At 72.4% G+C, this 57,671-nt stretch carries 39 protein-coding genes; 16 read left to right on the forward strand and 23 right to left on the reverse strand.

Going from position 1 to position 57,671, the window contains the following annotated elements; genetic code table 11:
- The 3 genes from AB0E05_RS33095 to AB0E05_RS33105 form a co-directional block, all read left to right on the forward strand.
- Positions 1-2,943, forward strand: a 2,943-nt coding sequence (locus AB0E05_RS33095) for an amino acid adenylation domain-containing protein (protein WP_361970676.1), incomplete at its 5' end; no start/stop codon positions are given.
- A 72-nt stretch (positions 2,944-3,015) separates the two neighbouring features.
- Positions 3,016-4,047 carry a ketoacyl-ACP synthase III family protein gene (locus tag AB0E05_RS33100; RefSeq protein WP_361970678.1) on the forward strand — a complete coding sequence of 344 codons (1,032 nt, stop codon included), beginning with the start codon at positions 3,016-3,018 and terminating at the stop codon, positions 4,045-4,047.
- Between the two features lie 14 nt (positions 4,048-4,061).
- Positions 4,062-10,664, forward strand: a complete 6,603-nt coding sequence (locus tag AB0E05_RS33105; protein ID WP_361970680.1) for a type I polyketide synthase — start codon at positions 4,062-4,064, stop codon at positions 10,662-10,664.
- 101 nt (positions 10,665-10,765) lie between these two features.
- Here the strand turns inward: AB0E05_RS33105 and AB0E05_RS33110 are convergent, their stop codons facing one another.
- Positions 10,766-11,476, reverse strand: coding sequence for a response regulator transcription factor (locus tag AB0E05_RS33110; protein WP_361970682.1), 711 nt, complete (start codon positions 11,474-11,476; stop codon positions 10,766-10,768).
- A gap of 665 nt (positions 11,477-12,141) precedes the next feature.
- Between AB0E05_RS33110 and AB0E05_RS33115 the strand changes: the two genes are divergently transcribed.
- Positions 12,142-13,425 carry an acyltransferase gene (locus tag AB0E05_RS33115; protein WP_361970684.1) on the forward strand — a complete coding sequence of 428 codons (1,284 nt, stop codon included), beginning with the start codon at positions 12,142-12,144 and terminating at the stop codon, positions 13,423-13,425.
- Between the two features lie 247 nt (positions 13,426-13,672).
- Here AB0E05_RS33115 and AB0E05_RS33120 read toward each other — a convergent pair whose 3' ends face one another.
- The 5 genes from AB0E05_RS33120 to AB0E05_RS33140 form a co-directional block, all read right to left on the reverse strand.
- On the reverse strand, positions 13,673-15,277 hold the full coding sequence (locus AB0E05_RS33120) for a DHA2 family efflux MFS transporter permease subunit (protein ID WP_361970686.1): 1,605 nt from the start codon (positions 15,275-15,277) through the stop codon (positions 13,673-13,675).
- Positions 15,278-15,475: 198 nt separating this feature from the next.
- Positions 15,476-17,764 (reverse strand): excinuclease ABC subunit UvrA, encoded by a 2,289-nt coding sequence (locus AB0E05_RS33125; RefSeq protein WP_361970688.1) that lies wholly within the window; start codon positions 17,762-17,764, stop codon positions 15,476-15,478.
- 106 nt (positions 17,765-17,870) lie between these two features.
- Complete coding sequence (locus AB0E05_RS33130) at positions 17,871-18,407, reverse strand: MarR family transcriptional regulator (protein WP_361970690.1); 537 nt, start codon at positions 18,405-18,407, stop codon at positions 17,871-17,873.
- Positions 18,408-18,587: 180 nt separating this feature from the next.
- Positions 18,588-18,986 carry a RidA family protein gene (locus tag AB0E05_RS33135; RefSeq protein WP_361970691.1) on the reverse strand — a complete coding sequence of 133 codons (399 nt, stop codon included), beginning with the start codon at positions 18,984-18,986 and terminating at the stop codon, positions 18,588-18,590.
- Positions 18,983-20,230 carry an acyl-CoA dehydrogenase family protein gene (locus tag AB0E05_RS33140; protein ID WP_361970693.1) on the reverse strand — a complete coding sequence of 416 codons (1,248 nt, stop codon included), beginning with the start codon at positions 20,228-20,230 and terminating at the stop codon, positions 18,983-18,985. Before AB0E05_RS33140 ends, AB0E05_RS33135 begins: the two co-directional genes overlap by 4 nt.
- A 97-nt stretch (positions 20,231-20,327) precedes the next feature.
- Here AB0E05_RS33140 and AB0E05_RS33145 point away from each other — a divergent pair, with 97 nt between their 5' ends.
- Complete coding sequence (locus tag AB0E05_RS33145) at positions 20,328-21,962, forward strand: AMP-binding protein (protein WP_361970695.1); 1,635 nt, start codon at positions 20,328-20,330, stop codon at positions 21,960-21,962.
- A 15-nt stretch (positions 21,963-21,977) separates the two neighbouring features.
- Positions 21,978-22,883 (forward strand): PaaX family transcriptional regulator C-terminal domain-containing protein, encoded by a 906-nt coding sequence (locus AB0E05_RS33150; RefSeq protein ID WP_361970697.1) that lies wholly within the window; start codon positions 21,978-21,980, stop codon positions 22,881-22,883.
- Here the strand turns inward: AB0E05_RS33150 and AB0E05_RS33155 are convergent.
- The 13 genes from AB0E05_RS33155 to AB0E05_RS33215 all read right to left on the reverse strand — a co-directional run bounded on the left by AB0E05_RS33155 (position 22,841) and on the right by AB0E05_RS33215 (position 42,491).
- Positions 22,841-25,219: a bifunctional salicylyl-CoA 5-hydroxylase/oxidoreductase gene (locus AB0E05_RS33155; protein WP_361970699.1), complete on the reverse strand. Its 2,379-nt coding sequence runs from the start codon at positions 25,217-25,219 to the stop codon at positions 22,841-22,843. The two genes, AB0E05_RS33150 and AB0E05_RS33155, sit on opposite strands and share 43 nt — an antisense overlap.
- Entirely contained in the window at positions 25,216-26,049 is an 834-nt protein-coding gene (locus tag AB0E05_RS33160; RefSeq protein ID WP_361970701.1) for an enoyl-CoA hydratase family protein, read from the reverse strand. The genes AB0E05_RS33155 and AB0E05_RS33160 overlap by 4 nt, the downstream gene beginning before the upstream one ends.
- A gap of 114 nt (positions 26,050-26,163) precedes the next feature.
- The gene (gene argF, locus AB0E05_RS33165) at positions 26,164-27,225 is read right to left on the reverse strand and encodes an ornithine carbamoyltransferase (RefSeq protein WP_361970703.1); all 1,062 of its coding nucleotides are present in this window, start codon (positions 27,223-27,225) and stop codon (positions 26,164-26,166) included.
- A 256-nt stretch (positions 27,226-27,481) separates the two neighbouring features.
- Positions 27,482-28,714 carry an arginine deiminase gene (locus tag AB0E05_RS33170; protein ID WP_361970705.1) on the reverse strand — a complete coding sequence of 411 codons (1,233 nt, stop codon included), beginning with the start codon at positions 28,712-28,714 and terminating at the stop codon, positions 27,482-27,484.
- A 228-nt stretch (positions 28,715-28,942) separates the two neighbouring features.
- On the reverse strand, positions 28,943-31,522 hold the full coding sequence (locus tag AB0E05_RS33175) for a polynucleotide kinase-phosphatase (RefSeq protein WP_361970742.1): 2,580 nt from the start codon (positions 31,520-31,522) through the stop codon (positions 28,943-28,945).
- Between the two features lie 59 nt (positions 31,523-31,581).
- Positions 31,582-33,102 carry a 3' terminal RNA ribose 2'-O-methyltransferase Hen1 gene (locus tag AB0E05_RS33180; RefSeq protein ID WP_361970707.1) on the reverse strand — a complete coding sequence of 507 codons (1,521 nt, stop codon included), beginning with the start codon at positions 33,100-33,102 and terminating at the stop codon, positions 31,582-31,584.
- A gap of 110 nt (positions 33,103-33,212) precedes the next feature.
- A complete protein-coding gene (gene mmuM / locus AB0E05_RS33185) occupies positions 33,213-34,139 on the reverse strand; it encodes a homocysteine S-methyltransferase (protein ID WP_361970709.1) in 927 nt (308 codons plus the stop codon).
- 5 nt (positions 34,140-34,144) lie between these two features.
- On the reverse strand, positions 34,145-35,068 hold the full coding sequence (locus AB0E05_RS33190) for an LLM class F420-dependent oxidoreductase (RefSeq protein WP_361970710.1): 924 nt from the start codon (positions 35,066-35,068) through the stop codon (positions 34,145-34,147).
- A gap of 178 nt (positions 35,069-35,246) precedes the next feature.
- Entirely contained in the window at positions 35,247-36,101 is an 855-nt protein-coding gene (locus AB0E05_RS33195) for a DUF6099 family protein (RefSeq protein WP_361970712.1), read from the reverse strand.
- Positions 36,102-36,305: 204 nt separating this feature from the next.
- On the reverse strand, positions 36,306-36,665 hold the full coding sequence (locus AB0E05_RS33200; protein WP_361970744.1) for a nucleotide pyrophosphohydrolase: 360 nt from the start codon (positions 36,663-36,665) through the stop codon (positions 36,306-36,308).
- Positions 36,666-36,754: 89 nt separating this feature from the next.
- Positions 36,755-37,903, reverse strand: a complete 1,149-nt coding sequence (locus tag AB0E05_RS33205) for an ATP-binding protein (RefSeq protein WP_361970714.1) — start codon at positions 37,901-37,903, stop codon at positions 36,755-36,757.
- Between the two features lie 153 nt (positions 37,904-38,056).
- Positions 38,057-38,470 carry a cell division protein SepF gene (locus AB0E05_RS33210; RefSeq protein WP_361970716.1) on the reverse strand — a complete coding sequence of 138 codons (414 nt, stop codon included), beginning with the start codon at positions 38,468-38,470 and terminating at the stop codon, positions 38,057-38,059.
- Between the two features lie 232 nt (positions 38,471-38,702).
- Positions 38,703-42,491 carry a BTAD domain-containing putative transcriptional regulator gene (locus tag AB0E05_RS33215; RefSeq protein ID WP_361970718.1) on the reverse strand — a complete coding sequence of 1,263 codons (3,789 nt, stop codon included), beginning with the start codon at positions 42,489-42,491 and terminating at the stop codon, positions 38,703-38,705.
- 151 nt (positions 42,492-42,642) lie between these two features.
- Between AB0E05_RS33215 and AB0E05_RS33220 the strand changes: the two genes are divergently transcribed.
- The 3 genes from AB0E05_RS33220 (at position 42,643) to AB0E05_RS33230 (ending at position 45,694) form a co-directional block, all read left to right on the forward strand.
- Positions 42,643-43,617 carry a ParB/RepB/Spo0J family partition protein gene (locus AB0E05_RS33220; protein ID WP_361970720.1) on the forward strand — a complete coding sequence of 325 codons (975 nt, stop codon included), beginning with the start codon at positions 42,643-42,645 and terminating at the stop codon, positions 43,615-43,617.
- A gap of 534 nt (positions 43,618-44,151) precedes the next feature.
- A complete protein-coding gene (locus tag AB0E05_RS33225; RefSeq protein WP_361970722.1) occupies positions 44,152-44,739 on the forward strand; it encodes a MarR family transcriptional regulator in 588 nt (195 codons plus the stop codon).
- A gap of 223 nt (positions 44,740-44,962) precedes the next feature.
- Positions 44,963-45,694, forward strand: coding sequence for a gamma-glutamyl-gamma-aminobutyrate hydrolase family protein (locus tag AB0E05_RS33230; protein WP_361970746.1), 732 nt, complete (start codon positions 44,963-44,965; stop codon positions 45,692-45,694).
- 282 nt (positions 45,695-45,976) lie between these two features.
- On the opposite strand, the gene sepH is transcribed toward AB0E05_RS33230, so the two are convergent.
- Positions 45,977-47,074 carry a septation protein SepH gene (sepH, locus tag AB0E05_RS33235; RefSeq protein ID WP_361970724.1) on the reverse strand — a complete coding sequence of 366 codons (1,098 nt, stop codon included), beginning with the start codon at positions 47,072-47,074 and terminating at the stop codon, positions 45,977-45,979.
- Between the two features lie 554 nt (positions 47,075-47,628).
- Here sepH and AB0E05_RS33240 point away from each other — a divergent pair.
- On the forward strand, positions 47,629-48,591 hold the full coding sequence (locus AB0E05_RS33240) for a hypothetical protein (protein WP_361970726.1): 963 nt from the start codon (positions 47,629-47,631) through the stop codon (positions 48,589-48,591).
- Here the strand turns inward: AB0E05_RS33240 and AB0E05_RS33245 are convergent.
- On the reverse strand, positions 48,588-49,913 hold the full coding sequence (locus tag AB0E05_RS33245; RefSeq protein ID WP_361970727.1) for a D-arabinono-1,4-lactone oxidase: 1,326 nt from the start codon (positions 49,911-49,913) through the stop codon (positions 48,588-48,590). The two genes, AB0E05_RS33240 and AB0E05_RS33245, sit on opposite strands and share 4 nt — an antisense overlap.
- Positions 49,867-51,117 carry an MFS transporter gene (locus tag AB0E05_RS33250; protein ID WP_361970729.1) on the reverse strand — a complete coding sequence of 417 codons (1,251 nt, stop codon included), beginning with the start codon at positions 51,115-51,117 and terminating at the stop codon, positions 49,867-49,869. The genes AB0E05_RS33245 and AB0E05_RS33250 overlap by 47 nt, the downstream gene beginning before the upstream one ends.
- A gap of 201 nt (positions 51,118-51,318) precedes the next feature.
- On the opposite strand from AB0E05_RS33250, the gene AB0E05_RS33255 reads away from it, so the two are divergent.
- Together AB0E05_RS33255 and AB0E05_RS33260 are read left to right on the forward strand one after the other, a co-directional pair.
- Positions 51,319-52,446 carry a ferrochelatase gene (locus tag AB0E05_RS33255; protein ID WP_361970731.1) on the forward strand — a complete coding sequence of 376 codons (1,128 nt, stop codon included), beginning with the start codon at positions 51,319-51,321 and terminating at the stop codon, positions 52,444-52,446.
- A gap of 44 nt (positions 52,447-52,490) precedes the next feature.
- Positions 52,491-53,300: an inositol monophosphatase family protein gene (locus AB0E05_RS33260; RefSeq protein WP_361970733.1), complete on the forward strand. Its 810-nt coding sequence runs from the start codon at positions 52,491-52,493 to the stop codon at positions 53,298-53,300.
- 211 nt (positions 53,301-53,511) lie between these two features.
- Here the strand turns inward: AB0E05_RS33260 and AB0E05_RS33265 are convergent, their stop codons facing one another.
- The gene (locus AB0E05_RS33265; RefSeq protein ID WP_361970735.1) at positions 53,512-53,679 is read right to left on the reverse strand and encodes a hypothetical protein; all 168 of its coding nucleotides are present in this window, start codon (positions 53,677-53,679) and stop codon (positions 53,512-53,514) included.
- Positions 53,680-54,056: 377 nt separating this feature from the next.
- Here AB0E05_RS33265 and AB0E05_RS33270 point away from each other — a divergent pair, with 377 nt between their 5' ends.
- The 4 genes from AB0E05_RS33270 to AB0E05_RS33285 all read left to right on the forward strand — a co-directional run bounded on the left by AB0E05_RS33270 (position 54,057) and on the right by AB0E05_RS33285 (position 57,657).
- Entirely contained in the window at positions 54,057-54,710 is a 654-nt protein-coding gene (locus tag AB0E05_RS33270) for a response regulator transcription factor (RefSeq protein WP_361970737.1), read from the forward strand.
- A 4-nt stretch (positions 54,711-54,714) separates the two neighbouring features.
- Positions 54,715-55,947, forward strand: coding sequence for a HAMP domain-containing sensor histidine kinase (locus AB0E05_RS33275; protein WP_361970738.1), 1,233 nt, complete (start codon positions 54,715-54,717; stop codon positions 55,945-55,947).
- A gap of 461 nt (positions 55,948-56,408) precedes the next feature.
- Positions 56,409-56,705: a DUF4193 domain-containing protein gene (locus AB0E05_RS33280; protein WP_361544292.1), complete on the forward strand. Its 297-nt coding sequence runs from the start codon at positions 56,409-56,411 to the stop codon at positions 56,703-56,705.
- 13 nt (positions 56,706-56,718) lie between these two features.
- The gene (locus AB0E05_RS33285) at positions 56,719-57,657 is read left to right on the forward strand and encodes a hypothetical protein (RefSeq protein ID WP_361970740.1); all 939 of its coding nucleotides are present in this window, start codon (positions 56,719-56,721) and stop codon (positions 57,655-57,657) included.
- Positions 57,658-57,671 lie beyond the last annotated feature (14 nt).

Here is a 57,671-nt window from a genome sequence, read left to right on the forward strand (position 1 = left end):
CTCGACCACCAACACCTCAGCCTCACCCACATCCACAACACCACCCACCACACCCAACTCTTCAACACCACCACCGTCTTCGAAAACTACCCCCTCGACGCAGCAGGACCGGGCCAGTCCTTCGGCGACCTGCGCATCGTCGACGTCCAAGCGCATGACGCCACGCACTACGCGCTGAGCCTCACGGTCGTGCCGGGGGAAAGCCTCGGATTGAAGTTCGGATACCGTCCCGATCTCCTCGACCGCGAAACCGTCGAGAACATCGCCACCCGTCTGATCCAGTTCTTCGACGCCATCGCCGAGAACCCGCACATCCGCATCAGCGAACTGACCACCCTCACCCCGGAAGAAGAGCAGTGCATCGCCCGGTGGAACGACACGGCCCGTGACATCGAGCCCTTGCCCTGGCCCGACATCGTCGAACTCCATGCCGCCGCCACGCCCGGAGCGCCGGCGCTCAGCCACGGCGCCACCACGCTCACCTACGCCGAGCTGAACGAGCGGGCCAACCAGCTGGCGCACCACCTCATCGGGCACGGCATCGGACCCGAGGACGTCGTCGCCCTCGCCCTGCCCCGTTCACCGGAGATGATCACCGCGATGCTCGCCGTCCTCAAGGCCGGCGCCGCCTATCTCCCGATCGACCCGAACTACCCGAGCGACCGCGTCGCCTTCATGCTCACCGACGCCCGCCCCGCCCACCTCCTCACCACCACCGAAACCGCCGCTCACCTCCCCGACACCGAAACCCCCCGCCTCCACCTCGACACCGCACACCGGGAACTCGCCGAGCAGCCCCGGACGAACCCCACCGACGCCCAGCGGACGGCCCCGCTCGTTCCCGAGCACCCCGCGTACGTCATCTACACCTCCGGCTCCACCGGCCGCCCCAAGGCCGTCGCCGTCCCCCACCGCGGACTGCACGCCCTGGCCACCGCGCAGGTCGAGCGCTTCGGGCTGACCCGCGACAGCCGGGTCCTCCAGAACGCCTCCCCCAGCTTCGACGCCACCGTCATGGAGTGCCTGATGGCGTTCGCCGCGGGCGCCACCCTGGTGGTGCCCCCGCCGGGCCCGCTCACCGGGGAACCGCTCGCGCACCACCTCACCCACGAGCGCATCACCCACGCGCTGATTCCCCCCACCGTCCTCGCCACCCTCCCCGAGGACCAGGAACTCCCCGCCCTCGCCACCCTCGTCGTCGGCGGCGAACCCTGCCCGCCGCAGCTCACCGCCCGCTGGGCGGGGAAGCTGCGTCTGATCAATGCGTACGGGCCCACCGAGGCCACCGTCTGCGCCACCCTGTCCCTCCCGCTCGCCGCCTCGACGGCGCCGCCGCCGATCGGACACCCGAACCCCGACACGTGCGTCCGCGTGCTCGACACGGCGTTGCGTCCCGTGCCGCCCGGCGTCACCGGGGAGATCTATCTGTCCGGCGGCGGGCTGGCCCGCGGCTACGTCAACCGGCCGGGGCTGACCGCCGGGCGCTTCGTCGCCGATCCGTACGGACCGGCCGGCGCCCGGATGTACCGCACGGGCGACCTCGGGCGCTGGAGCGCCGACGGCGCCCTCCACCACCTGGGCCGCATCGACCACCAGGTCAAGATCCGCGGCTTCCGCATCGAACTCGGCGAAATCGAAGCAGTGCTGGTGCGACACCCGGGTGTCGCCCACGCCGCCGCCCACACCCACACGAACCGGGCGGGGCAGACGCATCTGACGGCGTACCTGGTGCCCACGGACGGCGGGGACCTCGACACCGCGGACGTGCAGGACCACCTCAAGGCCGTGCTGCCCGACCACATGGTGCCCGCCGCGTACGTCGTCCTCGACGCGCTGCCGCTGAGCCCGAACGGGAAGCTCGACCGGCAGGCGCTGCCGGCGCCCGACTTCACCGCCCGGGTCACCGACCGCGCGCCCCGCACCCCGCACGAACAGCTCCTTTCCGCCCTCTTCGCCGAGGTGCTCGACCTGCCGCGGGTCGGCGTCGACGACGACTTCTTCGCACTCGGCGGACACTCCCTGCTCGCCACCCGCCTCACCAGTCGCATCCAGTCGACGTTCGGCACCGCGCACACGATCAGGGCCGTCTTCGAGCACCCGACGGTCGCCGAGCTGGCCCGGCACCTCGACGCGGGCGAGGAGGCGACGGAGGCGGAGGCACTGGGCACGGTGCTGCCGCTGCGCACCCGGGGCAGCGAGCCGCCGCTCTTCTGCGTCCATCCCACCAGTGGGCTGAGCTGGTGTTACGCGGCGCTGCTCGGCGGCGTCGGCGCGGACCGGCCCGTCTACGGGCTCCAGGCGCGCGGCATCGCCCGGCCGGAGCCGCGTCCGGCGACGCTGAAGGAGATGGCGGCCGACTACGCGGCCGAACTGCGCACGGTGCAGCCCACCGGCCCGTACCACCTGCTGGGTTGGTCGTACGGAGGGGTGGTCGCCCACGCCGTCGCCGTCGAGCTGCGCCGCCAGGGGCAGGACGTACGGCTGCTGGCCCTGTTGGACGCGTACCCCGAGGCGCCGTTCGCACCGGCCGACAGCCCCGGGCCCGAGCGGGCCGCCCGTGAGCTGCTGTGGGAACGCGCCGCGCTGGACCCCGCGCAGTCCCGTTCAGGCGACGCTGCCGAGCTGCTGGCCTTCGTCGAGGCGGAGAGCAATCTGTCGGCGCACCTGGAGCCGGAGCAGGTGCGGGCGCTCGTCGACGTCGCCGCCGACAACCTCCGTCTCCTCGACGGCCACCGGCCCGAGCCGTTCGACGGCGACGTCCTCTTCTTCACCGCCACCGAAGGGCGCGCGGACGGCGCGCCGGACGCCGGTGCCTGGGCGCCCCACGTCGGCGGCGCGCTGGAGGACCACCCCGTCCCCTGCGAACACCTGCGGATGACCGAGCCGAAGACGCTGCGGGACATCGGCGCCGTCGTCGCCCGCTACCTGAAGAACCGCCCGTAACACCGTCCCCACAGCAACCTTCCGCACCACCCCCGTCCCCACACACCCCGGCGCACCACGCAAGGGAGTCACATGCGGCCGAAGGACCTCTACATCAGCGGGTTGGGCGCTTATCTGCCGGAGCGGATGAGCAGCCGCCGCGCGATCGAACTGGGCTTGTACGACGAAACGTTGATGCTGGACTCGGGCGTCACCGGCACCCTGGTGGCCGGTGACACCCCGCCCGTCGACATGGCGGTCTCCGCCGCCCGCAGCGCCCTCAAACGGGCCGGGTGCGAGGCGTCCGCGGTGGACTTCCTCATCCACTCCTGCGTCTTTCGGCAGGGTCCGACGATGTGGTACCCGGGCGGGTACGTCCTGCGGGAGCTGGGGTGCGAGGACGCCGCGGCCTTCGAGGTGCGCCAGGGGTGCAACGGCATGCTGGCCGCCCTGGAGCTGTCCGTCGGGCAGTTCGCCGCGGACTCCGACCGCACGACGGCGCTGCTCACCACCGCCGACAACTTCGCCTCCCCCCAGGGCGACCGCTGGCAGGGGTACGGCCCCGGCACGGTGATCGGCGACGCGGCCAGCGCCATGGTGCTGTCCACCGCCGGCGGCATCGCGCGGGTCCGCGCCGTCAACCAGTGCGTGCTCCCCGAGTTCGAGGGCCTGCACCGGGGCGCCGAGCCGCTGTTCGACGCCAGCGGCCGGGAGACCATCGACATGGTGGCGCGGGCCCGCCACTTCGGTCGGACGAACCGGCCGCTGACCGAGGTCAACGAGGTGATCGCGGAGCGGCAGGCCGACGTGGTCCGGCGGTCGCTCAAGGAGGCCGGGATCGACGTCGGGGACGTCGCCCGGGCGATCTACGTGAACCAGGGCCAGTACCTCGTCGGTCAGTTCTTCCTCGATCCGCTCGGGCTGCCGGAGGAGAAGTCCACCTGGGACTTCGGCCGCACCGTCGGCCACCTCGCGGCCAGCGACCACGTGGTGGCCCTGGACCACCTCCTGACCACCGGGCAGGTCGGCCCCGGGGACCACGTGCTGCTCGCCGGCGCCGCGCCGGGGTTCGTGGTCAGCAGCGCCGTCCTGACGATCACCGAGAACGCCCCGTGGGCCATCTGACGAGGAGGACGACGATGACGAACCGCAAGAGCCGCAAGGCGTCGAACGCGAAGGTGTCCGTGCCCGAGCACGCGATCGCCGTCGTGGGCATGGCGTGCCGCTTCCCCGGGGCCGCGGACGTGGCGGAGTACTGGTCGCGGCTGTGTTCCGGCGCCGACTGCATCACCGAGGTGCCACCGACGCGCTTCGACATCGACGCGTACTACGATCCACGCCCGGGCACCCCGGGCAAGATCATCACGCGGTACGGGGGCTTCCTCGACGACGTCGACGCGTTCGACGCCGACTTCTTCGGGGTCGCACCGCGCGAGGCCCAGCACATGGACCCGCAGCAGCGGCTGCTGCTGGAGACCGTCGCGGTGGCGGTGGAGGACGCGGGCCTGACCCGGGAGCGGCTGTCGGCGGGCCGCACCGGTGTCTTCGTCGGCTCCATGGGGCGCAACTACTGGGAGTCGATGAGCCGGCGGGGCGTCCTGGACGTGTACGCCAACGCCGGCACGGCGCCCAGCATGCTGTCGGGGCGGCTGTCGTACGCCTTCGACCTGCGCGGCCCGAGCCTCACCGTGGACACGGCCTGCTCGTCGTCGCTGACCGCGGTGCACATGGCCTGCCAGAGCCTGCGCAGCGGCGAGTCCACGCTGGCGGTGGTCGGCGGCGTCAATCTGGTGCTGGCGCCGGAGGAGAGCGTCACCTTCTCCGACGGGCGGATGCTGGCGCCCGACGGCCGGTGCAAGTTCGCCTCGGCGTCCGCGAACGGCTTCGTGCGCAGTGACGGCGTCGGCGTCGTCGTGCTCAAACCGCTGCGGCAGGCGGTCGCCGACGGCGACGCGGTGCGCGCGGTGGTCCTGGGCTCCGCCGTCGTCAACGACGGGCACGGTGGCAACGCGCTGATGGCGCCCGCCGAGTCGGGGCAGCGGGAGACGCTGGTCGCCGCCTACAAGGACGCGGGTGTCGATCCGTCGCAGGTCGACTACGTGGAGGCGCACGGCACCGGGACCCCGGTGGGCGACCCGGTGGAGCTGGGTGCGCTCGCGGCCGTGCTCGGCGAGGGGCGGCCGGCCGACCGGCCGCTGCTCGTCGGCTCGGCCAAGACGAACATCGGGCACAGCGAGGGCGCGGCCGGGGTCGCCGGGCTGATCAAGGCCGTCCTGGCGTTGGAGCACGGCGTGGTGCCGCCCAGTCTGCACAGCGCCGAGCTGACCGGGGCCGTCGACTGGTCGTCGCTCGCACTGCGGGTGCCGCAGCAGGAGCAGGAGTGGCCGCAGAGCGAGCGGCCGGGGCTCGCGGGCGTCAGCTCGTTCGGGATCTCCGGCACCAATGTGCACGTGGTGCTGGGGGCGCACCGTCCCGAACCGGCTGGGCCGAAGCGTGCGCAGCCGGCGGAGCCCGCGGGCGCGGAACGGCCGCGGCTGCTGACGCTCTCCTCCCACCAGCCGGCGACCCTGCGCCGGGTGGCGCAGGACTACCAGCGGTATCTGGAGAACGAGGGCGGTGCGCTGCCGCTGTACGACGTGTGCGCCAGCGCGGCGACGCGCCGCGATCACCGGGAGAGCCGGCTGACCCTGGTCGGATCCAGCCACAAGGAGCTGGCGGACAAGCTCGGGGCGTTCCTCGCCGACGAGCCGAGCGCCTTCGTGCAGTCGGCGGACGACGTGTACGAGGAGCGCGCCAAGGTCGTGTTCGTCTTCCCCGGGCAGGGCTCGCAGTGGGTCGGCATGGGGCGTGAACTCCTTCGCACCGAACCGGTGTTCCGGAGCGCTCTGGAGGAGTGCGACGCGGCGATCCGCGCGGAGGCCGGCTGGTCGGTGATCGAGCTGCTGGCCGAGGGCGAGGGCGAGTTGGAGGGCGTCGACGTCATCCAGCCCACGCTGTGGGCGATGGAGGTCGCCCTGGCCGCGGTGTGGCGGTCGTGGGGGCTCGCGCCGGACGTCGTCGTCGGGCACAGCATGGGCGAGGCGGCGGCGGCCGTCGTCGCGGGTTCGTTGAGCGTCGCCGACGGGGCCGCTGTCATCTGCCGGCGCAGCGCGCTGGCGAAGGAGGTCGCGGGCCGGGGTGCGATGGCCTCGGTGGAGCTGAGCGCCGCGGAGGCGGAGCGGGAGTTGGCGCCGTACGCGGACCGGGTCTGCGTCGCCGCGGTCAACGGGCCCTCGTCGACGATCCTGTCCGGGGACGGCGACGCGATGCGCGAGGTCCTGGTCGCCCTCCAGAAGCGGGGGGTCTTCTGCCGGCTGGTGCGGGTGGACTTCGCTTCGCACGGGCCGCAGGTGGAGCCGTTGCGCAAGCCGCTGTTGAAGGCGCTGGGCTCGCTCCGGCCGCGCGCCGGTGACGTGCCGATGTACTCCACGGTCGACGCGGAGACCGTCGACGGGAGCACGCTCGACGCGGACTACTGGGCGCGCAACCTCCGTCAGCCGGTGCTGTTCGGGCCGGTGGTGGAGCGGCTGCTGGAGCGCGGGCCGACGGTCCTCGTGGAGATCAGCCCGCATCCGATCCTGGTCCCGGCGATGCGCGAGTACGTGGACGCGGCGCGCGGCTCCGGTCTGGTCGTGGGCTCCACGCGGCGCAACGAGCCGGAGGCGGCGCGGCTGCTGGACTCGCTGGCGTCCGTGCATCTGAGCGGCCATCCGGTCGACTTCGACCGGCTGTTCGCGCCGGCTGCGGGGTACGTGCGGCTGCCCGGGCCCGCCTGGGAGCGGCAGAGCTACTGGTTCCCGCAGGACCTGCCCGTACGGGCCGCCGTGCGCAGGGCGGGGCATCCGCTGCTCGGTCCGCCGGTGCCCGGCGCGGACCGGGTGTGGGAGGGCCCGGTGGACCTGGCGGCGAACGCGTATCTGAAGGACCACCAGGTGCAGGGCGTGGTGATCGTGCCGGGCACGGCGTACGTCGAACTGGTCGCGGCTGCCGCGCACTCCTCCTTCGGCTCGCTGCCGGCGCTGCGGGACGTGACGTACCACCGGGCGATCTATCTGACGCCGTCGGACGAGCCGCCGTTGGTGCGCGTGGCGATCGTCGCCGACGCCGACGGGGCCTGGTCGTTCGAGGTCAGCAGCCGGTTCCCGGACGACGGGGAGTACACCCGCAACGTCAGCGGGGCCCTGGAGTTCAGCGAGCCCGGCGTGCGCGGCGGTGCGGACCGGGAGGCGGTGCGCCAGCGCTGTCAGGAGCTGTCCGGCGCGGAGTTCTACCGTCGGTTCGCCGAGAAGGGGAACCAGTGGCTGGGCGCCTTCCAGGGCGTCAGTGCCCTGTGGCGCCGGGACGGCGAGGCGCTGGCGCGGATCGTGGCGCCGGACTCCATCGCCGCCGCGGACGACCCCCACCACTTCCATCCGGCGCTGCTGGACGCCTGCGGGCACACGCTGGCCGCCGCCATGGAGGGCTTCGGCCGGCCCAGTGAGCACGACGCGTTCGTCCTCGGCGGCATCGGTCGGGTGCGGCTGTACGAGCGCCCGCGCGGCCCGGTGTGGAGCCACGCGGTGCGCACCGGCGCGGATGCGGAAGCCGTCGTGGGGACGGTGGAGATACGGAACGAGGAGGGCGCTTTGATCGCCGAGATGGAGGGGGTCAGGCTGCGTTTCCTGGTGCCTCAGCAGGTGTCCCAGCAGGCGCCTCAGCAGGTGGCGCGGGATTCGGACGGCTGGCTGCACGAGGTCGTCTGGCGGCCCGCCCCGGCCCTCGCCCCGCCCGTGCGCCCCGACGGATACTGGCTGGTGTTCGCCGGCGGCGGGCAGCGGGCGACCGACGTGCTGGTCCAGCGGCTGGGCGGGCGCTGCGTCGTCGTGGAGGCGAGCGGCGCGCGGGCGGCGGGCGAGGTGGGCGGGACGTTCGCCGAGGTCGCCCCGGACCGGTACCGGATCGACGTGGACGCGGCGGCGGACTACCGCAGCTTGTTGGCCGCGGTGCGGGAGCGGGTGGGTGACGCGGTGTGCGAGGGGATCGTGCACGCGTTCTCCCGCGAGGTGCGCGATCCCCTCGACACGGGGTCGGTGGGTGAGGCGGTGGCACAGGCCGAACGGCTCGGCTGCCTCAGCGTGCTGCACCTCGTGCAGTCGCTGGACGAGGCGAACTGGCCCGTCGGTCGGCTCTGCCTGGTGACCGAGGGCGCGCAGCACCTGCCGGACGCCCCGGGCCCGGTCTCGGTCGGCCAGGCGATGCTCTGGGGCCTGGGCCGGTCGCTGGCGCAGGAGTACCGGCGGTGGCGGTGCTCCCTGGTGGACCTGCCCGCCGGGGCCGGTGACCGGGACGTCGAGCTGCTGGCCGCGACGCTGCTCGGCGACGGCGGCGGCGAGGGCCAGTTCGCCTTCCGCAACGGCGGGCGGTACGTGCCGCGGCTGGTGCCCCGGAAGCCGGCCCGCGCCCGGTCCGGGGCGCGGCACGGCGCGACCCCGGAGCGGTACGAGATCCGCAACCGCTCCGTCGGCCTGCTGGACGAGATCGATCGCGTGCCGGTGCCGGCCCGTCGCCCCGGGCCGGGCGAGGTGGAGGTCCGGGTGACGCACTCGGCCCTGAACTACCGCGACGTCCTCACGGCGATGGGCGCCTACCCCGGCCTGGAGGAGGGGGCGAAGCTCGGTTGGGAGTGCGCGGGCGTGGTGACCGCGCTCGGCGAGGGCTCGGCCGGGGTCGCGGTCGGCGACGAGGTCGTGGCGCTGGCGGAGGGGGCGCTCGCCAGCCACGTCGTGACCAGCGCGCACCTGGTGGCGCGGGTACCCGCCCGGCTGTCGGTGGAGGAGGCGCTGACGCTGCCGGCCGCGTACCTCACCGCGTACTACGGGCTGTTCGACCTGGCGCGCCTCGCGCCCGGGGAGCGGGTGCTGATCCACGCCGCGACCGGGGGCGTGGGGCTCGCCGCGGTGCAGTTGGCCCGGTGGCGGGGTGCGGAGGTCTTCGCGACGGCGGGCAGCCCGCAGAAGCGGGCGCTGCTCAAGGCGCTCGGGGTGCGGCACGTCGCGGACTCGCGCACCACGGACTTCGCGCAGGAGTTCACCGACGCGACCCGCGGCGCGGGGATGCACGTCATCCTGAACTCCCTGTCGGGCGAGGCGATCCCGCGGAACCTGGCGCTGCTGGCGCCGTACGGGCGGTACGTGGAGCTGAGCAAGAAGGACCTCATCGAGAACAGCTCGATCGGGCTGCTGCCCTTCTCCCGGAACTTGACGTTCCACTCCATGGACCTGGTGGACATGCTCCGGACCCGCCCGGAACAGGCGGGCGCGCTCTTCGACCGGGTGCTCGAACTCGTCGACGGCCGGGCGATCGAGCCGCTGCCGTACGAGGTGTACGACGGCGAGGACGTCGAGTCCGCGTTCCGCCAGATGGCGCGGGCGCGGCACGTGGGCAAGGTCCTGGTCCGCTTCGACGAAACGGTCGAAGCGGTCGAGCCGGCCCGGCCGGTCGCGTCGCTTCCGTCCGTCGGGACGAGCGCTCCCGAGGGTGAGGGGTGGACGGCGTCCGAGGGGACGTACGTGATCACCGGCGGGCTCGGCGGCATCGGGGTGGAGCTGGCGACCTGGCTGGTCGAACGGGGCGCCGGGGACCTGGTGCTGCTGGGCCGCAGCCCCCTCGGCGGACGCGGGCACGTGCTCGGTGCGCTGGCGCGCGGCGGGGCCCGGGTGACGTACCACTCCGTGGACGTCGCCGACGAGGCGGCCGTCCGCGGGGTGCTGCGGGAGCTCGCGGAGGCCGGTCGGCCGCCCGTGCGGGGCGTGTTGCACGCGGCCGGGGTGATCGACCTGGCGTCGGCGGCGGAGCTGGAGCCCGAGCGGTTCGACGCGATGGTGCAGCCGAAGGTCGCCGGCGCGTGGGCGCTGCACCGTGCCGTGGCGGGCCTGGAGTTGGAGTTCTTCGCGCTCTTCTCGTCGGCTTCGTCGGTGCTCGGTTCGCCGAGGCTCGGGGCGTACGCCGCCGCGAACGCCGGGCTGGACGCGCTGGCGCACCACCGGCGGAGCCTGGGCCTGCCGGCGCTCTCGGTGAACTGGGGCTTCTGGTCGTCGGTGGGCATGGTCGCCCGGTACGCCGAGGAACACGGCCGCGACCTGGCGCCGCAGGGCATGGAGAGCTTCACTCCGCGGGAGGGCATCGGCCTGCTCCAGGGGCTGTTGACGGAGCCGGTCGGGCAGGTCACGGTGGTCGCCGCGGACTGGCAGCGGTGGCGGAGCGCGTATCCGGACGCGGCGCGGGACTCCCTGCTGGCGGAGGTGGTGGCGGGCGACGTCCTCCCGGCGCAGCCCTCGCCCGTACGGCCCGCCGCGGTGGCGGTCGCGCCCGTGGAGGTCGCGCCCGTGGAGGTCGCACCTGCGGAGGTCGCGCCCGTGGTCGTCGCGCCGGCCGAGCAGGCCGCGGCGACCTCGGCGCCCGCCGTCGCCGCGGAGTCCGACACGGAGTCGGTGCACGCCTTCCTGGCCGAACGGCTCGCCAAGGTGCTGGCCCTGCCGGCTCAGCGGCTCAGCGCCCGCAAGCCGTTGAACCGACAGGGGCTCGACTCCCTGATGGCGACCGAGGTGCGCAGCGAGGTGCAGCGCGCGTACGAGGTCACGGTGCCGATGGCGAAGATGCTCGGTGGCCAGAGCCTGGCCGACCTCGCGGAGTTCATCACGGCGGAGCTGGCCGAGCGGTCGTGAGGTGAGGGGCACCGGGGCCTGGGCGAACCCTTCGCTCGGGCCCTGCGTGCCGTCGTGCCGCTTCCCCCGTACCGCCCGTGGCGCCGCTCCCCGGGCCGCCGTCAGGCGACCGACATACCGAGCCGTCCGCTCAGCGCCGCGGAGCGCCGTACGATCCCCGCTTCGTAGGCGAAGATGACCGCCTGGACGCGGTCCCTCAGGTCGAGCTTGCCCAGGATGTTCTGGACGTGGGACTTGACGGTCGACTCCGCGACCCCGAGGCCGGTGGCGATCTCCGGATTGGAGAGCCCCTGGATCATGAGCTCGAACACCCGGCGTTCACGCTTGGTCAGGGACCGCACCTGCTCCAGGGTCTCCTGCGAGGCCCCTTTGAGGGAGACCGACGCCGCGGCCAGGCTGCGCGCCACGTCGGTCCTGATCGGCATGTATCCCGCGGCGGTCACCCGGATCGCCGCGATCAGGTCGGTCGGGCTGACGCCCCGGCCCAGGAGGGTGCACCGGCCGATCCGCAACAGGCTGATGGCCTGGTCGTCGGGCGAGGGCACCAGCACGATCAGATGGACCGGCCGCGCGTCGTTGGACTGGGCGGCCAGCCGTTCGGCGAGCACCAACGTCTCGCGCGACACCATGCGTTCGCTGCACAGGATGACGTCGGGCTTGCATAAGGAGGCGACGCGCTGGGCCTCCCCCGGCGAATCCACGTCCCCGACGATCACAATTCCGGGATCCCTGCCCAATACCGCGTGCAGTCCGGCACGCTCCAACTGGTCTTCGGATATGAGAAGGACCCCGATCTCCCCCCGACTCACCATCCCCTCCCCCTTTCACCTGCGGTTCGACAGCAAAGAAAGGTTGCTCCCAGCAAGCGTCAATGAACCGTCATATTTCAGCCATCTGAAAGTGCCCACGAAACCCGTACAGTGACCATAAACTCCACACTAAATCCAGCATTTACCTTCTTTACTTCCCCTTGGCATGGCCCCCAATGGCCTGAATCCCTCCCTTGTGGGCGATTTCCGGCCCCGCTCCACGCCTCTGACGGAGCGTCACCTTTCATCCTTACCAGACGGTACGGAGGGCCGTAAATGCAGCGCAGGACGAACGGTGTCGACGGGTCCGCGGCCCGAAGGAGCGGCAGCCCGACCGCCCCGGGGCACTGACGGACCGACGGGCGGACTCCGGACCAGACGGCCCGCCTTGACACTCTGACCAGTACCGAAGAACATGGCAAGGATTCTGGGGACATCTGTCCGGCACCCCGTTCCGCTCCTTCGCCCGTTTCCCAACGCCGCCTCCTTCCTCCCGACGGCAGGCGGACGTCAGGGCGTTCGACCACGGCAGTGCCTTTCCCCACCGGCCCGCGATCTCCCCACCCGTGGACGCAGGGCATCGGCGCACGTCTCCACCGCAGCTCACGCACCGCCCGACCGCGGGGCGGCACGGCGCACTTCACCGCTCCATGAAAGGACCACACGGAATGGACCGCGAATCTCCCGGCTCTTCCGGCTCTTCCCAGGGACGCGAGACGCTACCCTCCCTGACCGGATTACGCTGGGTCGCCGCATTCCTGGTTTTCGGACTGCACTTCACCGCACTACAGTTGGGCACCCCCCTCGGGTCCCCCGCTCCGTCCGCGATCGACCAAGGCGTCCTCGACGTCTTCGGGACCGGTTTCATCGGAGTCTCGTTCTTCTTCGTCCTCAGCGGCTTCGTGCTCACCTGGTCCACCCCCACGGACCGGCCGGCCCTGCTGTTCTGGCGGCACCGGGTCGCCAAGGTCTTCCCGGTGTACGTCGCCGCGTCCGTCCTCGCGGTGCTGTTGACGTTCGCCTCCCTGGACATCTGGCCGAGCTGGCGCACCGCACTGGCGCACGCCTTCCTGCTCCAGGCGTGGATCCCCGACCAGTCGTACATCTTCGGGCTCAACCCGGTGATGTGGTCGCTGAGCGCGGAGGCGTTCTTCTACTTCTGCTTCCCCGCACTGCTGGTGGTGCTCGTCCGGGCGAGCACCCGGGCGCTGTACGTCACGGGCGCCGCCTGTGTGGCCCTCACCCTGGCCGGGCCGACGCTGGTGGGGCGCGTCTTCACGCTGAAGACGCCGGAGCCGACGCCGATCGTGCCGATGGAGGGCTACGACAGCCAGTTCATGCTCTGGTTCACCGAGGTCTTCCCGCTGATGCGGCTGACCGAGTTCGTGGTCGGCATCGTCGTCGCCCTGCTGGTGCGCAGGGGGGCCTGGCGGGGGCCGAACGCCCACGTCGCGCTCGCGATCTGCGTGGTCGCCTTCGTCCTGAACCGGGAGCTGCCGGAGCCGCTGCAACGGGCCGCGGGCATGCTCGTGCCGTTCGCGCTGCTGATCGCGGGCATGGCGAACGCGGACCGGGAGGGGCGGTGGACGCCGTTCCGCGGCCGGATCATGGTGTTCCTGGGCAAGATCTCGTTCTGCTTCTACGCCGTGCACATGGTGCTGATCCTCAACACCCTGGGGCGGATCCGGCCCTGGCTGGTCGATCTCGGGCTGCTCTCCCGGCCCGACCAGGCGCTGCCGGCGTGGGGGGTGCTCGTCGGCCTCGTCGTGTACGCGCTGGTCGCGGGGGTGGCCGCCTGGATCCTGTACCGGTGCGTGGAAGTGCCGATGACACGGATCATCCGGGGGCGGGCGCAGACCGCGAAGCCGGAGTCGTCGGACCGACCGGACCCCGAGAAGTCGGACGGGGACGGGGCCGACGCCGACCGTCGGGTGGGCAGTTCGACCGCGTAGCACGACGAAACGCCCCGGCCCGCCGTCCGTGTGCTCGGACGGCGGGCCGGGGCGTTCTCGCAGCGAACCTCGGAACGAAGAGAGAGGAGTCGGGGCACGAGTGGACCCGGCCGGAGAGTACGGGGGATGTTGACTCTCCGGCCGGGTCGGTCGAGGTGCACCGGCGCTCGGCCGGTGCCGGCGGTGCGCGTCGGTCCGGTCCGCCCCGGGCTGTGGCTTCAGGGCGGCCCGGACCGACGCGAGCCGATCAGTGCGGGCTGGGCTGCGCCTTCACGGCGTCCTGCTCGCTGGCCTCCGAGCCCTTCTCGCCGCCGCCCTTGCGGTTGGAGACGGTGAGGGTCGCCAGCAGCGCCAGCGCCAGCAGACCGGCGCAGATGTAGCTGGAGAGCTGGATGGCGTCGGACATCGCCTCGCGCGCCATGTCCGCCACCGAGGCGGTCTCGGGCTTGGACGCGAAGGACGGGATGACCGAGCCGGCGCTGTCCGTGACCACTCCGCTCAGCCCCTCGGCCTCCTTCTCCGGCATCCCGGAGTCGGTGAGGCTGTCGCGCAGGTTGCTGGTGAGGGTGCTGAAGAAGAGCGTCGTCAGCACGGCGATGCCGAGGGCGGCGCCCAGTTCGCGCGAGGCGCTCTGGATGCCGGAGCCCTGCCCCGCGCTCTCGACCGGGACGTCCACGAGGACGATGTTGGTGACCTGCGCGGTGGCGAAGCCGACGCCGACGCCGTAGATGAAGAGCGCGATCGCGATCGCCCACCAGGAGGTGTCGGTCGCGGCGACCAGACCCAGCATCACCAGACCCGCCGCCTCCAGCAGCAGACCGATGCGCACCAGGCTCAGCGGGGTGGCCGTCATCGAGAAGCTGGCGCCACTGGCGCAGAAGCTACCGGCGGCCAGGGCGACCAGCGCGAGGCCCGCCTCGAAGGCGCTGTAGTCCAGGGTGAACTGGAGCCACAGCGGCATGACCGCGATGATGCCGAACTCGCCGAGACCGACGACCAGCGTGACCACGTTGCCGTTGCGGAACGAGGCGATGGAGAACAGTCGGGTGTCCATCAGCGGCTCTTCGTTCCGCTTGCTGAGCGCCGACTGCCGCAGCCAGAAGGCCACCAGGACCGCGATGGAGAAGACGAAGGAGACGAAGACCGGGGACAGCCCGCCGCTCCACTCGATGCCGCCGATCTCCAGCGTCTTGGTGGTCATGATCCAGCCGTAGGAGCGGCCCTCGATCAGACCGAACGCCAGGAAGCCGAGGCCGACGGCGGAGAGCACGCCGCCGAAGACGTCGATCTTGCCCTCGGTGCGGGGGGACGCCGGCAGGTAGAGCAGCGCGCCCACGATGATCAGCGTGATGATCGGGATGTTGATGCCGAAGGCCCAGCGCCACGAGATGTCCGCCAGCCAGCCGCCGAGCAGCGGGCCGACGGCCGCGGCGGCGCCGATGGTGGAGCCCCAGACGGCGAACGCCTGACCGCGCGCCTTGCCGGTGAACGTGGCGTTCACCAGGGCCAGCGAGGTCGGCAGGATCATCGCGCCGCCGATGCCCTGGAGGAAGCGGGCCAGGATCAGCAGGCCGCCGTTCGGCGCGATCGCCGCCACCAGGCTGGTCACGCCGAAGACGACGAGACCGATGAGGAAGATCTTGCGCGCGCCCTGGATGTCCGAGAGGCGCCCGGTGATCAGGAGGAGCGCCGCGAAGATGATCGCGTAGGACTCCTGGACCCACTGGGCCTCGACCGAGGTGACGTCCAGGTCCTCGATGATCGGGGCGAGGATCACATTGACGATCGTGATGTCCACCACGATCAGGGCCACGCCCAGGGACACGGCGACCAGCCCTAGCCACTGACGCATGGAAGGGGTTTCTTCTGTCACGGTTATTCCTCCACCCTGGTGTATCTTCACTGTAAAGGTAATTAGGTCACGGGGTGGTTGTCAAACCGGCGAGTGGAACGCGTCACATCCCGCCCGGTGCGTCTGCGCCGGCTCACGGAAGACGGCGGGGCCGGCGCCTCCCGTAGGTGCGCCGGCCCCGCCGTGGAGCGTGTGAGGTCAGCCCCGGGACGCGTGCAGGAAGCGGCCGGTGACCGACTCCCCCGCCGTGGGCATCTGGGCCGGCGGGCCCTCGTAGACGATCCGGCCGCCCTCGTCACCGGCGCCCGGTCCGAGGTCGACGACCCAGTCCGCCCGCGCGATGACGTCCAGGTTGTGCTCGATCACGATGACCGAGGCGCCCCGGTCCACCAGACCGTCCAGCAGGCGCACCAGGTTGTCCACGTCGGCCAGGTGCAGCCCCGTCGACGGCTCGTCCAGGACGTACGTGCTCACGTTCCTGCGCATCTCGATGGCCAGCCGCAGGCGTTGGCGCTCCCCGCCGGAGAGGGTGGTGAGCGGCTGGCCCAGGCTGATGTAGCCGAGCCCCACGTCCTGGAGGGTGGTCAGCACGGAGAGCACCGGCTTCTCGGTGAAGAAGTCCGCCGCGGTGTCGATCGACATCGCCAGCACGTCCGCGATGGTGCTGCCGCGCAGTCGGTAGGAGAGCACCTCGTCGGTGAACCGGCGCCCCTCGCACTTCTCGCAGGTGGTGGGGACCGCCGTCATGTAGCCGAGGTCCGTGTACGTCACCCCGAGCCCCTTGCAGACCGGGCAGGCGCCGTCGGAGTTCGCGCTGAAGAGCGACGCCTTCACCCGGTTGGCCGCGGCGAACGCCTCCCTGATGCCGTCGAGCATCCCGGTGTAGGTGGCCGGGTTCGAGCGGCGGGAGCCCTTGATGGGCGACTGGTCGACGACCGCGACGTCGGCGTCCTTCGGCAGCGAGCCGATGATCAGGGAACTCTTGCCGGCGCCGGCCACCCCGGTGACCGCGGTCAGCACCTGGAGCGGGATGCCGACGCTGACGTCCCGCAGGTTGTGCAGGTTCGCCGACTTGATGTCCAGGGTGCCGACCGGTTCGCGCACGTCCGTCTTGACGGGCTGGCGGACCGCGAGGTGGTCGCCGGTGGGCGTGCCCGCCGTCCGCAGCCCGGCGACGTCGCCCTGGTAGACGACCCGGCCGCCGTTGACCCCCGCGCGCGGACCGATGTCGACGACGTGGTCGGCGGCGGCGATCACGTCCGGGTTGTGCTCGACGACGAGGACGGTGTTGCCCTTGTCCCGCAGCCGCTCCAGCAGGCCGATCATCTGCGCGGTGTCGTGGGCGTGCAGCCCCGCGGTCGGCTCGTCGAAGACGTACGTCATCTCGGTGAGGCTGGAGTCCAGGTGACGGACCATCTTGATCCGCTGCGCCTCGCCGCCGGAGAGGGTGCCCGCGGCGCGGTCCAGGCTCAGATAGCCGAGCCCGATCTCCACGAGGTTGGTCAGGATGGAGCACAGCCCGGCCTTGAGGGGCGCGATGCCGCCCTCCGGCAGGGTGGCGGCCCACCGGCTCAACTCGGTGATCTGCATGGCGTTGCAGTCGGCGATGCTCACCCCGTCGATGCGGCAGGCACGGGCGGCCTCGTTGAGCCGGCTGCCGCCGCAGGCGTCGCACGGCCCGATCACGCCGATGGCCTCGACCGCCCGGCGGACGTGCGGACGCAGCGTCTCGACCTCCTTGGAGAGGTACAGCCGCTTGATCTTGTCGAGCACGCCTTCGTACGCCATGTTGTAGCCGCCGGTCTTGACGACCTCGTCGGCCGTGCCGGTCAGCAGTTGGTCCCACTCCTGCGGGGTGTACTGCGCCAGCGGCTTGTCGTTGTCGAAGAACCCCGACTCGCTGTAGATCTTCCAGAAGACGGACCCGACCGCGAAGTTGGGGAAGACGATCGCGCCCTCGTTCAGGGAGCGGCTGCGGTCGAAGATCCCCTCGACGTCGATGGTGGAGGTGCGGCCCACGCCCCCGCACTCCTGGCACATGCCGGCCGGGTCGTTGAAGGACAGGGCGCTCGGGCTCGCCACGGCCGGCGCGCCCACCCGGGCGAAGACGATCCGGAGCATGGTCCAGGTGTCGGTGGCGGTGCCCACGGTGGAGCGGGAGTTGGCGCCGATGCGCTCCTGGTCCACCACGATCGCCGCGTTGAGGTTCTCCAGGCTGTCCACGTCCGGGCGCGGCAGCGTGGGCATCTGGGACTGGAGGAAGGCCGGATACGTCTCGTTGATCAGCCGCTGCGACTCGGCGGCGATCGTGTCGAAGGCGAGCGAGGACTTGCCCGAGCCCGACACCCCGGTGAAGACCACCAGTTTGCGCTTGGGGATGTCGATGTCGATGCCGGTCAGGTTGTTCTCACGGGCTCCCCTCACCCGGATCACCTGGGCGAAGTCCGTCGCGGCGGCACCGCTTGCTGCTGCGTGCGCTGGGCTCACTGAGTCGTTCCGTTCTCGTGCGGTGGGTGGTGGGCCCGGCGGCGCCGTCCGCGCTCGGCGGGGCGCGACGGGGCACGGGTGCTTCGGGCGGCGGCGGAGCGCCGCGTCAGGCGGTGCCGCTGCTGCCGCGGGCGGAGGCGGCGCCCGACTGCCGCCCGCTGTACTCGTTGGCGAGCAGCGAGTCCATCGTGGCGCGCAGCCGGCCGATGAAGGCTTCGAACTCCTGGAGTTGCGCGGGGGTGTAGTGCGACATCGCCACGGCCATCTGCTGGGCGTAGGGACCGAAGAACTTCTCGGCCCGCGGCTTCACGCCGGGGCTGCTGCGCAGCGTCACGATCCGGCGGTCGGTGTGCTCGCGGGTGCGCACTATGTGCCCGGCCGTCTCCAGGCGGTTGAGCAGGGTGGCCGTGGCGCCGGACGACAGGGAGATGCGCTCGCTGAGCCGGGCCGGGGAGAGCGGCACCCCTTGGTCCTCCGCGTACAGGATCTCGGCGAGTGCCGCGGCGTCGGTGGAGTGGAGCCCCAGCCAGGCCGCGAACCGCTGGGTGAATTCGGTGTAGTTGGCGCCGAACGCTCGAAGCCCGTCCATGAGGCGGTCGCGCTGGGCCTCCAGGCCCCCGGGCTGCGGATTCTCGGTGGACATGCTCCCCTTCCCGACCTGTGCGACGACTTCGCGTCCGGTACGGCGACGGGTTCCACCGCTGGAGGTGACAGCCCGCCTCTGCGAAGTAACTTCACCACGAAGATACACGACAGGGGAGGTATCGGGACGGCTGCACGACGCCGCCGAAGGCGGCCCGGACGGGCGCTCACCGCGGGACGCTCAGGGCAGGACCGCCGTGCCGTCGAGTTCCACCAGGGCCTGTTCGTCCCACAGGCGTACGACGCCGATCACGGCCATCGCGGGATAGTCGCGCCCCACCAACCGGCGCCAGATCCGGCCCAGTTGGGGCGCTTGGACCCGGTAGTCGGCGACGTCGGTCGCGTAGACGGTGACCCGGGCGAGGTCGTGCGGGGCCCCGCCGGCGGCGGCGAGCGCCGCGAGGAGGTTCGCGAGGGCGGCCTCGAACTGCTCCGGCAGGGTCTCGCCGACGACGGTGCCCGCACCGTCGAGCGCCGTCTGTCCGGCGAGGAAGACCAGTCGGGAGCCGGTGGCGGTGACGGCGTGCGAGAAGCCGGACGGCGGGGAGAGCTCGGCCGGGTTGTGGCGGTGCAGGCTCATGCGGGCGCTCCCTCGACTCCTCGAACTTCCCCGGCTTCCCCGGCCTCCCCGACTTTCCCGGCCTTCCGGGCTGCGTACAACTCCTTGGCGACGATGGAGCGCTGGACCTCCGTCGCGCCCTCGTAGATCCGCGGCGCCCGCACCTCCCGGTACAGGTGCTCCAACAGGTGCCCGCGCTCCAGGGCCCGTGCGCCGTGCAGTTGGACGGCCGCGTCCACCACGTACTGCGCCGCCTCCGTCGCGAACAGCTTCGCCATCGCCGACCGCTTCGGCACGTCGGCGGCGCCCGCGTCGTACGCCGCCGCCGCGCTGAGCACCAGCAGTCGGGCGGCCTCCGTGCGGGTGGCCATCTCGGCCACCTGGTGGGCGACGGACTGGAGGTCCTTGAGCGGGCCGCCGAAGGCGGTGCGGCGCGCGGTGTGCGCGAGGGTCGCGTCCAGCGCGGCCTGGGCCATCCCGACCGCGAACGCCCCGACGCTGGGCCGGAACAGGTTCAAGGTGTCCATGGCGACCCCAAAGCCCCGGTCGACCTCGCCCAGCACGTCGTCCCCGGTCACCGGCGTCCCGTCGAAGACGAGCGCGCCGACGGGGTGCGGCGAGAGCATCTGAAGCGCGGTGCCGGACAGGCCCGGGCGATCGGCCGGGACGAGGAAGGCGGTGACGCCGCGCGCACCGGCGCCGGGGGTCGTCCGGGCGAAGACGGTGTAGAAGTCGGCCTCGGGGGCGTTCGAGATCCAGCACTTCTCGCCGGTCAGCCGCCAACCGGCGCCCGCCCCCGACGCCGGCTCCGCGGCCAGCGCCAGGGCCGCGGCGTCGGACCCCGCGCCCGGCTCGCTGAGGGCGAAGGCCGCGACCGCGCGCCCCGCCATCACCTCGGGCAGCCAGCGCCGGCGCTGCTCCGCCGTGCCGGCGCTCGCGATCGGTCGGGCGCCGAGGCCCTGGAGCGCGAGCGCGGTCTCCGCCTCCGTGCAGCCGTGGGCGAGCGATTCCCGCAGCAGGCACAGGTCCAGGGCGCCGGGGCGGGCGACCGGTCCGCCGTCCCCCAGGGCCTCGCCGGGCCCCTTCGTCTGCGAGCCGGTGAACAACCGCTCCAGCAGGCCCAGTTCACCGAGGGCGGCGAGCAACGGACGGTTCACCCGGCCCGGTGCGCCGCGCCGGGCCAGGGGTTCGAGTGTCCCGGCGGCGAGCGCACGCAGCTCGGCGCACCAGGCGGTCTGTACCGGATCGAGCGAGAATACGGGCATTGACGCCCTCACATATCTCATCTATCGCGAACCGTTGACTGTCGTCATCAACACGATACGCTCCTCTCACGACCCCACCATGACAAGGGGGCGCACCATGGAGCTGACACCCTCGGCCCACGTCGACACCTTCGCACGCGACCATCTGCCGCCCGCGGACCTGTGGCCCGAGCTGATCTTCGAGTTGCCGGAGCTCCGCTATCCCGACCGGCTGAACTGCGGACACGCCCTGCTCGACGAGACCGTCGAGCGCTTCGGCCCGCACCGCCCCGTCTTCCGCACCCCCACCGGAGACGTCTGGAGCTACGGCGAACTGCACGAACGGGTCGACCGCGTCGCCCACGCCCTCACCCAGCGCCTGGGCGTCGTCCCCGGCAACCGCGTCCTGCTGCGCGGCCCCACCGCCCCCTGGCTCGCGGCCTGCTGGCTGGCCGTGATGAAGGTCGGCGCGGTCGCGGTCACCGTGCTGGCCCAGCACCGCACCGAAGAGCTCGCCACCATCTGCGAGATGGCCGAGGTCAGCCACGCCCTGTGCGACGCCCGCGCCCTGGACGAACTGCTGCGGGTCGACCGCGGCGGCCTGCGGATCACCCCGTACGGCGGCTCCTCCCCCGACGACCTGCTGCACCTGGTCGCCGACGCGCCCGCCCGCCCCTTCCCCGCGGTGGCGACGGCCGCCGACGACGTGGCCCTGATCGCCTTCACCTCCGGCACCACCGGCCGCCCCAAGGGGTGCATCCACTTCCACCGCGACGTGCTGGCCGTCGCGGACACCTTCTCCGCACAGGTCCTGCGGCCGGTGCCGGACGACCTGTTCGCCGGCAGCCCACCCCTGGGCTTCACCTTCGGACTCGGTGGCCTGGTGGTCTTCCCGATGCGCGCGGGCGCCTCGGCGCTGCTGCTGGAGCGGGCCGGGCCGCGGCAGTTGCTGCCCGCGATCGCCGAGCACCGGGTCACGGTGCTGTTCACCGCGCCGACCGCGTACCGCGTGATGCTGAACGAGCCGCCTCCCGCCGACACCGGAGCCGTCGGGGCCCTCGGCTCACTGCGGCGCTGCGTCTCCGCCGGGGAGAACCTGCCCGCCGCCACCTGGCACGACTGGCTGGACCGCACCGGACTGCGCATCATCAACGGCATCGGCGCGACCGAACTGCTGCACATCTTCGTCTCCGCGGCGGACGACGCCATCCGCCCCGGCACCACCGGCCTGCCCGTGCCCGGCTGGCAGGCCCGCGTCATCGACCACCGCGGCGCGCCCGTCCCCGACGGCCAGCCGGGGCTGCTCGCCGTCCGCGGCCCGGTGGGCTGCCGCTACCTCGCCGACCCGCGCCAGCGCGAGTACGTCAAGGACGGCTGGAACCTCACCGGCGACACCTACGTGCGCCAGCCCGACGGCTGGTTCCGCTACGTCGCCCGCGCCGACGACATGATCATCTCGGCCGGCTACAACATAGCGGGACCCGAGGTGGAGGAGGCCCTGCTGCACCACCCGGACGTCCAGGAAGCCGCGGTCGTCGGCCACCAGGACGCCCTGCGCGGCCAGGTCGTCGCCGCGTACGTCGTGCTGCGCGGTGGCGTCCCCGCGAGCGACGCCACCGCCGCCGCCCTGATCGCGTCGGTGCGGACCCGGCTCAGCCCGTACAAGTGCCCCCGCTCCGTCGTCTTCCTCGACGCGCTCCCCCGCACCCCGACCGGCAAGCTCCAGCGCTTCCGCCTGCGCGGTGAGAAGTGACCTTAGAGTGATCACGTGGCCGACCAGCACACCCCCCGATCCCTGATCGTCACCCTCTACGGCGCGTACGGGCGCGAGCGCCCCGGGCCGCTCCCGGTCGCCGAACTCATCCGGCTGATGGCCGCGCTCGACGTCGACGCGCCGTCGGTCCGTTCGTCGGTCTCCCGCCTCAAGCGGCGCGGGCTGCTGCTCTCCGCCCGCACCCCGGAGGGCTCCGCCGCGTACGAGCTGTCCGCCGACGCCCGCCAGCTCCTCGAAGACGGCGACCGCCGCATCTACGACCGCAGGACCCCGCGGCTCGCCGACGGCTGGGTGCTCGCCGTGTTCTCCGTGCCCGAAGCCGAACGGAGCAAGCGCCATCTGCTCCGCTCCCGCCTCGGCCGCCTCGGTTTCGGCTCGGCCGCCCCCGGGGTCTGGGTCGCGCCCGCCCGGCTGTACGAGGAGACCCGGCACACGCTGCGCCGGCTCCAGCTCGACCCGTACGTCGAACTCTTCCGCGGGGAGCACCTGGGCTTCGCGGCGACGGCCGAGGCGGTCGCGAGCTGGTGGGACCTCGGCGCGATCGCCAAGCAGCACCAGGAGTTCCTGGGCGCGCAGGAGCAGGTGCTGCACGACTGGCTGGGCGGGCGCCCAGCCACCCCGGAGGACGCCTACCGGGACTATTTGCTCGCCCTCGACTCCTGGCGCCGACTGCCCTACGCCGACCCGGGGCTCCCGCTGGAACTCCTCCCGGTGGGCTGGCCCGGGTCCCGCTCGGCGGAGGTCTTCGGCCGGCTGCACGAGCTGCTGCGGGACGCGGGCGCGCTGTTCGTGCACAGCACCGACCAGGGCGGGCAGGAAGGCCGGGATCACCGGGACGATCAGGACGGCCGGGACGATCAGGAAGGGGACGAGGACGCGTCCCCCGTCATCGCCTCCTGACCGCCGTCATGCGCCGGGGGGCCCGGCAGGCCCGTGAGGCTGAGCCGGGGTCGGGGCGCGTCCGTGCGGCCCGTCGGCGGCGTCCGACTGCCCGCGCGGTACGGGGCGGGCCAGGGCGCGCCCGGCCCCGCGTAGCCCTGCTCGGCCGCGGCGTGCAGCGTCCACTGCGGGTCGTACAGATGCGGCCGGGCCAGCGCGCACAGATCGGCGCGCCCCGCCAGGACCAGGGAGTTCACGTCGTCCCACGACGAGATCGCCCCCACCGCGATCACCGGCACCCCCAGCACGTTGCGGATCCGGTCGGCGTACGGGGTCTGGTACGAGCGGCCGTACTCGGGGCGCTCGCCGGACACGACCTGGCCGGTGGACACGTCGATCGCGTCCGCGCCGTGCTCGGCGAAGGCGCGCGCGATGACCACGGCGTCGTCGTCCGTCGTCCCGCCGGAAGCCCAGTCGGTGGCGGAGATCCGCACCGTCATCGGCCGGTCCCCGGGCCACTCCGCACGCACCGCGTCGAAGACCTCCAGCGGGAAGCGGAGCCGGTTGGCGAGGCTGCCGCCGTAGGCGTCGCTCCGTCGGTTGGTCAACGGGGACAGGAAGCCGGAGAGGAGGTAGCCGTGGGCGCAGTGCAGTTCGAGCAGGTCGAAGCCGGCGCCCGCGGCCCGCTGCGCCGCGTCGACGAACTGGGTCCGCACGGCGTCGAGCCCCGCGCGGTCCAGCTGTCGCGGCACCTGGCTGACGCCCGGCCGGTACGGCAGCGGCGAGGCGGCCACCAGCGGCCAGTTCCCGACCGGCAGCGGGTCGTCCATGCCCTCCCACATCCGCCGGGTGGAGCCCTTGCGGCCGGAGTGGCCGAGCTGGACCCCGATGGCGGTGCCCGGCGCCCGGGCGTGCACGAAGTCCGTGATCCGCCGCCAGGCGCGGGCCTGCTCGGGGGTGTAGAGGCCGGTGCAGCCGGGGGTGATGCGACCCCGGGCGCTGACGCACACCATCTCCGTCATCACCAGGCCGGCGCCGCCGAGCGCCCGCGCGCCCAGGTGGACGAGGTGGAAGTCGTCCGGGACGCCGTCCTTCGCCTCGTACACGTCCATCGGGGAGACCACGACCCTGTTGCGCAGGGTCAGTCTGCGCAGTCGGAAGGGGGTGAACATCGGGGGCGTGTCGGGCGGGCAGGTGAAGTCCCGCTCCACGGCGTCCGTGAAGGCGCGGTCGCGCAGCCGGAGGTTGTCGTGGGTGACCCGTCGGCTGCGGGTGAGCAGGTTGAACGCGAACTGCCGGGGCGGCTGGTCCACGTACGTCCCCAGCTCCTCGAACCAGCGCAGGCTGGCCGTCGCCGCCCGCTGCGTCGACTCGACGACGGGGCGGCGCTCGGCCTCGTACGCGGCGAGGGCGTCGTCCAGCGCGGGCTGTTCCGCCACGCACGCGGCCAGCGCCATGGCGTCCTCGACGGCCAGTTTGGTGCCGGAGCCGATGGAGAAGTGGGCCGTGTGGGCGGCGTCGCCGATCAGGACCGTACGGCCGTGGGACCAGCGCTCGTTGACGACCGTGCGGAACGCGGTCCAGGTGGAGTGGTTGCCGTACAGGGGCCGGCCACCGAGGGCGTCGGCGAAGATCGCGGCGCAGCGGTCGACGGACCGCGCTCCCGGGGCGGCCGGCGCGCCGGGTACGTCCGTGTCGAATCCGGCGGCCCGCCAGACCTCCTCGCGCATCTCGACGATGACCGTGGACGCGTCGGCGGCGTACGGATACGCGTGGAGCTGCATCACTCCGTGTTCGGTCTCGGCGATCTCGAAGCGGAACGAGTCGAAGGCGACGGGCGTGGCCAGCCAGATGTAGCGACAGCGGTGGGTGGTGACGTGCGGCCCGTACGCGGCGGGGTCGGCCTCCCTGGTGGTGCTGCCGGCGCCGTCGGCCGCGATCACCAGGTCGTGGGTGGCGGTGAGCCGGTCGACGGGCGGTGCGGGGGTGCGGAACCGGATCGAGATGCCCAGTTCCTCGCAGCGGCGGTGCAGTATCCGCAGCAGCGTGCGGCGCCCCAGCGCGGCGAAGCCGTGTCCCGAGGAGGTGAACGTACGGCCCCGATGGACGATGTCGATGTCGTCCCAGCGGACGAACTCGTCGCTCAGGGCGCGGTGGACCGCCGGGTCGGCGTGTTCGATGCCGCCCAGGGTCTCGTCGGAGAGCACGACGCCGAAGCCGAAGGTGTCGTCGGGGGCCCGGCGCTCCCAGACGGTGATCTCCCGTCGTGGGTCGAGCCGCTTGAGCAGGGTCGCGGCGTGCAGTCCCCCGGGGCCGCCGCCGATGACGGCGACGCGCAGGGGGGCGCTCCCCCTCATCGCCCCCGCCACTGCGGTGCCCGCTTCTGGGTGAACGCCGCGTGGAACTCCGCGTAGTCCGCGCCGTTCATCAGCAGGGCCTGGGTGGCGGCGTCCAGCTCCACGGCCGCGGCGAGCGGCATGTCCAGCTCGGCCGTCAGCAGCGCCTTGGTCTGGGCATGGGCGAGGGCGGGCCCGGCGGCGAGGTGTCGGGCCAGCTCCGCGGCCCGGGCGTCCGCGCCGCCCTCGGGGGTGAGTTCGCTGAGGAGGCCGATCCGCTCGGCCTCTGCGGCGCCGACGGGCTCGCCGAGCATCAGCAGTCGGGTGGCGTGCCCGAGGCCGACGACCCTCGGCAGCAGATAGGCGGCGCCCATGTCGCCGCCGGACAGCCCCACCTTGGTGAAGAGGAAGGCGAAACGTGCGCTGGGGTCGGCGATCCTGAAGTCCGCGGCCAGGGCGAGGACCGCGCCGGCGCCCGCGGCGACGCCGTGGACGGCCGCGATCACCGGGAAGGGGCATTCGCGGACGGCCCGTACGGTCTGCCCGGTCATCCGGTTGAAGTCGAGGAGCTGGGCGGTGTCCATGGCGAGGGTGGCGCCGATGATCTCGTCGACGTCGCCGCCGGAGCAGAAGCCGCGCCCCTCGCCGCCCAGCACCAACGCCCGTACGGAACGTTCGCGGGAGAGTTGGGCCAGCAGGTCGCGGAGGTCGGCGTACGCGCCGAAGGTGAGGGCGTTCAGCTTCTGCGGGCGGGCGAGGGTCACGGTCGCGACGCCGTCGGCGACGACGAGCCGTAGGTGGCGCCATTCCTCGGTGTCGGTGCGTCGCGCGGATCCGGTAAAGGGGCTCATGAGAGGCGGCCTCCTTCGAGGGCGGGCGACGCCGGTCCGCCGCTGCCTCCCACGAAGCTATCACCCGCCCGTGACTTCCGTCACGGGCGCGCGATAGCCTTCAGTCCTCGCTGCTCACGCTTGCCCCTGGGCTTCCCGCGCGACGGGGACCTCCGGGATCTCCGCTCCCCACGGGGCCGGTGCGAGCGTCGCCACCAGCACGGCCTTGATCGTGTGCAGACGGTTCTCCGCCTCGTCGAAGACGACCGAGTGGGCCGACTCGAAGACCTCGTCGCTGACCTCCAGCTCCGTCAGGCCGTGCGTCTCGTAGATCTCCCGCGCCACGGTGGTGCCCAGGTCGTGGAAGGCGGGGAGGCAGTGCAGGAACTTCACGTCCGGATTGCCCGTGGCCCGCAGCACGTCCATCGTCACGGCGTACGGACCCAGCACCTTGATCCGCTCGTCCCAGACCTCCTTGGCCTCGCCCATCGACACCCAGACGTCGGTGGCGACGAAGTCCGCGCCCAGCACGCCGTCCGCGACGGACTCGGTGAGGGTGATCCGGGCGCCGCTGACCTCCGCCATGGCCCGGGCCCTGGCCTGGACCTCCTCGACCGGCCAGTACGCCCGGGGGGCCACGATGCGCACGTCCATGCCGAGCAGGGCGCCGGTGATCAGATAGGAATTGCCCATGTTGAAGCGGGCGTCCCCGAGGTAGGCGAAGGACATCTGCTCCAGCGGCTTCATCGAGTGCTCCACCATGGTGAGCACGTCGGCGAGCATCTGGGTGGGGTGCCAGTCGTCGGTGAGGCCGTTGTAGACCGGCACGCCGGCGTGGGCCGCCAGCTCCTCCACCTTGGCCTGGGCGTCCCCGCGGAACTCGATGGCGTCGAACATCCGCCCGAGCACGCGTGCGGTGTCCTTCGTGGACTCCTTGCTGCCGATGTGGGACCCGGCCGGACCGATGTACGTCGTCGCAGCGCCCTGGTCGGCCGCGGCGACCTCGAAGGCGCAGCGCGTCCGGGTGGAGGACTTCTCGAAGATCAGCGCGATGTGCTTCCCGCGCAGCCGCTGCTCCTCAGCGCCGGCCCGCTTGGCCGCCTTCAACTCGGCGGCCAGCGCGACGAGACCGCGGAACTCCTCGGCGGTGAAGTCCAGCTCCTTGAGGAAGTGGCGGCCTTCGAGATGTATCGCCATGGGCTGCTCCTGGTCGCTGCGTGGGTGGCGGTGTGTGGGGAGGTCGGAGGGGGTGAGAAGGGGTGAGAAGGGACGGGAAGGGGACGGCCCGGACGGGGCCTTCACGGTCGACGACGATGGAAGTATATACGAAGCCCTGCATTGCTATACAAGACCTGGAGTCCCCCGATTCGGGTCGGTCCGGGGTCCGCCCGTTCGAGGCTTTCGATGCGGGTCCGTGCAACCAGGGTCCACCACACCGGGCCCTTTCGTGCCCTCAGACCGCGTCCCGCTCGACGGGGCAGCTCATGCAGCGCGGTCCTCCCCTCCCCCGCCCCAGCTCGCTGCCGGGGATCTCGATCACTTCGATGCCCTGTTTGCGCAGGTGGGTGTTGGTGGTCACATTGCGCTCGTACGCCACGACCACGCCCGGCTCGACCGCCAGCACGTTGCACCCGTCGTCCCACTGCTCGCGCTCCGCCGCGTGCACGTCCTGGGTGGCGGTGAGCACCCGGACCTCCGTCAGCCCGAGCGCGGCGGCGATCGCGCTGTGCATCTCCTCGGGCGGGTGGTCGCTGACCTTGAGCCCCTGCGGGCCCTCGGCCGGCTCGATGGTGTACGAGCGGAGCATCCCGAGGCCGGCGTACTGGGTGAAGGTGTCCCGGTCGACCATCGTCATCACGGTGTCCAGGTGCATGAAGGCCCGTCGCTTCGGCATGTCCAGGGCCACGATGGTGCGCGCCGAGCCGGCCGCGAAGAGCCCCTTGGCCAGCATCTCCACGGCCTGCGGCGTGGTCCGCTCGCTCATCCCGATCAGCACCGCGCCGTTGCCGATCACCAGCACGTCGCCGCCCTCGATGGTGGACGGGTAGTCGCTCTGCCCCTGTGACCAGTGGTGGAAGGGGCCGGCGTCCGGGCCGGCGAAGAGCGGGTGATAGGCGTAGATCGCCTCGAAGTGGACGGTCTCGCGTTGGCGGGCCGGCCAGCGCATCGCGTTGATGGACACCCCGTCGTAGATCCAGGCGGAGGTGTCGCGGGTGAAGATGTGGTTCGGGAGCGGGTCGAGCAGGAAGTCGTCCAGGTTCATCACGTGGAACCGCACGGAGGTGGGCTCCGGGTGCCCCGCCAGGTACTCCCGCTTCGTCGCCCCGCCGACCAGGGCCTCCGCCAGTTCGGCGGACGGCAGGGCGTCGAAGGCGGACTTGAGGTGGTCGGCGGCGAGCGGCCCGTACTCCTTCTCGTCGAAGGCGCGGTCCAGGACCAGCTTCCTGGCCTCGGGGATCTCCAGTGCCTCGCACAGCAGGTCGCCGAAGAGGTGCACCTCCACCCCGCGGTCGCGCAGGACGTCGGCGAAGCCGTCGTGCTCGGCGCGGGCGCGGCGCACCCACAGGACGTCGTCGAAGAGCAGGGCGTCCTTGTTGGTCGGCGTCAGGCGTTTCAGTTCGATGTCGGGGCGGTGCAGTATGACCCGGCGCAGCCGCCCGGTCTCGGAGTCGACGTGGAATCCCATGTGGCCATCCTCACCGCGCGGCGGGCCCTTCACTCGGTGGCCGTGCCGTGGCCGGCCAACGAGCTCCGACGGCCCTCCGCCCGCATCGTGGGTGCGTCGCGGACTCGGTCCCGGACTCCCAGACTGCCTCGCCGGGGCGGTTCGGTGCACCGTCGGGTGGCGGTGGGCCGTCCCGCGGGCGGCGCGCCCCGGGGTGGGGGCGCGCCGCACGGGGGCGGTACGGGCCGCTCAGAGGCGGGGGTCCACCGGCTCGGACTCCAGGGCCAGGACCGCGAAGACGGCTTCGTGGATCCGCCACAGCGGCTCCCCGTCCCCGAGCCGGTCGAGGGCTTCGAGGCCCAGTGCGTACTCGCGCAGGGCCAGTGACCGCTTGTGGCCGAGGTGGCGGTTGCGCAGCCGGTCCAGATTGGCCGGGCGGGTGTACTCGGGACCGTAGATGATCCGCAGGTACTCCCGGCCCCGGACCTTGATCCCGGGCTGTACCAGGGCGCCCTTCTCGGTGCGGACCAGCGGCTGGAGCGGTTTGACGACCATGCCCTCGCCGCCGGCGGCCGTCATCGTCAGCCACCAGTCCGTGCCGGCCGCCACGGACGCCTCGTCGCCGGTGTCGACCACCAGGCGCCGGGTGGTCTGGAGGAGCCCGGTGGGGTCGTGCTCGACGAGCCGGTCCAGCCACGTCAGCTGCTCGTCGTGCGGTACGCCGGCGAGCGAGCGCCCTTCGGCGGCAAGGACCTGGAAGGGCGCGAGCCGTACGCCGTCCAGGCCGTCCGTGGGCCAGCAGTAGCGGCGGTACGCCTCGGTGAAGGCGGCGGCGTCATCGGCCCGCTCCCGCTGGGAGTGCAGGAGGGCGTCGACGTCGACCCCGCGGGCCGCGGCGGCTTCGAGGGCCGCGGTGGCTCCGGGCAGGACGGCGCCCGCTGCGGCGCCGACGGCGGCGTACTGCGAGCGGAGCAGCCCCGACGCCTTGAGGGACCAGGGCATCAGCTCGGCGTCCAGCAGCAGCCAGTCCGTGCGCAGCTCGTCCCAGAGCCCGGCGGCGGTGACGGCGGTGCGCAGCCGGTCGAGGAGTGCCTCGGTGAGGGGCTCCTCGCTGAGGAAGGGCCGCCCGGTGCGGGTGTAGAGGGCGCCGGTCGGTACGGCGTCGGTGCCGGTCGCCGGGGTGAGGCCGAAGCGCTTGCGGGCGGCTTCGGCGTCGCGGCAGACGAGCACGACGGCCCGGGAGCCCATGTGCTTCTCCTCGCAGACCACCTTCCGGACACCGTCGGCGCGGTACTGCGCGAAGGCTTCGGCGGGGTGCTCCAGGTGGCCCTCGACGGTGGAGGTGGCGGTGGGCGCCATCGTCGGCGGCAAGTAGACGAGCAGCCGCGGGTCGATCGCGAAGCGGCTCATGACCTCCAGCGCCGCAGCCGCGTTCTCCTCGCGCACGCCGACGCGGGCCAGGTGACGGGTCTCCACGATCCGTCGGCCCCGGACGTCGTCGAGGTCGAGCGGCCGGCCTTCGCGGGCGCCGGGGGCCTGCGCTCGCAGCGGCTTGACCGGCTCGTACCAGACCTGCTCGGCGGGTACGTCGACGAGTTCGCGCTCGGGCCAGCGCAGGGCGGTCATCCGGCCGCCGAAGACGACGCCGGTGTCGAGGCAGATCGTGTTGTTGACCCAGGAGGTGTCGGGGACGGGGGTGTGGCCGTAGACGACGGCGGCTCGGCCGCGGTACTCCTCGGCCCAGGGGTAGCGCACGGGCAGGCCGAACTCGTCGGTCTCGCCGGTCGTGTCGCCGTACAGGGCGTGCGAGCGCACCCGGCCGGAGGTGCGGCCGTGGTACTTCTCGGGCAGGCCGGCGTGGCAGACGACGAGGTCGCCGCCGTCCAGGACGTAGTGGCTGACGAGCCCGTCGATGAACTCGGCGACGCGCTGGCGGAACTCCGGGTCCTTGGCGTCCTCCTTCTCCAACTGCTCGATGGTCTCGGCAAGTCCGTGGGTGCGCTGGACGTTCCTGCCCTTGAGGTAACGGCCGAGCTTGTTCTCGTGGTTCCCCGGTACGCACAGCGCGTTCCCGGCCTGGACCATGGACATCACGCGGCGCAGCACGCCGGGGCTGTCCGGGCCGCGGTCGACGAGGTCGCCGACGAAGACGGCGGTGCGGCCGTCGGGGTGCGCCCCGTCCCGGTAGCCGAGTTCGGCGAGCAGGGTCTCCAGTTCGGAGCTGCATCCGTGGACGTCGCCGATGATGTCGAAGGGGCCGGTGACGTGGCGCAGGTCGTTGTAGCGGCGCTCCAGGACGACCTCGGCGCCCTCCACTTCGGCGACGCTGCGCAGGACGTGGACCTTGCGGAAGCCCTCGCGCTCCAGGCCGCGCAGGGAGCGGCGGAGTTCGCCGCGGTGCCGCTTGATGACGCGGCGCGGCATGTCGGCGCGGTCGGGGCGGGTGGCGTTGCGCTCGGCGCAGACCTCTTCGGGCAGGTCGAGGACGACGGCGATGGGCAGGACGTCGTGTTCGCGGGCCAGTCGCACCAGTTGGCGGCGGGCCTCGACCTGGACGTTGGTGGCGTCGACGACGGTGAGCCGTCCGGCGGCGAGCCGTTTGCCGGCGACGTAGTGCAGGACGTCGAAGGCGTCGCGGGTGGCCGCCTGGTCGTTCTCGTCGTCGGAGACCAGGCCGCGGCAGAAGTCGGAGGAGATGACCTCGGTGGGCTTGAAGTGGCGGCGGGCGAAGGTCGACTTGCCGGAGCCGCTGGCGCCGATGAGCACGACGAGGGACAGGTCGGTGATCGGCAGCCGTCTGGTCGGCTGGGCGTCGGGGGCGGTGTCCATCGTCTCCGTGATCTCCGTACTCGCTGTGTTCGCCGTGTTGTCAGGGATGTCGGGGTGGGTCATGCCGCCTTCGCCTCCTTCGCGGTGCGGTCGTCGTCCTCGGTGCGGGTGTCGTCCGCGGCACGCTCCGGGTCGTCGGAGTCGCCCCGGGTGAACACCGCCATCTGGGTCGGCGGGCCGACTTCCGGGTCGTCCGGCCCCACGGGGAGGTACGCGACGGCGTATCCGTCGCGCGCGGCCACGGCCTCCGCCCAGCTGCGGAACTCCGCCCGGGTCCACTCGAAGCGGTGGTCGCCGTGGCGCACGTGTCCGGCCGGCAGGGTCTCCCAGCGGACGTTGTACTCCACGTTGGGCGTGGTCACGATGACGGTCCTGGGCCGGGCGGCCTGGAACACCGCGTACTCCAGCGCCGGGAGCCGCGGCAGGTCGAGGTGTTCGACGACCTCGCTGAGCACCGCCGCGTCGTACCCGGCCAGTCGTTTGTCGGTGTACGTCAAGGAGCCCTGGAGGAGTTGGACGCGGGCGGCCTGCCGTTCGCCCATGCGGTCCAGCTTCAGCCGGCGCGCGGCGATGGTCAGCGCCCGTACGGACACGTCCACGCCGACGACCTCGGTGAACCGGACGTCCTTGAGCAGTGCCTGCACCAACTGGCCCTGGCCGCAGCCGAGGTCCAGCACGCGCTGGGCGCCGGCGGCGCGCAGCGCCGTCAGGATCGCGTCGCGCCGCTGCTCGGCGAGGGGCACCGGGCGTTCCTCGGTGTCCCGGGTCTCGTCGACGGCGTTGTCCACGTCCTCGACGTCCAGGTCGTCCGTCTCGGCCAGCCGGACCAGCTCCAGGCGCTCCTCGGCCTGTCGGGTCAGGCGCCAGCGCCGGGAGAGGTAGCGGCTGGTGATCAGTCGGTGCTCGGGGTGGTTCGCCAGCCAGCCGTCCCCCGCGCGCAGCAACTTGTCGACCTCGTCGGGCGCGACCCAGTAGTGCTTGGCGTCGTCGAGCACGGGCAGCAGGACGTACAGCTGCCGCAGGGCGTCGGCCAGACGCAGCTCGCCCTCCAGGACGAGTTGGACGTAGCGGGATTCGCCCCACTCGGGGAACTGCTCGTCCAACGCGACCGGACGGGCGGTGACGGTGGTCCAGCCGAGCGGGCCGAAGAGCTTCTCGACCAGCTCGGCGCCGCCGCGTGCGGGCAGGGCGGGTATCTCGATCCGCAGCGGGAGCGGTGCTTCGGCGCGCTCGGGCAGCGCGGCGCACACGCCCCGCAGTGCGCTCCGGAAGACCGTGCTCAGCGCCACGGCCAGCAGGGAGGAGGCCGCGTACGGGCGGTCGTTGACGTACTGCGCGAGGGCGGAGTCGGGTGCGCCGCCGCGTCCCTTGCCCTTGCCGCGCCGCACCAGCGCCACCGGATCCACCTCCAGCAGCAGCGCGGCCGTGCACTGCTCGGGCGTCGCCTCGGGGTAGAAGACGTGGGCCCTGCCGTGGGAGGTGGAGAACGCCTGCGCCTTGTCGGGGTGCTTGTGCAGCAGGAAGCCGAGGTCGGTCGCTGGTCGTTGCGGGGTGCCGGTCGTCCGGATCGTCAAGAACACCTGACCGATTATGACGGTGTTTAACGGACTCGTGCCCGTATTTTGTCCGCCGACCGCCCCGGACGCCGGGCCGCTCCGACGGGCGTCGTGCCGATGGGCTTGACGGCAGGTCAGCCGATGTCGCCGCGGCTCGGGGCCAGGGCCCCGGCGACGTCTGCGACGACGTCCGGGCCGACGCGGCAGCAGCCGCCGACCAACCGGGCGCCGGATGCCAGCCAGCCGCGGACGCGCAACGGGTCGATGCCGCTCCCGACGCCGCCGTCACGCCAGTCCCGCGTCTGCGCGTCCCAGGTCTCACCGCTGTTCGGGTAGACGACGACGGGCTTGCCGGTCGTCGTCGCGGCGAGCGCGACGGCGCCGTCCGCGTCCTCGGGGGCGCAGCAGTTGACGCCCACGGCAACGACGTCGTCGCCCGCGGCCAGCGCGAACGCGGCGGCCAGGTCCTGACCGGCCCGGGTCTGCCCACCGCTGACGGTGTACGAGAGCCAGACGGGCACGCCGCAGCCCTCGACGGCCCGCAGCAGCGCCTCGGCCTCGTCCGTGTCGGGCACGGTCTCCAACGCGAGGACGTCCGGCTCCGCGGCGGCCAGCGCCTCGATCCTGGGCCGGTGGAAGCGCTCCAGCTCGCGGACCGTCAGTCCGTAGCGCCCCCGGTACTCCCCGCCGTCCGCGAGCACCGCGCCGTACGGCCCCACCGAGGCCGCCACCCACACCTCGTCCTCGGTCGCCTCCGCGGCGGCCCGGGCCAGCGCCACGCTACGGGCGAACAGCCCGGTCACCTCCGCCCGCCCGACGCCCCGGCGGGCGAACCCCTCGAAGCTCGCCTGGTAGCTGGCGGTGATCAGCACCCGGGCGCCCGACCGTACGTACGCCCGGTGGGCGGCCTCGATCTGCTCCGGCCCGTCCACGAGGAGACGTGCCGACCACAGCTCGTCGGACACGTCGCACCCCTGCGCCTCCAGTTGGTTGGACAGACCTCCGTCCAGGACCAGGGGTCCCTCGGCGAGGGCCCGGGCGAGCGTACGGGCGGGGCGCACGGCCGTCAGCCCAGCTGGGACTGGACCTGGGCGGAGATCAGCTCCAGGTGGTCCAGGTCGTGCAGGTCGAGCACCTGGAGATAGATCCGGGACGAGCCGACGGCGGCGTACCGGCCGATCTTGTCGACCACCTCCGCGGGTGAGCCCGCCAGACCGTTCTGCTTCAGCTCGTCGGCCTCCCGGCCGATGGCCGCGGCGCGGCGGGCCACCTCGGCGTCGTCCCGTCCCACGCACACCACCAGCGCGTTCGAGTACACCAGGTCGTCGGGGGCGCGCCCGGCGGTCTCCGCGGCTGCCTTGACCCGTCCGAACTGGCGCTCGCTGTCCTCGACGGACGCGAAGGGGATGTTGAACTCGTCCGCGTACTGCGCGGCCAGGCGCGGGGTGCGGGTGGCCCCGTGCCCGCCGATCAGCACCGGCACCCGTCCGTTCACGGGCTTGGGCAGCGCGGGCGAGTCGCTGAGCTGGTAGTGCGTACCGTCGTAGGAGTACGTTGCGCCGGCCTCGATGGCCCACAGGCCGGTGACGATCGCCAGCTGCTCCTCCAGCCGGGCGAACTTCTCCTTCGGGAACGGGATGCCGTACGCCCGGTGCTCCTCCTCGAACCACCCGGCGCCCAGCCCCAGCTCCACCCGGCCACCCGACATCTGGTCGACCTGGGCGACCTGGATGGCGAGCACGCCCGGGAGCCGGAAGGTGCCCGCGGTCATCAGGGTGCCGAGACGGATCCTGCTCGTCTCGCGCGCCAGCCCGGCCAGGGTGATCCAGGCGTCCGTGGGTCCGGGGAGCCCGTCGGCTGAGCCCATGGCGAGGTAGTGGTCGGAGCGGAAGAAGGCGTCGAACCCGAGGTCCTCGGTGGCCTTGGCGACGGTCAGCAGGGTGTCGTAGCTGGCGCCCTGCTGGGGTTCGGTGAAGATGCGCAGATCCATGCGTCCATCCTGCACCGTCCGACCGCGGTCAACCGCCTCGCCGCCCCCTGAGCACCGCGGTCACCGTCGAGGTGCCCGCGTCGGGGCCGCCACCACGGCGCCCGGCCCGGGGCCGGCGGGCCGGTGGCTCGGCGCCGAGCGTGGTGAGCAGGACGGGCGCGGGTGCCCGCGCTCCCGCTCACCACGCACTCGCCGTCGAGTCCACCGGGTCGGGTATCCCGGCCGGTCCCCGCTGGCCCTTCGCCTCCTCGGCTCGGCCCGTACCGCCCGAGGAACTGCCCGAGCCGCGGGGGCGCGCCACGGGTGCGCCGCCGCGGGACGCCGGCCGGGGCGGCAACGGCACGTGCGACGTCACGGGCCCGTCCGCCCGTTCCTGATCGCCCCGGCCGCCGATGGCCTGACGGCCGCCGCGCGACACGGCTCCACGACCGTCCCGCCCCGGGCCGCACTCGCCCGAGGACGGCTCGGACGTCCGTGCCGCTGCACCCTGCCCCGGCACGGATCGACCGGCGGTCCGGCCGCTCGACGCCGCGGGCGGTCCGGCCCGCGCCCGAACGTCACCCGGCGGCCTGCGCAGGTCCCGGCCGGCGAGATCCCTGGCCGAGAGCCTGTGCAGCATGGAGCGCACCCGGTCGGCGGACTCGTCGGCCGCGTCCATCGCCCGGATGCAGTGCCAATACAGACCGTCCTCGTCGGTGGCGCAGGCCACCGAGATCAGGGCGACCCCGACGTCCACCAGGAGCGCCCCGAGGGCGAGCAGGGTCTCGCGGGGATCTTCGACCCCGGTGAGACCGGCTGCTCTGGTCCGTCCGCGCAGGACGCCGGAGTGCTCCGCGCTTCCCGCGCCGGGACCGTCGATCTCTCCGAGCCCCAGTGCGTCACGGCTCAGCTCGGGCGGCCCGGATGCCGCGAGCTGTCCGCCGATCGCCTGCGCGAGCAATTGAGCCTGCCACGCTTCGATCACCACTTCAGAAACCACCCTGGTGCGTGCCAGGGCCAGTCGACTCATGTCGATGAGTCGCTCCGCGTCCATGTACGCCGCCCCCGATCGTACGACTGTCTGCCCAACAGGTTCATTACCCAGCGTGAAGGGCTTTGAGTCAAAACGCCAGAGGAAAAGGGAAATCTGTGGACAGGAAGCCGACTGTGGACAACTTCATGACTCCGGAGAGTGACAAATCCATGATCGTCCGACTTCTCCGACGGGCCGAGCGCTCCAGGTTGGCGGGCCGTCAGCTCAGGGAGCCGGAAAACGGGTCTCGTTGCGGTCGATCTTGGCGGAGAGCGCCGCCAGCGCGTCGACCCCCAGCACCTCGCAGAGTTGGAGCAGATACGCGAGCACGTCCGCGACCTCGTCCCGCACCCGGTGCGCCGTCCCCTCGTCCTCCATCACCCGCGCCGACTCCTCCGGCGTCAACCACTGGAAGATCTCGACCAGTTCGCCCGCCTCGACGCTCAGCGCCGCGGCCAGGTTCTTCGGGGTGTGGTACGGCCCCCAGTCCCGCGCCCGCGCGAACTCCGCCAGCCGCCGCTGGAGGTCGGCGACGGACAGGCCCTCCCCCCGATCCGCCGACGCCGTCCGCCCTGCGTGCCGCACCTCGCCCGCCCCCGCCGCTTCCCCTACGCCCTGCGCCTCATCCGTCGCTTGCACGTCACTCGACTCACTGGCTCCACTGCCTTCTTTCGTCACGGCACCAGGTCTACCACCGTCACGCCCTCGACCCCGCGGGCGAAGGACGCGTCGGAAACCGCCCCCACCAGCCGGACGTGCCCGCGGGCCGCCATCTCCACCGCCAGCGCGACCAGTTCGCGCGCCTGTCCGGGATCAAGGCAGCGGTCGAAGCCGTCCGCGAGCACGGTCATCGACTGATAGGCCGACGGGACCTCCGCGGCCTGGTCCATCGCCAACACCCCCGGCCCGGTCAACAGCACCAGCGCCAGCGCCAGGTACCGCAGCTCCCCCTCGCCGAGCCGCTCCACCGGTGTCGCCGTGCGCCCCTCCCCCCGGTGCAGGAGCGCCCGCAGCAGCCCGTCGGCCGTCTCCTCGACACCCAGTTCCGCCACCTCTCCCGCGCACCCGCGCCGCGCGGCGGCCGTCAGACGGGCGTGCCGCCTCGCGCACTCGGTCCGCGTGCGGTGCAGGACCTCGGCGAGGTTGTCGCAGCCGCGGCGCAGCCGACCGTCGCCCGGCGCCACCGGTCGCCGCATCCCGCACGGCTGCGGATCGCACGCGAAGACCGAGCGCAGCGCCACCACCACCTGCTCCGCCGCCGCGAGCACCAGCAACTGACCCGCCGTCTTCCCCGCCACCCGCAACGGCAGCAGGGCCGTCCCGAGCCGGTCGTCGGGGAGCGGGGCGCGGGTCACCGGCACCGAGCCCGCCGTGAGCCAGGCCGCCTGCACCGACGACCGCCCGGGGTCGCGCAGGGCGGTGGTGAGCAGGGTCCGCCCGCCGCACGTCAGGCGTTCGCCGACGATCCGGAGGGTCGGTTCGGCCTGGACGGCGAGGTCGAGGCGGACGAGGCCGGCGGGGCCGTCGACCGTACAGCCGATGCGGAAACCACGGCGGCCCTCGGTGTCCGCGCCGGCCCATTCGGGGACGCAGGCCGCGGGGTCGGGGAAGGCGTCTTCCAGTCCGTCACCGGTCGCCAGGGCCGCCAGGGCTTCGTACGCCTGTAAGACGCTCGACTTGCCCGCTCCGCTGACGCCGGTGAACAAGGTCAGCGAGGTCAGGGGGAACGTCGCGCCGCGGTGCGAGCGGAAGGCGGACAACCGCAGCTCGGTGACGGTGGGGCGGGGGGTGTGCGCGGGGGTGAACGGGGCGTGCTGGTCCATGGGCCGGACGGTACGCAGCGGACGATTCGCCGAACCGTTCCGCCTCCGGGACCTTCCTACGAACGGGCGACCCGACCAACGGGCGGCCCGCTTGCCGAAGGGGTGCACCCTCCCTGCGGCCCCGTCCCGGTTCGGTCGCGAACCAGCCGTGGATCAGCGGCGGATCGAGGCGGTGGAGAAGGTGCCCGTCGCCTCCGCGATGCCGTCGACCTCGGTACCGGACGGGGCCAACAGGAAGACGTTCCGGTCCACCCGGTGCATGCCGCTGCCCAGGCCGAAGACGACTCCGCTGCTGAAGTCGAGGATCCGCTTGGCCACGTCGGGGTCGGCGCTCGTGAGGTCCAACAACACCGGGATCTGCGCGATCAGATACTCGGCCACCTCTCGGGCGTCGGCGAAGACCTGTACCCGCAGCACGATGAAACGGCGCTGCTCGACCTCGTACTCCTGCGGAACGGTGCGGTGGTCGACCCGCGACGGCCATTCGTCCCGCCCCCGCAAGGGGACGACCTGCGCCAAACCCTCCCACTGCTCGTCAGTGACGTCGTACCTCTCGTACCTGCTCATGGGGTCCATCCTCCCGCCCCTCACCCGTTCGGCCCAACAGCGACACGAGTGGGTGGCGCACCTTTCGTCCTGCACGTGCGCGGGGTCAACACTCGACTCCCTGCACCGTATCGGGCACCACTGACAACGCCCGTACGCCCGCCCTTCGCCGCCGCACGCGCGCGTGACTCCCGTCACGGGCGCACCGGGGCGCACGCCCCCGTACGCCCCGCGCGCCGCCGTCCCGCACGCCTCAGCAGCGGAGGAACACCTCCGCGAACCCGTCCTCCGGGTGGATGCCCTCCACGGGCCGGCCGAAGGGCGAGTGCAGCGGGCGGTAGCCGGTGCTGGTGTAGATGTCGAGGGCGAGCCTGCCGGCGCGCGCGGCCGAGTTGGTGTCCCCGCACGCCCCCTGGGAGAGCGCGATGACGGCCTGCGCCTGGCCTTCCAGAAGCCTGAGCTGGGACTCCTTCGCGAGGGTGAGCGCGGAGGCCGCGTACCCCAGTGCCTCCAGCGGACGGCGCAGTCGGGCCGCGCAGACGCCGAGCCCGAGAAGGGCCATCGTGCGGCCCTTCAGATAGCCGATGCCCTCGGCGGTCCGGTGGGCGATGCGGAAGTGCTCGAAGGCGCGCTCGTACTGGCCGAGTTGGTACCGGGCGTGCCCCATCGCGATCATGGCGTCCATGCGCAGCCGCGGCCGTCCGGAGCGCCTGCTGAGCCGACAGGCGGTGAGCGCCGCCCGCAGCGCGCCCTGTCCGTCGCCCGCCTCCGCGCCGATCATGGCGAGGACGCTGAGCACCTCCGCCTCGCCGGGGAGGTTGCCGATGGCCTGGAAGCCGCGCTGTGAGGTCACGGCCAACTCCTGGGCGGTGACCAGGAGCCCGAGGTCCAGCGAGATGGTCGCCAGGCTGCAACTGATCCGCGAGACGCTGTCGGGCGCGCCGATCTTGTGGGAGAGCGCGAGGGCGCGTCGGCACAGCCGCTCCGCCTCCCGCAGCCGTCCCATGCCGTGCAGCACCTCTCCCAGGCCGAGCAGGGGCTGGGAGGGGCTGCGGCGCAGCTTGCGGTCGATGGCGATGGACTGGCCGTAGTACTCCGCCGCCTGGCTGAGCAGCCCGAGGTCGCCGGAGACCCCGGCGAGGTTCGACAGGGCGACCGACTCGCCCACGCCCCAGCCGGCGCACCGGGCCAGCTCGATGGCGAGTTCGAAGTGGTGCTTGCTGCGCTCCAGGTCGCCCATGGTGAAGCGGGCGAGGCCCAGGCTCTGTTGGGCCGCGGCCTGGCCGCGGAAGTCCCCGCCCTCGCGCGCGGTGGCCAGGGCGAGGGAAGCCACGGTGATCCAGGCGTTGGTGTGTCGACGAAGCCAGAAGTAGCCGCGCAGGATGTCCGCGAGGATCCACACGCTGGCGTCGGGCGGCGCGGCGGCGCCATCGTCCGTCGGGCTCGTGCCGGCCGCTGCTTCGGCCTCGATCAGCCGCACCAGCTCGGCGTGTTCGGCGTCGAACCAGTCGGCCGCCCGCTGGGGGTCGTCGAAGGTCGCGGGCCGGGCCTCCGGGCCCAAGGGGGTCACCTCCAGGCGCAGCATCTGCGGGTAGAGGCAGCGGGCCGCCGAGTCCGCGGAGGCCACGTACCACCGCAGCAGCCGGCGGCGGGCCTCCCGCTGGGCGGCCACCGGGTCCTCCGCGTCGACCAGCAGCCGGGCGTACCACCAGATGAGGTCGTGCAGTCGCAGCCGGTCGCGTCCGACGAGTTCGACGAGGTGTTCCGCGAAGAGGCGGTCGAGGATGGCCACGGTGGCGGCGACGGACCGTCCGAGGAGCGCTGCGACGGCGGGCACCGTGGTGGCCGGCCCGGGCAGGATGCCCAGCGTCCTGAAGGCGTCCCGGGCCTCCGCGTCGAGTCGGCGGTACGACAGTTCGAAGGCCCTGCGCACGGCGGAGTCGGGGTCGCCGGCGACCGCCAGGGTCTCCAGGGGGTTGCCGGACCGCAGCTCCCGCACGTGCTGCGCGATCAGCCCTTCCGGGTGCAGCGCGAGGTTGGCGGCGGCGATGCGCAGGGCGAGCGGGCTCCGTCCGCACATGGCGACGAGTTCGGCGAGCGCGTCGGGCTCGGCGGCGGACCGGCGCCGGCCCACGACGCTGCGGACGAGTTCCTTGGCGTCGTCCGCGGCCAGCGGGCGCAGCGGCAGCATGGACGCGCCATGGGTGACGATCAGGGAGCCCAGGCGGTTGCGGCTGGTGACCAGGGCGAGGCAGCCGGTGTCGTACGGGAGCAGTTGCCGCACCTGGGCGGCCGACTCGGCGTTGTCGAGGAGGATGAGGACGCGTCGGTCGCACAGGGTGCGCTGGTACAGCTCCGCCATCTCGGCGAGGTCGCACGGGATGTCCTGGTACGGGGTGCCGAGGGCGCGCAGCAGTCCGGAGAGCGCTTCCTTGGGGCCCATGGGGCTCTCGTCGCTGTGGCCGCGCAGGTCGAGGAAGAGCTGGCCGTCGGGGAAGGCGTCGCGGGAGCCGCGGCACCACTGGAGCGCGAGCGCGGTCTTGCCGCTGCCGGCGGGGCCGACGATCATCAGCACGCCCGAGCCGCCGCTGGCGTCCTCGACGAGCCGGCCGAGCTGGGCCAGTTCCTTGGCGCGGCCGATGAAGGCGCCCGTCCGGGAGTGGCTCTGGACGGATTCGGCCTCGGGGCGCACGGGCTCGTCGGCGACCTGGTCGTGGGCGCGGGCGTGGTCCTGGGGCCGGGCGTGGTCGTGCGCCGGGGGGTGCACGGGAATGAGGGGGCGTGCAGGGATCTGCGGATGCGCGGGGCGCGCGGGGTCCTGGGGGCGTGTGCCGGAGCCGTGACCGCGTCCCTGCCCGTACGCCTCGCCGGGCGCGGACCGACGGCCCTGGTCGAGCGGATGGCCCTGGTGGTGGCCGGGGCCGTGGCCGTGGCCCTCGTCGTGGCGGAGCCCCTGGGGCCGGTTGCGGTCGTGGGGCTGGTGCCGCTCGTACGCCGTGCCGTCGGCGTCGCCGGGCTCCGCAACGCCCCAACTGGCCGGGGCGCCCTCGTCGCTCGGACCGCGCGGGCCGCTCGCTGCGGGGGCGAGGGGCGGACTGGCGGGGTCTTGCCATCCGTCGGACCTGCCGCGTCCGCCGCCCGGCAGGCGGTGCGGTTCGCCCGCGCCGTGCTGGTCGCCTCGGCCCCGCGGCTCGGGCACGCCGGAGACGAACCACCCCACCCGGCCGCTCGGATCGATGCGTCCGCGTTCGGTGCGCGGAATGACCTCGTCGTCCATCAGCATGGGGTCGGCGTGCAGGATCATGCGCTGTACGTGCTGGAGGTCGGCGCCGGGGTCGAGCCCCAGGTCCTCGGCGAGCCGGCTCCTGGTCTCGTTGTAGACCTCCAGCGCCTCGCCGCGGTGGTCGGCGCGGTAGAGGGCGATCATCCGCAGCATGGCGAGGCGTTCGTGGTGCGGGTGTTCGGCGGTGGCCCGCGCCAGCTCCTCCAGGACGAGTTCGCGCCGGCCCAGCAGCAGTCGGGCCTCGGCGCGCTGGGTGACCGCGGAGATGTACGACTCCTCGAAGCCGGCACCCAGTCGGCGGACCAGCCCGTCCGGCGCGGTGCCGGCGAGCACCGGGCCGCCCCAGTCGGCGAGGGCGCGGTCGAGCAGACGGAGCCGTTCGACGAGGTTCTCGGCCCGCTCCGCGCGTTGCAGCGAATAGCGGAAGCGGTGCAGGTCGACGGCGCTGGGATCGCCCTCGATCAGATAGCCGTCACCGGACTTGACCAGGGCGAAGCCGTACTGCTCCGCGTCCTCGGCGGTGAACCGGCCGCGCAGCCGCGAGACGTGGACCTGGAGGCTGCCGCGGACGCTCGACGGTTTGGGCCCCTCGTCCCAGAGCAGATTGATCAGTCGGTTCGCCGGCACCACGCGTCCGAACTCCAGCAACAGCAGCCCGAGCAGCAGCCGTTCGCGCCGCCGCCCGATCCTGAGCGAGGCGCCTTGGGCGAGCCACTCCAAGCCGCCCAGGATCCGGAACCGCATTCCCCCATCGGTCATGTCGTGAATCCTCCGCAATCAGTCCGCTCCGTGGCAAGCGATTGGCAACCACTTGGCCAGGCTCTGGCCGGAGGGCTCTGGAAGATTCGTCCCAGCTCGGGCTAGAACACGGGGAACTCGGGCGGCAGGCAAGACGAAAGGGCTCACCAGCATGTCTTCCGATATGTTCATCGAGACCGACAGGACCGACCAGTCACGATCCGAGACCAGAATCCACTCCCACCCGAAATCCGCCGCGAACGGCAACCCCCTCGCGGACCAGGACACCATCCACCCGTCGGAGCTGTTGCTGAGCGCGATCGGCCGCAACCCCGACAATCCTCGCGAGGCGCTGCGGGACCTCCAGCCGCTGACGACGAGCATCCGCGAGATCGGGCTCGTCAACGCCATCACGGTCGCGTCCGTCGAGGCGTACATACGCGAGCGGCCCTCCCGCGCCACCGAGCTCGACCCGAACGCCCGCTACATCGTGGTCGACGGTCACCGTCGGCTGGAAGCGGCGCGCGCGGCCGGCCTGACCACCGTCCGCGTCAGCGTCGACGACGCCCTCGTGTCCACCGACCGCTCCCTGCTCGAAGCGGCCTTCGTGGCCAATGTCCACCGCGACGACATGAACCCGCTGGAGCAGGCGTACGCGCTGAAGAAGCTGGTGGAGTTCTACGGATCCCAGAACAAGGCGGCCAAGCGCCTGGGGATCGCCCAGTCCACGATCTCCTCCAAGCTGTCCGTCCTGGAACTCGGCCCGGAGCTCCAGGCCGACCTCCTCGCGGGTCGGCGCAAGGTGGTGCACGTGCGCAACCTCTCCCGACTCAGCCCGCAGCAGCAGAAGCAGCGGGCCGACGCCCGCGCTGCGGCGTCCGAGTCGCGCGGCGCGGAGGGGCGGGGGGCGGGCGCCCGGGGCGTGGACCTGCGTCAACCGCACCGACTGCCGCACCAGGCCGGGGTGACGAGCATTCCGCGGCAGCGCGGAGTGGTGACGATGCCGTGGGCGGACGGCGTCGCGTGTGCGGAGATCGCGATCTCCCGGATGCGTCCGGCCGAACGGGCCCGGATGCTGCGGCGGCTGTGGCAGGAGGCGGAGAAGGAGGCCCGGGCGGCAAGGATGGCGTCCCCGCGACGCGCGTGAACGAGCCCTGCACGCGCCGTCGAGCGACCTGAGCGTCGCGAGCGGCCCGCCGTGAGCTGCGGTCGGGCCGGTCGACTCCTCCGCGCTGCGACCACAGCGCGGAGGGAGCACTACGCACGCCTCCGGGCGTCAGATGCACCGCCGAGCGCCGCGTACGCCCCTGACCAGTTCGTACGCGTCCCAGCGCTCCGTACGCCCCCGATCGACCGGTCGCGACCGATCCGCGACCGGCTTTCGTTCGTTCCCGTTCTCCCCTCTCATGCCTGGCCTCCCTGCTCGCCCCCGACCTTCTTGTTCATCCCGAGCCTCTTGTTCGTTCCTGGCCTTCGTGTTCGTTCGCGCCCTCTTGTTCGTCCCCGCCCCTTGTCCAGGGCGCGCAGGGGCGACTCCGAGCGCTGGCCCGAAGGCGGCGCCAGGTCCCCTCCTCGGACGGCCACCTATGATCTGACGCGGACAGCCGGACCGCCGGACACCCCGCGCACCCCGGTCGACCGTCTTCGGTCATCAGCTCAGCCATCAGCCAGAGGAGGGTCCGTGCCTGGTCAGCGACCCATCGCCGAGACCGAGCGAATGATCCGGGCCAAACTGGGCGAAGCGCCCGTCCACCACGACCAGATGGCCATGGTGGGCAACATCCACCGCGCCGCCGCCGCGGTGCGCCAGCACGTCGAGAACTCCGTGCTGCGCGGCTCCGATCTGACCTGGACCGGTTTCGTCGTGCTGTGGGTCGTCTGGATCTGGGGCCGGATGGAGACCCGTCTGGTCGCCGCGGAAGCCGGCATCTCCAAGGGCACGCTGACGGGGGTGGCCCGCACCTTGGCGTCGCGGGGACTCGTGCGCCGCAGCGAGCACCCCTCCGACGGCCGGCGCGTGCTGCTCTCCCTCACCGACGAGGGCGAGGAACTGATGCAGAGCCTCTTCCCGCAGTTCAACGAGGAGGAGGTCTTCGTCGCCGCCCAGCTCAGCGACGAGGAGAGCCGACGGACGGCAGACGCGCTGCGGCGCGTGGTGGTGCAGATCGAGGCGCACGGCGAGGAGCGCCGGCGGCAACTCCTCGACGGCGAGCCGCCGGTGCCGCGCCGCAGCGGGCGGCGGCGCGCCAAGGACGCCCCGCGCACCTGATCCGTTCGCCGGCGGTCCGGCGGGCGCGCCGACCGCGCGGGTCCGGCCCGGTCCATTGCTCTTGCCGACAGTTCGTTTGGCGCCATACGATCCGCTCGACGGCGCGTGCGCTTCCCAGCTGACCACCCCGCGCACACCCGCCGCCGACCACCCCCTCGTGCGCTTTTGCGTCCCTCCGTCGGCGACGGTCGGGGCGAACACCCCCCTTGGATCAGCCGTGACCCTGCCGAGACCGTTGATCGCGATCCCCGCCCGTTTCTCCGCGTCCGCCTCCGCGCTGCGGTACGCCGCCGAAGTCAGCGCCCGTGCGCTCGTCGAGGCGGTGTGGCGGGCCGGCGGCGAGCCCGTCACCATCCACCCGTACGCCCCGGGCGGCTTCGCCTACGCAGCCGACGTGGCCGCCCGCCTCACCCGCTTCGACGGCGTCCTACTGCCCGGCGGCGGCGACATCGCACCGGATCGCTACGGCGAGGGGGGCGCGCCGCACGAGCGGCTGTACGACGTGCACGCCGAGCAGGACGGCTTCGACCTCGAATCGGCCCGCCAGGCGCTGCGCACGGGGCTGCCGACGCTCGCCGTCTGCCGGGGCCTCCAGGTCGTCAACACCGTGCTCGGGGGCACCCTGCGCCAGGACGTGGACGGACCCGCGCACGAGCACCGGCACACGGTCCACCCGGTGGCCCTGCGGCCCGGTTCACGGATCGCCCGGATCGTCGGCGGCGAGAAGGCGGAGGTCTCCTGCTACCACCACCAACGGGTCGCCCGGCTGGGCGACGGCCTGCGGATCACCGCACGGGCGGCCGACGGCACCCCGGAGGCCCTGGAACTGCTCGGCGCGAAGGGCTGGTTGACGGCGGTCCAGTGGCACCCCGAGGACACCGCCCAGGACGACCCCGCACAGCAACGCATCTTCGACGCGTTCGTCCAAGCGGCGGCGGGCGACGCCCCGCGCTGACGACCGGCGGGCGTACCGGTGGGGAGAGCGGCCTGGGGTGCTCGCGCGGCGCTGCGCCGGGCGGAGCCGATCGAGGCGTCGGAGCGGCTGGAGCCGTACCAGCCGCCCGAGCTCGACATCGTGTCGCGCTCCCCCGGGCGGATCCGGCCGCGCTGTCGACGATCGACGAGGCTTCAGAACAGATGCTGCGCCAGGGCATGCCGCCGGACGCAGTAGCGCACAACAACGAGCAGGGGCCCCGTTGATCGGGGACCCTGCTCGTCATCAGGGCCGGTACGGCCCTCAGTCCTGCTTCTTGCGACGCGTACCGAAGACGATCTCGTCCCAGCTCGGCACCGCGGCCCTGCGCCCCGGACGGACGCCGTCCGCCTCGGCCTGACGGTCCGTCGTACCGACCAGACGGTCCCGGTGGCCGGCCACGGAACGGGGCATCAGCACATCGGCGTACGCGGACCCGGCGCCCGCCGACGCCGCGGGCGCGACTGGCTCCTCCGCCGCCTCGGGCTCCTGGGCCGGCTCGGACGGCGACTCGGCCGGATTCACCCGTTCCGGTACGACCAGGTCGCCGCGGAAGCTCGGCACGGCCTCCAGGAGGCTCGTCAGGGAGTCCCGCTCCCCGCCGCCGTCCTCGCTCGACGAAGGGCCGTGCGTACCGCTCCCGGTCGTGCGGTCGCGGTCCGACGGGCGGTCCCCGGTCCGGTCCAGCGGCCGGTCCCTGGGCAGACGGGCGATCCGCGGCACGAACGGCAGACTCGGCTCGTGCGCCGCGATCGTGTCGTCCGTCTCGCCGATCAGCGCGCGCGCCTCGTCGTCGACGGCCTGCACCAGCCTGCGCGGCGGGTCGTACGTCCACGTCGCGGAGTGCGTCTCACCGGCGACCCGGTAGACCAACAGGACTTCCCAGGTGCCGTCGTCGCGGCGCCAGGAGTCCCACAGGACGGTGTCCTTGTCCGCGCCGCGGAGCACCAATCGCTCCTGCACGGCCTCACCGAGCTGCGGACCGGAGTTCTCGCCCGGACGGCGCACGGGGGTCTTGCGGGCGCGCTCCGCCATGAAGGCGCGCTCCGCCAGCACCGGACCTTCGAAGCGGCGCACCCTCTCGACCGGAATGCCGGCCAGTTGGGCCACCTCTTCCGCCGAGGCACCGGCACGTATCCGCGCCTGGATGTCACGGGGGCGGAGGTGGCTCTCCACCTCGATCTCGATCTGACCGAGCCGCGCACGGTCGTTGCGTACGGCTGCGCGCAGCCGCTCGTCGATCGGAAGGGTGTACTCCGTGTTGTCCGCAGCCTTGAGCACCAGTCGTGTGCCGTCGTTGGAGACGGCCACGACACGCAGTTCGGGCATGGGGACCTCCCGGGTGGTGCCTGCCGACGTCACCTGTGCGTCGCTGCTTCCGCTAGTCGAGTGTGGCCTGCCCGGGTGCAGCCTGCCACAACCTTGTCGAGTTGCCCGGCGTGTCGGGCACGTGCCCGTGATCGCCGTTATGGCACGGTTACCTGTTGGCCACTCAGCGTGACTGAACGTCACTCTGCGTGCAGATTTCCGTGCGGTATCACGGCGCCGCCGGTTCGAGCGCCGCTTTCGGCCCCCTTTCCCGAGGTCCGGACACCCGTGAGGGAGCTCGGGCCCAGGGCTCGCCACAGTACTCCATTCGGGCCATGGGAGTGGACTGCCGCGCCATCGAAGTTCGCGACGCTCACCACAGTTCGACGACGAGGCGCGGAAGACGCGTGTTCTGGTTCACAGAACCTTCCCAAAGGGAACTAATCACTTCGCTCATCTGTCCCTCTTGCGTACAGGTTTGGAAGAAAGGCAAGTAGGGACTGAAGATGCATCAGAGGCCGGATACCGGTGCACACCGGTACGACCGGGAGGAAAACCAGCAGGACACTCGGGACGTACGGGACCTGAGAGACCCATCGAGGGCCCCGTTGGACGACCCCGGCGACCTGGACGCGACGCGTGAGGAACACACCGGGCGACGGCTGGATCTGAGCGTCCCCCAGGTGGCCGGCAGCGCCCTCGCGGCCGTCGCGGCGGCCGTGCTCGCCTCCAGGCTCGGCGTTTACGGCACGATCATCGGCGCCGGCGTGGTCAGCGTCGTCGCCACCTGCGGCGGCTCGGTCTTCCAGCACCTCTTCAGCCGTACGGGTGACCAGATACGCGGCGCCACCACCCGGCCGAGTCGTCTCCGCCGCCCCGGCCCAGCGACCCAGCCCGCCGTTTCCGCGGTGCCCGACGGCCCGTACGCACCGGTCGAGCCGCTGGACGCGACGGCCGTGTGGCCCCAGGCCGCGCACGGCGTACACGGAACCGACGGTCCCCACAGTCCCGACGGAACGGCCGTACGGGACGGGAACGGCGACGGCGATTTCAGCGCGCCCACCACCCACGGCACCCGCGTCCGGGGCTGGAAGCGCCCCCTGGTCGCCGCGGCCGTGGTCTTCGGCGTCGCGATGACCGGGATCACCGGGTTCGAAATGCTCTCCGGCTCCGGCCTCGACGGCGGCAACGGCACCACGGTCGGCTCCGTCGTCCGGGGCGGCCAGGGCGGCGGCTCCACGCCGAAGGAGGCGCCGTCCACCCCGCCGACCGACGAACGCGACCAGCAGCGGACGGACGAACAGGAGCAGCAGGAGCAGGAACACGCGCCCGACCCCGACCGGTCCCAGCAGGACGATCCCGCAGAGCCGACCCCGGATCCCAAGGAGTCGTCCAAGCCCTCGACGGCCCCCGACCCGGCCGATCCCGCCGATCCTTCGCAGCCCGCGTCACCGCCGGCACAGCCCTCCCCGCCCGCGGACGGCAAGCCCGGCACGGAGGACGGCACGAACAGCTCCGGCACCGGCAGCGCGGCCGGATCGGGCGCCAAGACGGACCCGGGCACGCCCTAGGCGCCGAGGACCCGCCGCAGGTAGTCGTTGCCGAACAAGCGTTGGGGGTCCAGTCGGTCGCGCAGGGCCAGGAACTCGTCGAACCGGGGATACGCCCCGGCGAAGTACTCCGCGTCGCGGGTGTGCAGCTTGCCCCAGTGCGGCCGACCGCCGTGTGCGGTCATGATCCGCTCCACCGCGGTGAAGTACGCCCGGTGGGGCGCGCCCCGGTAGACGTGCACGGCGATGTACGCGCTGTCGCGGCCGGAGGCGGTGGAGAGCGCGATGTCGTCGGCCGGCGCCGTCCGCACCTCCACCGGGAAGCTGATCTTCAGCGGGGAGCGTTCGACCATCGCCTTCACCTCGCGCAGCGCCGCCACGCACGCCTCGCGCGGCACGGCGTACTCCATCTCCAGGAAGCGGACCCGGCGCGGAGTCGTGAAGACCTTGTGGGGGATGTCGGTGTAGGTGCGCGCGGACAGGGCGCGGCTGGTGATCTTGGCGACCGTCGGAATCGTGGCGGGCACGGCCCGGCCCAGCGAATTGACGACCTGGAACAGCCGGTTGGAGAGCAGTTCGTCGTCGATCCAGCCACTGACGGCACCGGCCGGGGCGAGCGGGCCCGGGGTGCGGTTGTTGCGCTTGGTGTTGCAGTTACCCGTGTGGGGGAACCAGTAGAACTCGAAGTGCTCGTTCTCCGCGTACAGCTCGTCGAAGTCGTGCGTGACCCGGGCGAAGGACATCGGTTCCTCGCGCGCGGTCAGCAGGAAGAGGGGCTCCACGGCGAAGGTGATCGCGGTGATCACGCCGAGGGCGCCGAGGCCGATCCGGGCGGCGGCGAAGACGTCCGGGTGTCGCTGGGCGTCGCAGGTGATCAGCGAACCGTCGGCGGTGACCATCTCCAGCGCGGTGATCTGGGCGGCGGCGGAGCCGGAGTCCCGGCCGGTGCCGTGGGTGCCGGTGCTGACGGCACCCGCGACGGTCTGTTCCGTGATGTCGCCCATGTTCGTGAGCGACAGGCCCTCGCGCGCGAGGGCCGCGTTCAAGCGCTTGAGGGGCGTGCCGGACTCGACGGTCACGGTCATCGCCGTCCGGTCGATCCGACGGATCCCGGTGAGCAGGTCGGGCCGGATCAGCAGGCCGTCGGTGGCCGCGACCGCGGTGAAGGAGTGCCCCGAACCGACCGTCTTGACCTTGAGGCCGTCCTCGGCGGCCCGCCGCACCGCTTCCGCCACTTCGGACGCGGACGCCGGAGCGGCCTCCCTCGTCGGGCGGGCGCTGACGTTCCCCGCCCAGTTACGCCATGTTCGCGTCGCGCTCGCCGTGCTGATCGTGCCCGTCAACCCGCTGCACCTCCCGCGTCGGTGCCGGCTGCCGCAGCCGGCGGTATCCCAGGAACGCCACCACGGCGGCCATCGCTCCGGCAACCCCCGCGACGCCGTAGGCCCGCTCGGCGCCCCAGGCGTCGACCGCACCGCCCGCCGCGGCGGAGCCGAGCGCCACGCCGACCGCGAGGCCGGTGCTGACCCAGGTCATGCCCTCGGTGAGCTTGGTGCTCGGGACGTGCGCTTCGACCAGCGCCATCGTGGTGACCATCGTGGGGGCGATGGCCAGGCCGGCGACGAAGAGGGCCGCGGACAGCAGCCACAGGTTCCCCACCAGTTGGAGCGGGATCATACTCACGGCCATCGCACACACGCCCACCAGCCACCGGTGCTCGGGCGCACTCTTGAGGTGGAGCAGCCCGAAGACCAGGCCGGCGACGCACGAGCCGAGCGCGTACACCGCGAGAACCAGGCTCGCCGCCGCCTTGTGGCCCTGCTCCTCGGCGAAGGCGACGCTGACGACGTCCACCGAGCCGAAGATCGCGCCCGTCGCGACGAAGGTGACCACCAGCACCTGGAGGCCGGGGGACGACAGCGCCGAGCCCGGGGTGTGGTGCTCGCGCGCCGCGGGCACGGGCTCGGTGGCGTGCTGGCTGGTCAGCCAGAAGACGCCGACGAGCAGGAAGGCTCCGGCGAGCACGGGGCCCGCGGCCGGGAACCACGCGGTGGACAGTCCGATCGCGACGATGGGGCCGAAGATGAAGCACGTCTCGTCGACGATCGACTCCCAGGCGTACGCCGTGTGCAGATCGCGCGGGGAGCCCCGGTAGATCGCGGCCCAGCGGGCGCGCACCATCGATCCGACGCTGGGGACGCAGCCGGCACCCGCGGCGAAGACGAAGAGGGTCCAGTCCGGCGCGCCCGCCAGGGCGCAGACGATCAGGCCCGTCGCTGCGGCCACCGCCACCAGGGTCGCCGGTCGGAGCACCTTCGTCTGGCCGTGCCGGTCCACCAGGCGCGAGATCTGGGGGCCGACGACGGCCGCCGCCATCGCCAGCGTCGCGGAGAGCGCCCCGGCGAGGCCGTAGCGGCCGGTGAGTTGGGAGATCATCGTCACGATGCCGATGCCCATCATCGACAACGGCATGCGGCCGACGAGGCCGGCGGCTGAGAACGCCTTGCTGCCGGGGGCGGCGAATATGGCGCGGTAGGGACTGGGCAACAAGGGCTCCGGTAAGGCGTATGGATGGCGTTGACAGATTACGACCCGGATCCGAGCAGCGCACTGGGGTATCCCCCACAGTCACAGCAGTCCCGCGCTCCCGCCTCCACCTCGGGTCTCCCGGTCCCGTTGACCAGTCACGGCGGGTAGCTGCGACGGGTCGGTGCGGCGTTGTCAGTGCCGGGTGGCAGGATCGGTGTCATGTCCGACGAGCGTGACCCCGCCCCCTACGACGCCCTGCTGCTGCTCTCCTTCGGCGGCCCCGAGGGCCCGGACGACGTCGTCCCGTTCCTGGAGAACGTGACGCGCGGCCGGGGTATCCCCAAGGAGCGCCTCAAAGAGGTCGGCCAGCACTATTTCCTGTTCGGCGGGGTCAGTCCGATCAACGACCAGAACCGCGCCCTGTTGGACGCCCTGCGCAAGGACTTCGTCGACCACGCCCTGGACCTCCCGGTGTACTGGGGCAATCGGAACTGGTCGCCGTACCTCCTCGACACCCTGCGCGAGATGGTCCAGGACGGCCACCGACGGATCCTGACCCTTGCCACCAGCGCCTACGCGTCGTACTCGGGCTGCCGGCAGTACCGGGAGAACCTGGCGGACGCGCTCGCCGCGCTGGCCGCCGAGGGCCTTGAGCCGCCCCGCGTGGACAAGCTGCGGCACTTCTTCAACCACCCCGGGTTCGTCCGTCCCATGATCGACGGCGTCCTGGCGTCCCTGGCCGACCTGCCCGAGGACGTACGGGCGGGGGCGCACCTCGCGTTCACGACGCACTCCATCCCCACCGCGTCCGCCGACGCCTCCGGCCCGGTGGCGGACCACGGAGACGGCGGGACGTACGTGCGCCAGCACCTGGACGTGGCCCGGCTGATCGCGGACGCGGTGCGCGAGGAGACCGGGGTGGAGCGCCCCTGGGAGCTGGTCTACCAGTCCCGCAGCGGTGCGCCGCACGTCCCCTGGCTGGAGCCCGACATCTGCGACCACCTGGAGGAGCTGCACGGCTCCGGTGCCCCGGCGGTGGTGATGGTGCCCATCGGCTTCGTGTCGGACCACATGGAAGTGCTGTACGACCTGGACACCGAGGCGACGGCGAAGGCGGCGGAGCTGGGACTCCCGGTGCGCCGCTCGGCCACCGTGGGAGCGGATCCGCGATTCGCCGCGGCCGTGCGCGAGCTGGTGCTGGAGCGGGCGGCGACCGAGCGCGGGCTGACCGTGCCGCGGTGCGCCCTGGGCTCCCTCGGGCCGTCGCACGACGTGTGCCCCGTGGGGTGCTGCCCCGCGCGCAGCCCGAAGCCCGCGGCGGCCGGCGTGGACAGTCCGTACGCATGACGTCGTCCCGTGTCCGCAACCGTTCCCGTACGTGAGGAAGCGCCGTGACCGCCACGAGTGACCCGCTGCCGTCCGATCTGCTCGCCCTCGCCCTGGAGGCGGCCGGGCGCGCCGGCAGGCTGCTGCGCGACGGCCGCCCGGACGACCTCGGCGTCGCCGCGACCAAGTCCAGCCCGATCGACGTGGTGACCGAGATGGACCTCGCGGCGGAGAAGCTGATCAGGGACTTCCTCGTGGAGCGCCGGCCCGAGGACGGCTTCCTCGGCGAGGAGGGCGCCGCCAGCACGGGCACCAGCGGGGTCCGCTGGATCGTCGATCCCCTCGACGGCACGGTGAACTACCTCTACGGGCTGCCGACGTGGGCGGTCTCCATCGCGGCCGAGCGCGACGGCGCGACCGTCGCCGGGGTCGTCGAGGTCCCCATGCGCCGGGAGACCAGCCGGGCGGTCGCGGGCGGCGGCGCCTTCCTGAACGACCGGCCGGTACGGTGCCGCCCCGCGCCCCCGCTGGAGCAGGCCCTCGTGTCCACGGGGTTCAACTACGTGGCGGATGTGCGCAGTCATCAGGCGGACGTCGCACAGCGGCTGATCCCGCGGGTGCGGGACATCCGCCGCGGCGGCTCCGCGGCCGTGGACCTGTGCGACGTGGCGGCCGGCCGTCTCGACGGTTACTACGAGCGCGGGCTGCACCCCTGGGACCTGGCGGCGGGCGATCTGATCGCCCGCGAAGCGGGCGCGCTCACGGGCGGCCGGCCCGGTGGCGCACCCACCCGCGATCTGGCGGTGGCGGCCAGCCCCGGGGTCTTCGGGCCCCTCCAGGAGCTGCTGGAGGAGTTCGGGGCCTGGCACGACTGATCGGCTCCTGACGGCGCCCCCAGGGGCGGGTCGCCGGCGTCAGGGCAGGCGGAATCCTTGGTCAAGTGTGCGGTCAGAGCGTGGTCGGTACGTCGTTCCAGGTGAGTGAAGCGAACGAGTCAGGTGCTGGGAGACGGGCAGGGTCCGGCGTCACGGGACGGCGCCGGACCTCTCCCGACGGGCCGATCCGTCGACCGGCCGAAGGCAGGGGTCAGGCCGCGTTGAGTTCGACGCCGTGCTCGGCGGCGAGACGACGGAGGTCGTCCAGCTCCGCCTCCTCCACGTCGGCGAGGAAGTGGTCACCCGACTCGCGGGCCTGCGTGAGGTCGCTCTCCGTGGCCTTTATGCGCTGCAACAGTCCAGTGGTGAATGCGTCCATGTGCGCCCCTCGTCGTCGTTCGGTGGCACGGGGGTGTGCCTCGGGTCCCGCTGTCGCAACGGCTGCCGCACCAGGGGACGGAATGATCACCCCTGCCTTCCGATCGGGCAGGCCGGCGGCGCAGACGGGTGCACCGCTTACAGGGCGTGATCTCGGATGTCTTTTCGTCCTCCCCCGGCGCTTGCTCAGAGAAACCTCAACTCCGCCATAAATCCCGTTGATTCCCGTACCATCCACCGGACCTCCACGTCCGCCGGGCACCGCCCTCCCCCGCCTTACAGCCGGTTTACGCGCGTAACGGGCAGGATGGATGCGCACAGCCAGTGTGTGGACATGCCCTGATCACGGATGACAGGGCCGTGAGGAAGGATCGCGACGTGCGCGTACTCGTCGTCGAGGACGAGCAGCTGCTCGCCGATGCGGTGGCCACCGGACTGCGCCGGGAGGCCATGGCCGTCGACGTGGTGTACGACGGCGCGGCTGCCCTGGAGCGCGTCGGCGTGAACGACTACGACGTGGTGGTGCTCGACCGCGATCTGCCGCTGGTGCATGGCGACGACGTGTGCCGCAGGATCGTGGAGCTGGGCGTGCCGACGCGGGTGCTGATGCTGACCGCGTCCGGGGACGTCTCGGACCGCGTGGAGGGCCTGGAGCTGGGCGCGGACGACTATCTGCCCAAGCCGTTCGCCTTCACCGAGCTGACGGCCCGCGTGCGGGCGCTCGGGCGGCGCACGACCGTGCCGCTGCCGCCGGTGCTGGAGCGCGCCGGCATCAAGCTGGACCCGAACCGCCGGGAGGTGTTCCGGGACGGCCGGGAGATCCAGCTCGCCCCGAAGGAGTTCGCGGTGCTGGAGGTGCTGATGCGCAGCGAGGGCGCGGTGGTCTCGGCCGAGCAGCTCCTGGAGAAGGCGTGGGACGAGAACACCGACCCGTTCACGAACGTGGTGCGGGTGACCGTGATGACCCTGCGCCGCAAGCTCGGCGAGCCGCCGGTGATCGTCACCGTGCCCGGCTCGGGCTACCGGATCTGATCCGGTGGGCACCGTCCCCGCACCGCCCAAGGTGCCGCCGAAGCCCTCCTGGGACCCGCGCACCCCGGTGCGTCCCCTGCTGCGCCCCACGATCCGGATACGGCTCACGCTGCTGTACGGCGGGATGTTCCTGATCGCGGGCATCCTGCTGCTGTCGATCATCTACCTGCTCGCGGCCCAGGCCCTGCACAACGGCAACGGCCTGCCGTTCCAGTTCGTGTCCGGCCAGGTCAAGGCGACCACCGGTTGGTGCGAGCTGCCGAACCAGGGCACGGGCTCGGAGTTCACCGACGCGGTCGCGCAGTGTTTCGCGCACCAGCGCGAGGTGGCCCTGAACGACCTGCTGCGCCGTTCCCTCTTCGCCCTGCTGGGCCTGAGCATCATCGCCTTCGCCTTCGGCTACGCGATGGCGGGCCGGGTGCTGTCCCCGCTGGGCCGGATCACCCGCACCGCCCGCCAGGTCGCCAGCTCCGACCTCTCCCGGCGCATCCAGCTGGACGGCCCGGAGGACGAGCTCAAGGAGCTGGCGGACACCTTCGACGAGATGCTGGCCCGGCTGGAGCGGGCCTTCAGCGCCCAGCAGCGGTTCGTCGCCAACGCGTCGCACGAGCTGCGCACGCCGCTGGCGATCAACCGCACACTGCTGGAGGTCCACCTCTCCGACCCGGGCGCCCCGGTGGAGCTCCAGCAGCTCGGCAAGACGCTGCTGTCCACGAACGAGCGCAGTGAGCAGCTCGTCGAGGGGCTGCTGCTGCTCGCCCGCAGCGACAACCAGATCGTGGAGCGCAAACCGGTCGACCTGGCCGAGGTCGCGGCGCGTGCGGTGGACCAGACGCGTGCGGAGGCCGACGAGCGGGGCGTGGAGATCCGCGGGGAGCGTGCGCCGGCGGTCGTCCAGGGCAACGGGGTCCTCTTGGAGCGCATCGCGCTCAATCTGGTGCAGAACGCGGTCCGGTACAACGTCCCCGAGGACGGCTGGGTGGAGGTGACCACGGAGACCCAGCCCGGCCACGCCGTCCTGGTCGTGGAGAACACGGGCCCGGTGGTCCCGGCGTACGAGATCGACAACATCTTCGAGCCGTTCCGGCGGCTGCGGCAGGAGCGCACGGGCAGCGACAAGGGCGTCGGTCTGGGCCTCTCCATCGTCCGCTCGGTGGCGCGGGCCCACGGCGGCAGCATCGTCGCCGAGCCCCGGGAGGGCGGCGGTCTCGTGATGCGCGTCACGTTGCCGCTGTGAAGTGCCGCGACGCCGAGGAGGACCAGGTGGGAAGCGATCGCGCGCGGGATCCGGACAAGATCCGGACAGATGTTCGCGGGCAGTCTGCTTTGTTCGCTTTAGGCAGAATTTTTCCGGCGTATACTCCACCCCGCCCTGTGTGATCGATCACAGGGACGATTTTTGGACCATCCACTCTGCGTGATCATGCAGCCGTCGAAAAGCCGGGAAAAGTCCGGGTTTCCGGGGGTCGAGATCACGGGAAGTACCCGGGGTGGCGCCCGTGAGCTGCGCTGATCGCATCGTGTACGGTCCCCATCGCCATCCAACCCGATCACTCTTGGGGGATCCGGTTGGGTGTCGATTGAGTAACAGACCTTGATGTGAGGCAAAATCTCCGCCTCAGGTCGGGCACAAGTCCGGCCTCTCACGCGTTACGTGCGCTGGAGACACCGCAATCACACCCAGAGGGGGAGAGCGACATGGCAACGGATTACGACACCCCACGCAAGACCGATGACGACGTCGATTCGGACAGCCTTGAGGAACTGAAGGCCCGCCGGAACGACAAGTCCAGCTCGACCGTCGACGTCGACGAGTTCGAGGCCGCAGAGGGCATGGAGCTGCCCGGAGCCGACCTCTCCAATGAGGAGCTGGCCGTCCGGGTGCTGCCCAAGCAGGCGGACGAGTTCACCTGCATGAGCTGCTTCCTCGTGCACCACCGCAGCCAGCTGGCCCGCGAGAAGAACGGCCAGCCGATCTGCCGCGACTGCGAGTAGGGTCCGGTCGGTCGTGGCAGGCGAGACACCGTCCAGGAAGCGACGTTTTCGGTGGCAGAAGCCGTCGGAGACGTATCAGGAGGCGTATCGGGGCGGCCCGGAGCCGTCGGAGGCCGACGTGCCTCCGCAGGAGCCCACGGCCGCCCTCCTGCCCCGTGGTGCGGGAGACCTTGAGCGGGGCCCCTCGGCCTCGCTCGAAGCCCTCCCCGTCGAACAGGCGGACGTCCCGGCTCAGCCCCGGGCCCGACGCCTGGCAGGCGTGCGCCAAGGTGTCCGCAAGAGCGGCGAGAGCGCCAAGGCGGCCATCGGCTACCTCGCCGACCGGATCATCGAGAACGCACCGCGCATCCCGGTGCGGGATCTGGCGGCCCTTCGCAGACAGTTCCCCGGTCTGAGCCCCGAGCAGCTTGCCGACAAGCTGGTCGCGGGCGCTGCCAACGGCACCGCCACGGTGGGTGCGGGCATCGGGGCCGCCGCGATGCTGCCCGCACCGCCCGCCATGCCGGCCGAGCTGGCGGCGGAGATCTCGGGCGTGGCGGCGATAGAGCTGAAGCTCATCGCCGAGCTGTACGAGGTCTACGGCCTCCGGCCGCCGGGCACGCTCAAGGAGCGCAGCACCATCTATCTGGCCACCTGGTCGGAAGAGCGCAGCATTGACGTGACCAAGCCGTCGACGTACAAGAACGTGGCGCTGAGCGGCGGGCTCAAGCGCGAGCTGCGCCAGCAGATCATGAAGCGGATGATCCGGAACCTTCCGAATCTCCTGCCGTTCATGGTCGGCGCCGCCGTGGGCGCCGTCATCAACCGCCGCGACACCCGACAGCTCGCCAACCGCATCCGCAAGGACCTCCGGGCCCGCCAGGTGCCGTGGGACGCGCTGGAGGACCTGCCTCCGCTGGAGGCGCCGCGGCACCCCCTGGAAGCACCCCGGCCCCGCGAGCTGGAAGGCTGAGCAGGGGTTCGCCC

The sequence above is a fragment of the Streptomyces sp. NPDC048057 genome, from assembly GCF_040653095.1.
In the GTDB taxonomy this organism is placed as follows: Bacteria; Actinomycetota; Actinomycetes; order Streptomycetales; family Streptomycetaceae; genus Streptomyces.

Coding starts and splice junctions, on each gene's coding strand:
- AB0E05_RS33255 (WP_361970731.1), top strand. CDS start 51,319: ATGTCCGACGAGCGTGACCCCGCCCCCTACGACGCCCTGCTGCTGCTC.
- AB0E05_RS33280 (WP_361544292.1), top strand. CDS start 56,409: ATGGCAACGGATTACGACACCCCACGCAAGACCGATGACGACGTCGAT.
- AB0E05_RS33190 (WP_361970710.1), bottom strand. CDS start 35,068: ATGGATCTGCGCATCTTCACCGAACCCCAGCAGGGCGCCAGCTACGAC.
- AB0E05_RS33155 (WP_361970699.1), bottom strand. CDS start 25,219: ATGAGGGGGAGCGCCCCCCTGCGCGTCGCCGTCATCGGCGGCGGCCCC.
- AB0E05_RS33175 (WP_361970742.1), bottom strand. CDS start 31,522: ATGGACACCGCCCCCGACGCCCAGCCGACCAGACGGCTGCCGATCACC.
- AB0E05_RS33140 (WP_361970693.1), bottom strand. CDS start 20,230: ATGCCCGTATTCTCGCTCGATCCGGTACAGACCGCCTGGTGCGCCGAG.
- AB0E05_RS33110 (WP_361970682.1), bottom strand. CDS start 11,476: ATGGTGAGTCGGGGGGAGATCGGGGTCCTTCTCATATCCGAAGACCAG.
- AB0E05_RS33220 (WP_361970720.1), top strand. CDS start 42,643: ATGTCTTCCGATATGTTCATCGAGACCGACAGGACCGACCAGTCACGA.
- AB0E05_RS33215 (WP_361970718.1), bottom strand. CDS start 42,491: ATGACCGATGGGGGAATGCGGTTCCGGATCCTGGGCGGCTTGGAGTGG.
- AB0E05_RS33130 (WP_361970690.1), bottom strand. CDS start 18,407: ATGTCCACCGAGAATCCGCAGCCCGGGGGCCTGGAGGCCCAGCGCGAC.
- AB0E05_RS33265 (WP_361970735.1), bottom strand. CDS start 53,679: ATGGACGCATTCACCACTGGACTGTTGCAGCGCATAAAGGCCACGGAG.
- AB0E05_RS33100 (WP_361970678.1), top strand. CDS start 3,016: ATGCGGCCGAAGGACCTCTACATCAGCGGGTTGGGCGCTTATCTGCCG.
- AB0E05_RS33115 (WP_361970684.1), top strand. CDS start 12,142: ATGGACCGCGAATCTCCCGGCTCTTCCGGCTCTTCCCAGGGACGCGAG.
- AB0E05_RS33210 (WP_361970716.1), bottom strand. CDS start 38,470: ATGAGCAGGTACGAGAGGTACGACGTCACTGACGAGCAGTGGGAGGGT.
- AB0E05_RS33195 (WP_361970712.1), bottom strand. CDS start 36,101: ATGGACGCGGAGCGACTCATCGACATGAGTCGACTGGCCCTGGCACGC.
- AB0E05_RS33105 (WP_361970680.1), top strand. CDS start 4,062: ATGACGAACCGCAAGAGCCGCAAGGCGTCGAACGCGAAGGTGTCCGTG.
- AB0E05_RS33145 (WP_361970695.1), top strand. CDS start 20,328: ATGGAGCTGACACCCTCGGCCCACGTCGACACCTTCGCACGCGACCAT.
- AB0E05_RS33160 (WP_361970701.1), bottom strand. CDS start 26,049: ATGAGCCCCTTTACCGGATCCGCGCGACGCACCGACACCGAGGAATGG.
- AB0E05_RS33205 (WP_361970714.1), bottom strand. CDS start 37,903: ATGGACCAGCACGCCCCGTTCACCCCCGCGCACACCCCCCGCCCCACC.
- AB0E05_RS33120 (WP_361970686.1), bottom strand. CDS start 15,277: ATGCGTCAGTGGCTAGGGCTGGTCGCCGTGTCCCTGGGCGTGGCCCTG.
- AB0E05_RS33170 (WP_361970705.1), bottom strand. CDS start 28,714: ATGGGATTCCACGTCGACTCCGAGACCGGGCGGCTGCGCCGGGTCATA.
- argF (WP_361970703.1), bottom strand. CDS start 27,225: ATGGCGATACATCTCGAAGGCCGCCACTTCCTCAAGGAGCTGGACTTC.
- AB0E05_RS33135 (WP_361970691.1), bottom strand. CDS start 18,986: ATGAGCCTGCACCGCCACAACCCGGCCGAGCTCTCCCCGCCGTCCGGC.